Source organism: Lentibacillus sp. (assembly GCF_035301675.1).
In the GTDB taxonomy this organism is placed as follows: domain Bacteria; phylum Bacillota; class Bacilli; order Bacillales; family Amphibacillaceae; genus Lentibacillus.
The window spans coordinates 1-42,230 of sequence record NZ_DATGTT010000036.1 but is presented as its reverse complement, the minus strand read 5'-3'; the positions used below and the strand labels follow the sequence as shown (position 1 = coordinate 42,230).

The 42,230-nt window shown below is 43.6% G+C and carries 47 protein-coding genes; 13 read left to right on the top strand and 34 right to left on the bottom strand.

From position 1 onward, the window contains the following. Positions 1-89 precede the first annotated feature (89 nt). From VK097_RS05870 to VK097_RS05825, 10 genes are all read right to left on the bottom strand, one after another. The gene (locus VK097_RS05870; RefSeq protein WP_324210880.1) at positions 90-398 is read right to left on the bottom strand and encodes a DUF3784 domain-containing protein; all 309 of its coding nucleotides are present in this window, start codon (positions 396-398) and stop codon (positions 90-92) included. A 36-nt stretch (positions 399-434) separates the two neighbouring features. Then, on the bottom strand, positions 435-671 hold the full coding sequence (locus VK097_RS05865) for a hypothetical protein (RefSeq protein WP_324210879.1): 237 nt from the start codon (positions 669-671) through the stop codon (positions 435-437). A 40-nt stretch (positions 672-711) separates the two neighbouring features. Further along, positions 712-1,131, bottom strand: coding sequence for an RDD family protein (locus VK097_RS05860; RefSeq protein WP_324210878.1), 420 nt, complete (start codon positions 1,129-1,131; stop codon positions 712-714). Positions 1,132-1,181: 50 nt separating this feature from the next. Next, positions 1,182-1,421: a YczI family protein gene (locus VK097_RS05855; protein WP_324210877.1), complete on the bottom strand. Its 240-nt coding sequence runs from the start codon at positions 1,419-1,421 to the stop codon at positions 1,182-1,184. A 52-nt stretch (positions 1,422-1,473) separates the two neighbouring features. Further along, on the bottom strand, positions 1,474-1,737 hold the full coding sequence (locus tag VK097_RS05850; protein ID WP_324210876.1) for a DUF4190 domain-containing protein: 264 nt from the start codon (positions 1,735-1,737) through the stop codon (positions 1,474-1,476). A gap of 235 nt (positions 1,738-1,972) precedes the next feature. Then, on the bottom strand, positions 1,973-2,149 hold the full coding sequence (locus tag VK097_RS05845; protein WP_324210875.1) for a hypothetical protein: 177 nt from the start codon (positions 2,147-2,149) through the stop codon (positions 1,973-1,975). Between the two features lie 170 nt (positions 2,150-2,319). Then, on the bottom strand, positions 2,320-3,804 hold the full coding sequence (locus VK097_RS05840; RefSeq protein ID WP_324210874.1) for a flotillin family protein: 1,485 nt from the start codon (positions 3,802-3,804) through the stop codon (positions 2,320-2,322). Positions 3,805-4,106: 302 nt separating this feature from the next. Further along, positions 4,107-4,319: a YjzC family protein gene (locus VK097_RS05835; RefSeq protein WP_324210873.1), complete on the bottom strand. Its 213-nt coding sequence runs from the start codon at positions 4,317-4,319 to the stop codon at positions 4,107-4,109. Positions 4,320-4,440: 121 nt separating this feature from the next. Next, positions 4,441-4,827 carry a DoxX family protein gene (locus tag VK097_RS05830; protein ID WP_324210872.1) on the bottom strand — a complete coding sequence of 129 codons (387 nt, stop codon included), beginning with the start codon at positions 4,825-4,827 and terminating at the stop codon, positions 4,441-4,443. Between the two features lie 148 nt (positions 4,828-4,975). Continuing rightward, the gene (locus tag VK097_RS05825) at positions 4,976-6,481 is read right to left on the bottom strand and encodes a potassium/proton antiporter (RefSeq protein ID WP_324210871.1); all 1,506 of its coding nucleotides are present in this window, start codon (positions 6,479-6,481) and stop codon (positions 4,976-4,978) included. Between the two features lie 139 nt (positions 6,482-6,620). On the opposite strand from VK097_RS05825, the gene VK097_RS05820 reads away from it, so the two are divergent. Further along, positions 6,621-6,953, top strand: coding sequence for a S8 family serine peptidase (locus tag VK097_RS05820; RefSeq protein WP_324210870.1), 333 nt, complete (start codon positions 6,621-6,623; stop codon positions 6,951-6,953). Between the two features lie 242 nt (positions 6,954-7,195). Here VK097_RS05820 and VK097_RS05815 read toward each other — a convergent pair whose 3' ends face one another. The 6 genes from VK097_RS05815 to VK097_RS05790 form a co-directional block, all read right to left on the bottom strand. After that, the gene (locus VK097_RS05815) at positions 7,196-7,984 is read right to left on the bottom strand and encodes an HAD family hydrolase (RefSeq protein ID WP_324210869.1); all 789 of its coding nucleotides are present in this window, start codon (positions 7,982-7,984) and stop codon (positions 7,196-7,198) included. A gap of 124 nt (positions 7,985-8,108) precedes the next feature. Continuing rightward, positions 8,109-8,606, bottom strand: coding sequence for a hypothetical protein (locus VK097_RS05810; protein WP_324210868.1), 498 nt, complete (start codon positions 8,604-8,606; stop codon positions 8,109-8,111). Continuing rightward, a complete protein-coding gene (locus VK097_RS05805; protein ID WP_324210867.1) occupies positions 8,603-9,076 on the bottom strand; it encodes a hypothetical protein in 474 nt (157 codons plus the stop codon). The genes VK097_RS05810 and VK097_RS05805 overlap by 4 nt, the downstream gene beginning before the upstream one ends. A gap of 253 nt (positions 9,077-9,329) precedes the next feature. Continuing rightward, complete coding sequence (locus tag VK097_RS05800; RefSeq protein ID WP_324210866.1) at positions 9,330-9,884, bottom strand: DJ-1/PfpI family protein; 555 nt, start codon at positions 9,882-9,884, stop codon at positions 9,330-9,332. 113 nt (positions 9,885-9,997) lie between these two features. Then, complete coding sequence (locus VK097_RS05795; RefSeq protein ID WP_324210865.1) at positions 9,998-13,156, bottom strand: DEAD/DEAH box helicase; 3,159 nt, start codon at positions 13,154-13,156, stop codon at positions 9,998-10,000. Between the two features lie 47 nt (positions 13,157-13,203). After that, positions 13,204-13,608, bottom strand: a complete 405-nt coding sequence (locus VK097_RS05790) for a (deoxy)nucleoside triphosphate pyrophosphohydrolase (RefSeq protein WP_324210864.1) — start codon at positions 13,606-13,608, stop codon at positions 13,204-13,206. Between the two features lie 178 nt (positions 13,609-13,786). On the opposite strand from VK097_RS05790, the gene VK097_RS05785 reads away from it, so the two are divergent. Then, a complete protein-coding gene (locus tag VK097_RS05785) occupies positions 13,787-15,013 on the top strand; it encodes a DUF819 family protein (RefSeq protein ID WP_324210863.1) in 1,227 nt (408 codons plus the stop codon). A 311-nt stretch (positions 15,014-15,324) separates the two neighbouring features. Here the strand turns inward: VK097_RS05785 and VK097_RS05780 are convergent, their stop codons facing one another. Next, positions 15,325-16,305 carry a superoxide dismutase gene (locus VK097_RS05780; protein ID WP_324210862.1) on the bottom strand — a complete coding sequence of 327 codons (981 nt, stop codon included), beginning with the start codon at positions 16,303-16,305 and terminating at the stop codon, positions 15,325-15,327. Between the two features lie 204 nt (positions 16,306-16,509). On the opposite strand from VK097_RS05780, the gene VK097_RS05775 reads away from it, so the two are divergent. Then, positions 16,510-17,136, top strand: a complete 627-nt coding sequence (locus VK097_RS05775; RefSeq protein WP_324210861.1) for a metal-dependent hydrolase — start codon at positions 16,510-16,512, stop codon at positions 17,134-17,136. 23 nt (positions 17,137-17,159) lie between these two features. Here VK097_RS05775 and VK097_RS05770 read toward each other — a convergent pair whose 3' ends face one another. The 4 genes from VK097_RS05770 to VK097_RS05755 form a co-directional block, all read right to left on the bottom strand. Next, a complete protein-coding gene (locus VK097_RS05770) occupies positions 17,160-19,085 on the bottom strand; it encodes an FUSC family protein (RefSeq protein WP_324210860.1) in 1,926 nt (641 codons plus the stop codon). 84 nt (positions 19,086-19,169) lie between these two features. Further along, a complete protein-coding gene (locus VK097_RS05765; RefSeq protein ID WP_324210859.1) occupies positions 19,170-19,571 on the bottom strand; it encodes an RNase H family protein in 402 nt (133 codons plus the stop codon). A 47-nt stretch (positions 19,572-19,618) separates the two neighbouring features. Continuing rightward, positions 19,619-20,752 carry an MFS transporter gene (locus VK097_RS05760; protein WP_324210858.1) on the bottom strand — a complete coding sequence of 378 codons (1,134 nt, stop codon included), beginning with the start codon at positions 20,750-20,752 and terminating at the stop codon, positions 19,619-19,621. A 175-nt stretch (positions 20,753-20,927) separates the two neighbouring features. Then, positions 20,928-21,542 (bottom strand): PH domain-containing protein, encoded by a 615-nt coding sequence (locus VK097_RS05755; RefSeq protein WP_324210857.1) that lies wholly within the window; start codon positions 21,540-21,542, stop codon positions 20,928-20,930. A 420-nt stretch (positions 21,543-21,962) separates the two neighbouring features. Between VK097_RS05755 and VK097_RS05750 the strand changes: the two genes are divergently transcribed. The 8 genes from VK097_RS05750 to yidC all read left to right on the top strand — a co-directional run bounded on the left by VK097_RS05750 (position 21,963) and on the right by yidC (position 31,399). Continuing rightward, positions 21,963-23,507: a solute symporter family protein gene (locus tag VK097_RS05750; RefSeq protein WP_324210856.1), complete on the top strand. Its 1,545-nt coding sequence runs from the start codon at positions 21,963-21,965 to the stop codon at positions 23,505-23,507. Then, positions 23,504-25,252, top strand: a complete 1,749-nt coding sequence (locus VK097_RS05745; RefSeq protein WP_324210855.1) for a LytS/YhcK type 5TM receptor domain-containing protein — start codon at positions 23,504-23,506, stop codon at positions 25,250-25,252. Before VK097_RS05750 ends, VK097_RS05745 begins: the two co-directional genes overlap by 4 nt. Positions 25,253-25,269: 17 nt before the next feature. Further along, complete coding sequence (locus tag VK097_RS05740) at positions 25,270-26,028, top strand: LytR/AlgR family response regulator transcription factor (protein ID WP_324210854.1); 759 nt, start codon at positions 25,270-25,272, stop codon at positions 26,026-26,028. A gap of 185 nt (positions 26,029-26,213) precedes the next feature. Further along, on the top strand, positions 26,214-27,944 hold the full coding sequence (gene acsA, locus VK097_RS05735) for an acetate--CoA ligase (RefSeq protein WP_324210853.1): 1,731 nt from the start codon (positions 26,214-26,216) through the stop codon (positions 27,942-27,944). Between the two features lie 60 nt (positions 27,945-28,004). Continuing rightward, positions 28,005-28,367 carry a DUF485 domain-containing protein gene (locus VK097_RS05730; RefSeq protein ID WP_324210852.1) on the top strand — a complete coding sequence of 121 codons (363 nt, stop codon included), beginning with the start codon at positions 28,005-28,007 and terminating at the stop codon, positions 28,365-28,367. Next, positions 28,364-29,902, top strand: coding sequence for a solute symporter family protein (locus VK097_RS05725; protein ID WP_324210851.1), 1,539 nt, complete (start codon positions 28,364-28,366; stop codon positions 29,900-29,902). The genes VK097_RS05730 and VK097_RS05725 overlap by 4 nt, the downstream gene beginning before the upstream one ends. A gap of 367 nt (positions 29,903-30,269) precedes the next feature. Continuing rightward, entirely contained in the window at positions 30,270-30,638 is a 369-nt protein-coding gene (locus tag VK097_RS05720; protein WP_324210850.1) for a hypothetical protein, read from the top strand. Further along, on the top strand, positions 30,593-31,399 hold the full coding sequence (yidC, locus tag VK097_RS05715; protein WP_324210849.1) for a membrane protein insertase YidC: 807 nt from the start codon (positions 30,593-30,595) through the stop codon (positions 31,397-31,399). Before VK097_RS05720 ends, yidC begins: the two co-directional genes overlap by 46 nt. Positions 31,400-31,448: 49 nt before the next feature. Here the strand turns inward: yidC and VK097_RS05710 are convergent, their stop codons facing one another. The 5 genes from VK097_RS05710 to VK097_RS05690 all read right to left on the bottom strand — a co-directional run bounded on the left by VK097_RS05710 (position 31,449) and on the right by VK097_RS05690 (position 35,862). After that, positions 31,449-33,065 carry an FMN-binding glutamate synthase family protein gene (locus VK097_RS05710; protein WP_324210848.1) on the bottom strand — a complete coding sequence of 539 codons (1,617 nt, stop codon included), beginning with the start codon at positions 33,063-33,065 and terminating at the stop codon, positions 31,449-31,451. A gap of 338 nt (positions 33,066-33,403) precedes the next feature. Then, entirely contained in the window at positions 33,404-33,949 is a 546-nt protein-coding gene (locus tag VK097_RS05705) for a GNAT family N-acetyltransferase (RefSeq protein ID WP_324210847.1), read from the bottom strand. A 254-nt stretch (positions 33,950-34,203) separates the two neighbouring features. Beyond that, positions 34,204-34,614, bottom strand: a complete 411-nt coding sequence (locus tag VK097_RS05700; protein ID WP_324210846.1) for a helix-hairpin-helix domain-containing protein — start codon at positions 34,612-34,614, stop codon at positions 34,204-34,206. Positions 34,615-34,801: 187 nt separating this feature from the next. Then, positions 34,802-35,302, bottom strand: coding sequence for a GNAT family N-acetyltransferase (locus VK097_RS05695; RefSeq protein WP_324210845.1), 501 nt, complete (start codon positions 35,300-35,302; stop codon positions 34,802-34,804). Next, positions 35,299-35,862 (bottom strand): protease complex subunit PrcB family protein, encoded by a 564-nt coding sequence (locus VK097_RS05690; RefSeq protein WP_324210844.1) that lies wholly within the window; start codon positions 35,860-35,862, stop codon positions 35,299-35,301. Before VK097_RS05690 ends, VK097_RS05695 begins: the two co-directional genes overlap by 4 nt. 442 nt (positions 35,863-36,304) lie before the next feature. Between VK097_RS05690 and VK097_RS05685 the strand changes: the two genes are divergently transcribed. Beyond that, positions 36,305-37,717 (top strand): M20/M25/M40 family metallo-hydrolase, encoded by a 1,413-nt coding sequence (locus tag VK097_RS05685; protein ID WP_324210843.1) that lies wholly within the window; start codon positions 36,305-36,307, stop codon positions 37,715-37,717. A gap of 78 nt (positions 37,718-37,795) precedes the next feature. Here VK097_RS05685 and VK097_RS05680 read toward each other — a convergent pair whose 3' ends face one another. Together VK097_RS05680 and VK097_RS05675 are read right to left on the bottom strand one after the other, a co-directional pair. Further along, positions 37,796-37,963: a glycine zipper domain-containing protein gene (locus VK097_RS05680; protein WP_324210842.1), complete on the bottom strand. Its 168-nt coding sequence runs from the start codon at positions 37,961-37,963 to the stop codon at positions 37,796-37,798. Positions 37,964-38,105: 142 nt separating this feature from the next. Further along, a complete protein-coding gene (locus VK097_RS05675; RefSeq protein WP_324210841.1) occupies positions 38,106-38,534 on the bottom strand; it encodes a MarR family winged helix-turn-helix transcriptional regulator in 429 nt (142 codons plus the stop codon). Positions 38,535-38,674: 140 nt separating this feature from the next. Here VK097_RS05675 and VK097_RS05670 point away from each other — a divergent pair, with 140 nt between their 5' ends. Next, positions 38,675-39,175 (top strand): CarD family transcriptional regulator, encoded by a 501-nt coding sequence (locus VK097_RS05670; RefSeq protein WP_324210840.1) that lies wholly within the window; start codon positions 38,675-38,677, stop codon positions 39,173-39,175. A gap of 76 nt (positions 39,176-39,251) precedes the next feature. Here VK097_RS05670 and VK097_RS05665 read toward each other — a convergent pair whose 3' ends face one another. The 6 genes from VK097_RS05665 to VK097_RS05640 form a co-directional block, all read right to left on the bottom strand. Continuing rightward, positions 39,252-39,812 carry a sugar O-acetyltransferase gene (locus tag VK097_RS05665; RefSeq protein WP_324210839.1) on the bottom strand — a complete coding sequence of 187 codons (561 nt, stop codon included), beginning with the start codon at positions 39,810-39,812 and terminating at the stop codon, positions 39,252-39,254. A gap of 33 nt (positions 39,813-39,845) precedes the next feature. Then, entirely contained in the window at positions 39,846-40,070 is a 225-nt protein-coding gene (locus tag VK097_RS05660; RefSeq protein WP_324210838.1) for an ester cyclase, read from the bottom strand. A 70-nt stretch (positions 40,071-40,140) separates the two neighbouring features. Then, the gene (locus VK097_RS05655) at positions 40,141-40,491 is read right to left on the bottom strand and encodes a hypothetical protein (RefSeq protein WP_324210837.1); all 351 of its coding nucleotides are present in this window, start codon (positions 40,489-40,491) and stop codon (positions 40,141-40,143) included. 173 nt (positions 40,492-40,664) lie between these two features. After that, positions 40,665-40,811, bottom strand: coding sequence for a hypothetical protein (locus tag VK097_RS05650; RefSeq protein ID WP_324210836.1), 147 nt, complete (start codon positions 40,809-40,811; stop codon positions 40,665-40,667). A gap of 13 nt (positions 40,812-40,824) precedes the next feature. Continuing rightward, on the bottom strand, positions 40,825-41,643 hold the full coding sequence (gene coaW / locus VK097_RS05645) for a type II pantothenate kinase (protein ID WP_324210835.1): 819 nt from the start codon (positions 41,641-41,643) through the stop codon (positions 40,825-40,827). A gap of 76 nt (positions 41,644-41,719) precedes the next feature. After that, positions 41,720-42,127 carry a DUF4181 domain-containing protein gene (locus VK097_RS05640; RefSeq protein WP_324210834.1) on the bottom strand — a complete coding sequence of 136 codons (408 nt, stop codon included), beginning with the start codon at positions 42,125-42,127 and terminating at the stop codon, positions 41,720-41,722. Positions 42,128-42,230 lie beyond the last annotated feature (103 nt).

Below are 42,230 nucleotides of genomic sequence, written 5' to 3'. Positions count from 1 at the left end.
CCCAATGTTATCGAATTGATGAATAAGCCTGCATCAAGGGATGAATGTTGACTTTCACAATTCCTGCCCACTTCAACAGGTTATGCAATCTATTTTTTAAAACGATTGCCTGTGTTAACGTAAATAAGCATAGATATGATAATGGCAAAAAACAAAACAAGGCCAACGGTGAACAACCACTTAATTTCCGACATTTCACTAACCACCCAGAGAACCATACTGAATGACAAAACGAACATCACTTTTCCCATAAACTTGCATAGGGCGACCGTATCATATTTTTCCTTATCTTCCCTTGACTTTGTGTTGAACCCGGCAATCAAAAAGGAACCGTTTCCGTTTGATAAAGTAATGCCCAGCACAGCAAATAACAAAATAATCATAATAGTTCCAACCATTTTTATCCACTCCATACAGCCCTTTGATATACCAAGTTAACGTTTTTTGGGGATAAAATAAGCAATTGAGGCGGAAAGAAAGGCAATAAATAATGTGATTAAAAAGGGGCTGCGGCTGCCTTTAATAACAACTTTCTGGGGTGCATCAGCACTCATATTCCACGCCTCTTCTATATCCGGAGTATATGCAATGGTAAGAAACAGCCCGGATAAAATTTGGAACAATAAGAACAGCAGTATAAAACTGATGGCAAATATCAAATATTTTTTCAATGGCGACCCCCCTCTTTATCAATGTTCAATGAAACGCCCCCTAATTATTGTGCCTGACGTAAGTGCCGCCGATGAAATCATGAATTGATCTTTTATCACTTCTGAAAATAACCCATGGAGGGGCACTTACGACATTGGATATCCCCAATGTTAGATAAGTTAAAAGAAACTTCCCACCAACTTCTCTTAAAACCATATTTTTCAATGTTAAATCACCATTATCCATACGGTTCACATTAATTTTAAAAAGACGTTTACCTATAATATAACCTTTCCACACAAGGGGTACCAATGTTAAATACAGCGTGTAACTGACATGCCACCCCCAGCTCCTGGCAAAAGATGACGTATCATCTCCAATTATCCCGGAAAATACCAACGTTGCTGGCACAGTTAAGATCATAAAGTCAAAGAAATCTGCCAATAATCTAACACCGAAACTTGCTGGTTTTTGATTCATATGTTTATCACCCTCTCACCCGGAGTGATGCCGACTCCATAAATAATTTTTTATTGAAGCTGCCAGCTAAACAAAACATAGATACTGACAAACAGAATGAATCCACCTGTCAGGAAGACTAAAACAGCCATTGCTTTGCGGTTTTCTTTAAATTCAGCAACTCCCCAAATTATAAACATAATCCCTAAAAGTGAATGTGTATAGGGTAACACTCCATACTCGCCGGTAATGAGCATATAACCTGATAATAAAACCACGGTAACTGCTAAGATAACTCTTGCAATTTTCATCAGTAAATCTCCCTGTCATTCTTTTAATAAATCAAAGCAGGCACCCAAAATGTTAGCCGCCCTTAAACGTCACAAAAGCGAGGATACCCAACATTATTAAAAATTGCATGATCATGCCGACAATACTGCAAATTAATCCGGAGATCGCCAGCCCTTTGCCGGTTTGATCAGTGTTGTGAATTTCTTTTGTCGCTTTTCTTGAAACGACAATCCCTGCTATACCAAGAAAAAAGCCAATGAAGGGCAGGAAGATTGCAAGAATACCAAACGTAAAGGAAACGATTGCGTAACTATTTGTTTGCGTGCTTTCACTCATTTGCTTCACTCCATTTTCAGCAATAGCAAAGCGCAGAATTCGTTCTTATACTCATTTTGCCTCCCTTCTGCTAATATTCCCCTCTTCTGTTGATAATTCTGCTGTTCTGTCGATACTTTTTTTCTCCTACCGATAATTCCGCTCTTCTGCTGATTCTTTCATTTTTCTGCAGATATCCATGCTGTTCTGTCGATATCCTTGCTCTTCTGCAGATATTTTTTTTCCGATACGCCTGCTACCGCTGCTGTTTCAGCAAATTGGAGGCACCAATTAAAAACAGCCCCACAATGATAAAAAAGTACGCCATAAACTCATTGCCGACGACATGATTAAACTTAAATAAATCCACCAGGAAAAGATGACCCATCATAAATACGAATAGACCCGCCCAAAACAATACTTTTCGAGACACAGCACTCATTCCTTATGAATTAGTTAGTCCTTATTTCTCATATTCCACTTTCGACAATAAACATGCCAATTCCTTTTAAAAAAGAAATTTTATAAAAAACGGCGGCTTTCACCCTTCTTCAAGTGAAAGCCCCAGTTTTTCTATATGGTCAGCAATTCCATGATGGGACCTTACTGCTCATTATGGTCGCTGTCTTCCGAATCATTATCATCTTCATCTGAACCTTTTGCTGCCGATGCTTCCTGGTAATATTTTTGCTTCTGTGCGCCGAAGTGATTAGCATTGCCGCGGGATACATAGCTCTCAAGCATCGCCTTCAGATCCATACCAGTCGTTTCCTTCAGGGATTCCTGAATGCCGAGCATGGTTGAAGTCACATTATTGGCGACTTTTGATGAACCGCCCTGTGAATCGCTTCCGCCCATATCAATCACTTTCATATCCTGAATCTGAGAAATCGGTGCGGACACTTTTTCAGCGTACTCAGGCAGGACATTGATAAGCATTTCCATAATCGCTGCTTCCCCGTATTGCTCCATCGCCTGGGCCATACGTTCTTTGGACTCTGCTTCGGCAATACCGCGCTGACGGATAACCTCTGCCTCGGATTCACCTTTAATGCGCTCTTTTTCCGCGTCTGCCTCAGCAGCCTTCGTCGTTTTATAGGCTTCCGCGTCGGCGATTGAGCGGCGGCGTTTATTTTCTTCTTCTTCCAGTTCAACGGCACGCTGTTTCTCGATATATTCAACTTTCAATTCTTCGTCCTTCACCTGCTGGGCAAGGCGCTGTTTCTCCAGTTCTCCAGCCTGTTCGGCGTTTGCCCTGGCGCGGTTCGTTTCTTTTTCAAATTCAGCTTCTTTAATGTCTTTTTCATTTTTGGATTGGGCAATGGCTGTTAAGCGGCGGTTCTCTTCATCCTGTGCTTCCTGGTCGTTCTGTGCCTGATATATGCGGGTTTCTTTCTCCGCATCAGACTCGGCCTGGTTTGCCACCTTCTGAACTTCAGCAATATGTGGACGCCCCAGAGCATCGATATAGCCGTTCTCGACGTCAACATCCTCCACATCATTCAAAGCAAACGATGTGATTTCAAAACCCATGCCCTTTAGATCCGATTCAGCAATCTTTTTTACCTGTGTATTGACTTCTTTAAAATCGTTATAGATCTTTTCGATGGAAAGCGATGCAATAATCGCACGCAGATGACCGTTTAAGACATCCCTTAATTCCGCTTCCCGATCGTCCTGTTCTTTACCCAGAAATTTTTCAGCAAAATTAGCCATAATCGCCAGTTCACTTCCGATACTGATGACAGCCGTACTGACAACGCGTACTGGAATGCCTTCCTTGGTATACGCCTTTTCAGAGTCGACCTGCAGCTGAAAGGACGTCAGATCAATTGGTGTAGCTGTCTGGAACATGCGGAGACGGTAACCGCCGCCGCGGATAATTTTAACTGAACGGCCATTCTCATCCTGGAAAACGTTCCGCTCTTTTTCCGGATCACCAAGCTTCGGTCCGGTTACGATCAGCGCTTCATTCGAGCTCGCTGTTTTGTAGCGAAGCCTGAAGATAATAAACGCGATCGCTCCCCCAACAATCGCCACAATTCCAATAATGGCGAGAATCATTAAAATTAATGCATCTTGAAACAAAAAAATCCGCTCCCTTGTAAATAATGAATCCGATCCAACAATCTATGTATATGGATCTATATTACAATACGTTTACAAACTGAGTAAAGTTTCAACATTCATATAATTCTTTTTTAAAAAGCCGATAGCTCCCATTCTTAACTTATTCCGAAATAGCGTAATATAGAATTGGAAAACAACATTCTTCCCTTTCTGACAAACTTCGCTGATAATTATTTCACTAATGAAACCTCATGTAAAAAAGCTGCCGGCTCAAAACCAGCAGCTCCTGTTAAGTATTATGACGTTGCACTCATTCGCCATCAGTCATTGGCTCTTCCCTGAACCCCCGGTCTGGACAAATCGTTTTTATTAACCCACACGCGTTCCGGATTGTGGTTTTCAGGGAATTTGTCACCTGCTTTCATTTCAATCTGTCTCGGCTCTTCCACATTGCTTCCTGTTTCGCCTTTCTCAATGTACACGCCATTATTTGGTGCTTTTTGGCCTCCACGGAAGCGGGACTGTTCACCCATGTTCATCACTCCTTCTGCTTATTACCCTTATTTTGGCTGATATTCCATACTTTATAAGCGAAAAGAGTGCGTGGAATATTAAAAGACGCAACCCCACATAGGAATTGCGTCTTTTCATATATTATCCGATAGCATAAACCCCGGGACCGATTAGGGCGATACCAACGACAATCGCAATAATGACAAACGGGTATTCGATGCCGCCTTTATCGGCGAAGTAGCCATTTGGCAAATGGACTTTAAAAATACCGCCGATCATGACAATCACAATAAGAGCTGCTGCAAGCCATGTCAGAAGCCCTGCTGCCAATAGCAGTCCGCCGGCAAATTCAAATAAGCCAACCAGAAAGGCCATTGGCACACCCGGCTTGATGCCAATCGATTCAAAAAATCCGCCTGTTCCTTTTACTCCGTTGCCGCCAAACCAGCCAAACAGCTTCTGAGCGCCATGTCCGGCAAGGCTGATTCCAAGAACCAACCGTATAATCAATAATCCGATATGAATCATAATATATAAATCCTCCCACATTTTAATACTAACTTACTTTTTGTAAGTACGGAAACTAATATATTACGAATTCAGGATATTGTCAAGGCTGAAAAACAGCTCGCACTATTTATGAAAAACAGTGACAGGAGAGGACAGCAGTATCGGATCAGTCATTTTTTCCTCCGAATATTTTCCACCATTTTTTCTTCTTAGGCATTTCTTTTTTCTCTTTTTTGCCCAAAAAAACTTCCCTGACCTGAGGACGTTGTTCCTTTTCACTGAGGACAAACAGCGTATCTCCGGCTTCAATTGATGTTGCTCCACTCGGTGTTATTAATTCCTCTTCCCGTACAATTCCCACAACCAACGTATCACTTGGCAGCGTAATATCGATTAATGTTGAGTGAACAACCGGTGCCATCTTGCCAATCGGCAGTTTAATGATCTCGGAATTCGTATTGCCCAATGGAATCATTTCAAAGCTACTCGGGTCAAAATCGTTTCCTTCTTCTGTTAATCCCAATTTCGATGCCAAAGCGGATAATGTACTTCCCTGTACAAGAGCCGAAATGAGGACAACGAAAAAGACGGCATTAAAGATCACATAAGCATTTTCGACATCCGCTATAATCGGATAAGTAGCCAGAACAATTGGTACAGCACCTTTCAACCCTGTCCAGGACAGAAATATCTGTTCTTTTGCATTGTGTTTGAAGAATACCATACATATAACGGTTGCGATTGGTCTTGCAACAAACATGAGGATGATGGATAATAGAATCCCCTGCCAGCCAACTTTTATCAAATCACTTGGGAAGACGAGCATACCAAGGAAAATAAACATGATGATCTGCATCATCCACGCAAACCCTTCATTAAACCGGACGATTGAGAATTTATGCATCAAATCACTATTGCCAACCAGGACACCCATCACGTATACAGCTAAAAATCCGCTCCCGCCTAAATAATCGGTCACGCCAAATGTTAAAACAGCACTTCCCAATGCCAAAAGCGGATACATACCGGATACGTCCAACGCTATCTTATTAATCAGCAGTACACTTAACCGGCCAAGCAAAAGTCCAAGGATCAAACCGAATCCCATTTGGACAAAAAAACTGCCGACAGCTGACCAAATCGTACTGTCCGGGACCTGAATCATTTCAATAAAAACAACTGTCAAAAAGACTGCCATCGGATCATTCGACCCGGATTCAGCTTCCAAAGTAGCCGTCAATCGCTTATTAATATTTTTACTCCCCATCACAGCGAAGACTGCCGCAGCGTCCGTCGATCCAACAATTGCCCCAAACAGCATCCCTTCCAGCATGGTCAAATCAAGGATGTAATAAGCTGCATATCCGGTAATGACCGAGGTGATTAAAACCCCGGCAGTCGCCAGCACACCCGCCGGAGCAAGGACCGGTCGCATGTTGTTCCATTTGGTCTGGGAGCCACCCTCAAACAAGATAATAATTAGCGCCATGACACCGATCAACTGGGTTAGCTTTACATTTTCAAAATAAATGAATTCGTTGAGAATCATACCGACAAACAGGAAAAGCACAAGTGACGGCAATCCCAGGCGAGCCGAAAATTTTGTTGTAAAAACACCTACAATGAGCATGAGTGCAAACAGTAGTACAAATGATGTTACAGAAGTATCCATGCAGTAATTCCTTTCAACTTTGTTCTGTTTCTATTTTACCGATTTTTTCCGTTTTAAACAAAGAATACAGCACAAGAATCATAATTAGATAACCGTTATCTATAACTCTGCTGTCAATAACATCCTGGCTGTACGTGTCTTGGATGCACAAGGCAGCGGGTCATTGGCGAACATCGCAGACGGCATTCGTTATGCAGCAGGAAATGATGGGGTGTCTACCCAATTTGAACCAGCGTCTTATGACAATGTCATTGCCGTTGCTGCTGTTGACAGCCAAAATAACCTCGCTGGCTTCTCCAATTATGGCAGCTGGGTTGACGTAGCCGCTCCCGGCGTTGACATCGCCTCAACTGTACAACGCAATGGCTATGCATACATGTCCGGCACTTCAACGGCATCACCGCACGTTGCAGGGTTGGCAGGGCGTTTAGCCGGACAGGGCGGAGAACGCCGAAATCCGTTCAGCCATTGAAAATACGGCTAATCAGATCAGCGGCACCGGCTATTATTTCAAACATGGCTTGATAGATTCAGAGTAAGCTGTAAATTACTAGTCTTATAGAAAAAAAGCTCCCCTTGAATTCGCAGGTGGTCTTTTTAATTGGGAGGTTATAACAACAGAGGAGCCTGAAATATCCGGGGATTAAAAAGGAGGCACATGGCCAAAATTAAGCAAGTTAGCTGGCATTCATGCATTTTCTTGCAGTCAAAGCCTCAAATAGCATAAGACCGAACAAGGAAGCCTTCAATAAATTCAGCCAAGCCATCCTGTTCGTGATGACCTGTGACATGATCAGCTGCTGCTTTTACTTCCGGAGATGCGTTGGCCATAGCGGCACTGATTCCGGCATTTCTTAGCATTTGAATATCGTTTGGACCGTCACCGATTGCCGCTGTTTCTTCAGGATTAATGCCAAAAGCCTTGATCAATGATTGAATGGCAGCCCATTTGGAAACACCTGGAGCAACGATTTCAAAGCCATCTTTCCAGTCAATAACATCCAATTCATCACTGAACAAATGTGACATATGCGATCCATGATGGCCGGTTTTGACGCTGTATTTCAGCACATTCTGATAATCCGCACCCCGCAAATCACCGATATACTTTGGGGGGATACGACTTTCTTTTGTCCATATATCCACTTCCTTGCACATCCTATTGCAATAGAGACCATCCACAGTATGCACAAGCACATTGCACGAATTTTCATTCGTGACACGATGAAAATGTGCCTCATCCAGCTTGACCGGGTTCATCTGAGCCACTCTTCCTGTGAATCCTTCATGGATTGAGGCACCGTTCAGACAAATCATCGGTGTCTTCAACCCAAGCAGTCTGTGGTAAGGAGACGTAATCTCGTATTGCCGTCCTGTCGCCAGAAATACTTTGACACCCTGATTAATCAGCCTGTTTATCGCCTCCACGTTGTGCCGGGAAATCTCATTTGATGCCGTCAGCAATGTTCCGTCCATATCAATGAACATGGCACGTATACGCATATTTTTTCCTCCTTCCTTTTTATATATCAACCATACCACCTGAATGTAAAGTGTATGTTAATATGGTGTAAAGATTTAGTGAACATTTGAAGAAAGGGGGAGTTTTGTCCTGACGCAATAAATGCTACCCCCTATTCTTGTTCTGCTGTCTGACTATCCATTCATAATAAAGTGCCGTCATCGTTTGAACCACAAGAAACACTGCAACAGAATATTTCATACTGTAACCATTCTCATAGTGTATCACTTCCATAAACCGCGATACCCGTTCCATCAACAGTCCAAATAATGTCCATCCTAATATATAAAAGATAACTTTCTTTTGATTAATCTTAAAGCAGTGATAGAAGTAAACAAAAAAATAACCGAATGGTGCAAATAAAAAATAGGTAAGAAGATCAATCAATTCATATTTATCAGAGTCGTTAACTTTGTAGAAGTCCATTAACCCTCCACCAATGGTAAAGTCAAAGAATGTGGCGATTGCAAATCCCCACACTAAAAACAGTAGGGCGATTTGCCGGGGGATTCTTTTCGGAAAAATAAAAAAAGCAGCATAGACGATAATCAGCATCACCAAAACATATATCTCATTTTTATCAAATGATTCCCATAACATCATGTATGATTCACCACTTTCTCAGATGCTCTTTCGATGATGCTGTAAGCAAGAAGTGCAACGAGATTGAGAAGAAAGAAGTATATCGCATCAAAACCAAGGTTCCAGTTGGTATAGGCCGCTATATTCAAAGCAGTCATAAGGTAGTTTGCTACAGTCAATAACAGGACAGCAGACAGGATAATAATCGCTTTCCAACCAAATGAGTCACGTGCCACTGAAATATTCAGCTGTATTAAAAGAAGAACAGGAATAATGATGCTGCGATGCAACAAATATGCAGTATACGGCAGCTTTTCCTTAGTAATTGTAATCAATTTCAATTCATCCGAAATAATCCATGAAAAGTTTATACTTACAATAAATATGATAAGAAATACAAATGTGTTTTCCACCAAGGATAGTCTTTTCCGCATAACAGCGAATATTGAAATGATAAGCCATGTCAGAAAGAAAAATATAGAAAAAGCCAAAAAATAACCCCCAAACCAGAAAGTTTACAACTGTAGTATGGGTTAGGTTTGAATTATCTATTCAATAACAGTGCCGCAAGCAATGAGAATTTAGAGGATATTGAAGTGGAACTGGAGAATTTTTCTCTCTGTAATGAAGATAAAACGTCTGTGCTGATGCAACCTGAGTTATATAATATAAGCGAAACCAGAACACGATAAAAAACCACCAGTGCTGGTACACTGGCGGTAAAATAGCCCGATCCCTGCCGTATTATGATGCATTCACCTGCTTGATAAATTCCCTCATCAATCCCGGCATGTCAGGCCAGGCATGCCCAGACACCAAATTGCCATCAGTATGATTCGACTCTTCAATATAAGTTGAGCCCGCCGCTTCCACTTCCGGTTTGCAGGCAATATACGCCGTCATCTCCCTGCCCTTAAGATGCTCTTTTACCGTGGTGAGAACCTGAGCTGCATGACAGACCGCCGCAACAGGTTTGTTCGTCTCAAAGAAATGACTGACAATACCCGGTACATGTTTATTCAGGCGAATATGTTCAGGCGCTCGTCCGCCCGGGATCATAAGTGCGTCATAGTCAGCAGGATTCACCTCGCCAAAGCTCGCCGTGGCTTCAATCTGATAGCCTTCTTTTTCGGTATACGTTTCCCAGCCCACGAAATCATGAACAACCGTGTGCAGCTTTTTAGGTGAAGCAGCCGCAATCGTCGTCTCGTAACCTTCCTCCAAACAGCGGAAATACGGATAATAGATCTCCAAAGATTCTACAGCATCACCGGCTAAAATCAACACTTTTTTAGACATGAATGAATCTCCTCCTTTTGGAATTCTATCTTGATTATAGCATAGGATTCATGGAAGATTTGTTAACTTTCGAAAAATATAATTTAAATTCCGGTTGGCTTTTTACCTTCAAACTACAACACATTTTTATTCGCTTTCGATACGAACATCGGGGGCATTTCACATCTTAAGCGCCAAAGAAAATTCATTGGTTTACTTCCCGAATGCTGCACATAATCAGCAGTCCCAAGAAAAATATAAGGTGCGGTATAACCATTTTCTTTCTTATATTCACGAATAAACAACATAATATGATGGTTATTTGCTTTATGATTAATATAACGTTTAGCTGTGTTACTCGTTGGTGTCACGGTACTCTGGGTTTGCCAATGAAATAATTGCTCATTCATCGCATAATCTTCATATAGCGTCGACGGTGAAAAGTCGTTTTCCGATTTATTTAACGTTATGAAAAACGCATCCGTATTTTTTTCCTTGAAATGTTTAACGCCCTCACGAAAAGCCGGTGCTTTTTCTGCATTATAGTGTCCCATTGCTGCCATAATTTGATTAATATTATAATTCGCATGAACTCGCAAAGGCGATTGATATTCCAAATCATGCATGTACTCCAACTTTGTTAAATGCTGGCGATTATACTCCAAAATTTGTTGAATCTCCGCTTTTATTTCAGAAACACTTACAATATATTTGATTCCTGCTTCAATGGAGTCAAAACCGTCTTTATTTGGCGCATTCTGATAGAACGAATAATAAAACATATTAGCCATTAGGTGTTCCTCTTCATCACGAATCATAAAATCATTCAAATAACGCAAATAAAAATCAAGGAGCCGTTTTGAATCTAAATGGAAGAGGTTCGGAAGCCGTTTTGTAAGCATTTTTTCGTCACGAAAATGAAAATCATTATTAATCCCAGCTTCCACTAGCATTCGACTAAATGAACGATCACCATTTCTGCCATAAAAGTCATAGATAGATAATTGATAATACGTTAAGAAGTTGTTCAGGGTTAATGGCTGATCTGAATTAAAATGAAAATCCTTTAACTTTTGAATCATATATCTACGGCGATTGCTCAATTGTGTAACATTCCGCAAAACATAGTCCTTCGCTTGTTTTTCCATCACAATAAATGAACCGCGAGGCAATGAACTGAAGCCATTCTCAACATAATGCCTGATCGAATGCTTTGTTTTGCCAACAAGGGCGCGGAATTTACCCTCAAAATTATAGTTTTTATGCGCCTGTCCGATAAAGTCCAGTACGGTTAAGCATTCTTTTCCTTCATGCAACCGTAATCCACGTCCAAGTTGTTGTAAAAATACCGTCAAGCTCTCAGTCGGACGCAAGAACAACGTCGTATTGACAGCAGGTATATCGACACCTTCATTATATAAATCAACGACAAAAATAAATTTGATAGCGCCTGATTCTAATTCCTTTTTGGCGGTATCCCTTGTTTCCTTATCCGAACCACCGTGCAAGGCAATTGATGAGACACCTCGTTGATTAAAAAACTCAGCCATAAACTGGGCATGTTTCACACCGGCACAAAAGCCTAAACCCTTTACGTCATCTAAATCAGTGACGTATGCTTTAACACTTTTTAAAATTTGCTGTGCACGCATCGTATCACTTGTATATAAATTTTCTAACTCCCGTACATCGTATCCATGATTCCGCCAAGTGACTTGCGATAAATCAACACTATCCGTTATACAAAAATATTGAAACGGGCTTAATAACTTCTGGTCGACTGCTTCTGTTAGTCGCATTTCAGCAGCAATTCGGTCTTCAAAATACGGTAGAACGCTTTTTCCGTCCATGCGTTCTGGTGTTGCTGTTAATCCAAGTAACACTTTAGGTTGATAGTATTGAAGCAACTTTTGATATGAGTCTGCCGCAGCATGATGAAATTCATCAACAATAATAAAGTCATAGTAATCAGGCGATGTATATTCATGTAAATTGCGGCTATTTAAGCTTTGAATACTAATAAACAGATGTTCAATGTTTTCTGGCTCATTCGAACCAACTAATAAATCACCAAAATTTAAATCCTGCATAATCGCTCGAAATGTATCAAGGCTCTGCTTTAGAATTTCCTCCCGGTGGGCAACAAACAACAGCCGTTGAGGAGACCCATTTTCTTGCACGAAACGCTTATAATCAAATGCTGATATAACCGTTTTTCCAACACCAGTAGCAGCAACCAGCAAGTTATTAAACTTACTGTGGACTTTCCGTTCGACATCAAGGTTTTCAAGAATCTCTTTTTGAAAATAGTATGGCTTTATCTCAAATGAAAAATGAATCGGCTGCTCGTCTTGTTCTTTTTTATTTAAACTGTTTTTTAAATGCTCGTGGTCGTCTGCTTTGTTATAATGAAAAGGTTCAAATTCATCGTTATGCCAATACGTTTCAAAGGTGTGATCAACTTTTCGCATTACATCAAATGAATCTTTTTCCGTAATCTTTATATTCCATTCCAGACCAGATGTCAATGCTGGATTGGATAAATTTGATGATCCTATGTAGGCTGTACTAAAATTTGTGTCTCGTTTAAACATATAGGCCTTCGCATGAAGTCGTGTTCGATCCACGTCATACGAGATTTTAATCTCCGTGTTCGGAAGTTGACTCAATTCTTTTATCGCTTTGTAGTCAGTCGCTTGCATGTAGGACGTCGTAATGACGCGAAGTTTACCATCTTTTTTCTCTGTAAACTCTCGTAATTCCGGGATGATACCACGGATGCCGCTCCATTTAATAAATGACACGAGCATATCAATTTGATCAGAGGATAAAATCTCATTTCTAAGCTCGTTCATCATATTGGGTTCAGCCTTTGAACCAGTAAACAGTGAACTTTCGGAAATAGGTGTTACTGGGCGTACAGGGTTTTCATCTTTAACACTGCGAACATTGTTTAGTTTGGAATAGATAGATGTTAGGATTTCGCCTTCTTGATCCAACTCCAACCGTTTGAAATCCTCTTCAGGCAGCAATTCACTAAGTTTATTAATCAATTCATTGCTAGCCTGAATCTGCTTTAACAAGGCCCCTTGATCGTCTTTTTTATCATGTTTATCCCGTATGTAATATAAAGCTTTTCTAGTAATTTCTGAGATATAAGCTGCTAACTTTTTCTGTGCCTCTTCAACATCAAGCGATTCTCTTCCAACCTCATAGTCTTGTTCCTCAAGCTTTTCTAGAGCCTCCTTCATCTCTTTTGTGATGACTTCTTCATATATACCTTCGTATAACAAATAATCACCTCAATATGGTCATATTACTTAGGGTGGGAGAACAAATTTCAGTTATTTATCCAATCTAGCGATACTAGTTTCTCAATCGCTGGAATATCAGCAGGTGCCCAATCTAATTGTTTCAACTCATTTTGAGAAACCCATTCCAATGTGTGGTGCTCTGTTTTCACGGGAGATTCTTCAATTAGCTTACAAAAAAAGGTTGTTAGATGGACCACGCCAAAATCGTATTCATAAACGGTATGTTCAATTTGATCATCGACCTCAATTTGACAGTGCAGCTCTTCGGCTATTTCACGTTTCAGGGCGTTTTCAGGTATCTCATCTTGCTCAATCTTTCCACCGGGAAATTCCCATTTATACGGTAACGTTTTGGATGGACCTCTCTGTGCACATAAAATTTGATTGTTCGATAAAATAACTGCACCGACAACGTGTATGTCTTTTTTCATATTATCCCCTCATATAATAAGTCATTTAGATTCTTCATTTTCCCAATTACTTCTATCCTACCACAATTACTGTACACAATTATGTATAACTATCACGACACTCTCTTTTTCAAGTCTTGTTAGTTTTGGTAAAGTAAGGTTATGTATTTATATTAATACAAATTTGAGGTGAACCCAATTGGAAACATCACTCATTTCTCCGGATAATACGTGGGCGCTTTGGGCGTTTTTGACCGGCTGGGCGTCGGTCAGTATTTATCTCGAGCAAAAATATGCATGGGCTTCCAAAATGTCGGGGGCGATCATTGCCCTGGTTGGTGCCATGCTGCTGGCAAACTTCAACGTGATTCCGCTTGAATCGGGTGTCTATGATGCGGTCTGGAATTATGTGGTACCGCTCGCGATTCCGCTTCTCTTGTTTCAGGCCAACATTAAAAAGATCTGGCAGGAAAGCGGTCGGATGCTGGCGATCTTTCTGTTAAGTGCAATCGGTACAGTGACAGGAACCATTGTGTCATTTCTCGTGCTTAAGGATGTTATTCCGCACTTGGATAAGCTGGGGGCAATGATGGCCGGATCCTATACAGGGGGGAGCGTGAACCTTGCAGCTATGGCTTCGAAATTCGAAGCACCGGGCGAGCTCGTTTCAGCGCTCGTTGTGGCTGATAATGCGATGATGGCACTATTCTTTTTCGTCCTGATGGCGATTCCGGCTGTAGCGTTTTTCCGAAAAAGGTATCAGACACCGCACGTAGAAGAGGTTGAAGCAAAAACAGCTGACGATGAATCAGAAACCCAGGCAGCGTCTTTTTGGCAGCGCAAGGAGATATCTTTAAAGGACATCGCCACAAGCGTTGCCACAGCATTCGTTCTCGTTTCTATATCATTCCACCTGGCCGATTTTTTTGCCGGTGTTATTCCGGATGGCGCAGATAGCAATATTTTCTTTCAAGTGTTGAGCGGGATTATTGGTGACCGGTATCTGGTGTTAACGACAATGACCGTTCTAATCGTCGTTGCCTTCCCGAATTATTTTGATAATATCAGGGGAACTCAGGAGATCGGAACGTTTTTGATTTATTTATTCTTTGTTGTAATCGGTGTTCCGGCGTCCCTCGCATTGGTCGTGACAACCGCTCCGCTTCTGCTTGTGTTTACTCTGATTATCGTTATATTCAACCTGCTTTTTTCACTTGTTCTTGGGAAATTGTTTAAATTCAACCTGGAAGAAGTTGTGCTCGCAAGCAACGCCAACCTTGGAGGACCGACAACAGCTGCAGCCATGGCCATCGCCAAAGGTTGGAATAAACTGATTGTGCCGATTCTGCTTGTGGGAACGCTTGGTTACATTATCGGCAATTACATAGGAACTGGTCTGGGTATGTGGTTCCAGACGTTAATCTGAATTTTGAAGAGATGTGACACTCTGTTCAATACTCTCATATTATTGAAGCTCCCGGCATGACGCCGGGAGCTTTCATTTTAATGATTGGAATGCAGTTGATTTTCGGTCTCGACCGAAAATCGTCATTATAAAGTTTGATGCTCGCACGAGTTGATGCTGGTCCTGCATAAGTTTGGGGAAATCTCGCACGAGTTTACGTCGATGCTACACAAGTTGGGATATTTCTCGCACAAGTTGACACCATCCCTGCACAAGTTAGAGCCGCCACGAGTTTACGCCACTTTTGAACGAGTTACTTACCTTAAACATCATCAATACGGCTCCCACTTGACCTTTCTTGCTTCGGCAAACCGTCTGTTCACACTACTCCAGCAGACAACATTCCACCACGCATCGATGTAGTCTTTGCGATTGTTGTGATACTGCAAATAATACGCGTGCTCCCAGACGTCAAGGACGAGCAGCGGGATCACATCCTGCTGGGTGAGGTTCTGGTGTTTTTCCGCCTGCAGGATTTCGGTCCGGTGTGAACGCGGTGACCAGACAAGCAGCGCCCAGCCGACAGACTGCACGTTTTCAGCCGCTTTGGAAAAATGTTCTTTAAATTTATTAAAATTGCCGAATGTCCGCTTGATTTCTTTTGCAGCCTCGCCGTCTGGTTTTCCGCCGCCATTCGGACTCATGTTCTCCCAGAAAATCGTGTGCAAATAGTGCCCGGCGCCGTTAAATGCCGCTTCGTCTTCCCAATGCCGGATCAGCGAAAAATCGCTGTTTTTCCGTGCTTTCTCCATTTCTTTTTCAGCCTTGTTCAAGCCGTCCACATAGCCTTGGTGATGCTTGTCATGATGCAGCCGCATAATCTCCTCGCTGATATGCGGCTCCAGCGCATTGTAGTCATACGGCAGTGGCGGCAGGGTATGTTTGCCGATTGGAACAGCTGTTGTTGATTTTCGGTCCTCATCATCTTCTTGTTCGCCGCCCCTTGATAGTTCCTCGTAACTGGTTTCCTCCATCAAATGGATAAATTCACTTTTGAGCTGGTGCGCTTGTGTGTTCAATGATTCAATATCATCCGCAGCATCAGCCGTTTCCTCATCCTGCAGCAATTGCTCACGGCAGGCGTTTGCCTTTTCACCCAGTTCCCGAAAACGGCCCTGCCACTCACCAGGATTTATATTCGCATCAGGAAATTCTTCTGTTCGCATCTCTAAAGAGCCAACAAGCCGCTCGCACTCCGACGTCCATTCCACTAAGCGCTCCAGCCAGTCGGCTTCTATTGATTGAATCGTCATAACAGCAATATCCTCCTCTTTACAGGTAAAATACTTCCAATCCCAGCCTATGCTGGATAGCCCATTTTGGTAACACACGCTTATATGGGTGGATTTAGTCAAACGCTGATAAAATATGTCGTTATCAAAGCGCTCCAACCACTGCACAAGCAGACCTGCATCCTGTATAATGTCTCTGTCATCACGAATTAAAGGGGACTAACAATGGATGGAAAAACACATGCAATCATCGGAGCAGGAACAGGGTTAGCTGTTGCCCAGTCAACCGGTCAGGATGCTGTAAACACAGCTGTCATGGTGGGCGCAGGTATGGTTGCCGCGCTGGCACCGGATTTGGATACGGGTGGAAAACTCGCGAATAAAATTTCATTGTCACATAAAATGATTCAGAACCTGGTGCGGTTAATCGGGATTTTAGCCGGTATTTATGCCTGGTTAAGCTTAACGGGGACAGAAAAGTATATCGGGCTGGCGCTCGGGGCTTTTCTATTATTCATAGCACCGGTATTTTCACAAAAACTGATGCTGTTCATCAGTGGTGCCACTATTATTGCGGGAGGCATTTTCATATCGGAAATGTGGATTTGGCTTGCGGGTGTTTATGTTGCAGCGGCTGCGCTGGTGCCGCACAGGAGTTATACACATTCACTCATCGGATGGCTGTTTTTTGGTGTGATTGCCTATTACATCAGTCAGAACTTTGCTATTCAGGGATTATTTTGGACGCTTGTTCTAGCCTACGGGAGTCATTTAGTGGCAGATATGCGAATCTTGCCAGGGAATAAGCGGGGCATCAAATTATTCTTGCCATTCAGCCAAAAAGAGATTTGAGAGAAGGGAACAGGATCCGGCTGCTATTCCCTGTCTGCCGGATTTGCCGGCTGATTTAAACTAAGTATTAATGTTTCCTGCAATGTATTAATTTCCTGATGAATCTGCACGTGTTGCGGTATGTCAGGAATGTCAAGCGTCTCGATTAGTTGCTGCCACTCGATGGACTGTGCCATTGTCTCGAAAAAATAAACAAATTGGGCCATTTCATCTTTGGATAATGCTGTTCGTTCAGTGCTCTTTGCAGCAGTGTCAAGGAAGTAGCCAAGCTGTTCCATCGAGAAAAGAGCCGGCGATAAATGACTTAGGTAGTCAAAGTTATTCGGAATTTCACCTAACGACGTGTTGTAAACGGTACGTAAATTATTTAAATTCGTCCGCATTTTATTTTGCGTACGACTGTAATCCGCAGCAACAGACACACTTTTATCCGAGAAAATTTTGAAAAACAATTGCGCTTGACTCCGAATGGTTTTGGACATTAAATGCGGCAAACGGCTTGAAGCGGAGTGCCGGCCAACCAGCAGTACGCCTAAAATCCCAATGATACAGCCAATGACGACATCAGTTATCCGTGCACTGGCAAAGTAGGATAAGTTCTGAATCTGGGTTGTGCTTTCAGCTATTAAAATTGCATTCGGCGTAATGAACATAACGGCAAATGCATAGTTGCGCACCATAAACGTCTCTGTGAGAAAATGAAACATCGCAATTAACAGTGCCACAACAATCGGTGCAGGGCTAATGGACAGAATCACCACAGCAACAAGGATTCCGAACAGGGTACCAAGCGAACGCTGAATGGACCGGTGGAACGTGCTGATGATGGTCGAACCGAGCATGACCGCACCACACGAAACGGGAATCCAGTATGACCTGTCAAAATCAAACGAAAAAGCAACCAGTGCTGCAAGCCCCAGCACAATTGCATATCGGAACGATGTTAAGAATACAACGGCGTTTTTATCAAACGCATCCGCAAACTTTTTCATGATTGGTTGTTTCCGCAAATGAACTTCCTGATCCAAATTGGGAAAGGTCTCATGGGTAACAGCATTTGCCTCGACCAGTTTGGCCAGCAAACGCTCCTCCAGGATATTTGACTGTTTCATATCAGGAGCAGTGATGCCTGTGCTCATACCCCTTTTATGAAGAGCTTCTGTAATCTGAGTTAAAAAAGCGGCCATTTCCGGAGAAACGTCTTTTTTTCCTTCAGCCTCCAGCTCCAGAATATCCATCCAGATACCATGTGCCAATTCTTTTAATACATATAAACGCTTAAACGTATCTGTGCTGCGCCATGAAATATAGCCGGATGCCAGTGTCCTTTCAGCGTCCTGTAATGAAAATAACGTTTTTTCCTTCAACTCATTGAACTTCGCCGTTCCAATCGAATCAAATAAAGTGGTTAGTGCAGCATAGAGGTGATAAACTGACTTCTTTTCCGGATGGTAGGGATCAGAAAACCACCCGGCCATTGCGATCACCCAGGATACGGCACCACCCATGGCAACCAATCCAGCCCTCAGCAGTGCATCATCCGGATTAATCTCCATTGCTGATGTCATGGCAAATATGATGACAAAGAAGATTGCTGCCGGGCCTTGGATTTTCAAAGCTCCAAAGATAAAAGTTCCGACCCCGCCAATTAACCCTAATATAACAGCAAATAAAACCGGTGATACGGCAGTCAATGTTCCAAGTCCTATAGCTGCAGCTAAACCCAGTATTACGAAAAACACTTTTTTGGCCCGGTGTTTATACGGCTCATTAAACACATATAACGATGAAAATCCCCCGATTCCAGCGATCAAGCCATATTGGAATTTTCCGAGAAATATACCAATCATAACAGGAGTGGATGCGCTTAATGCTGCTCCGACTGCCCTTCGCCACGGAAAAGGGGTTCTTTTTACTTTAAAAGCATCTTTAATGATGGATGTTGCCACTTAAAAATTCCTTCTTTCTCTCCAACAGACTAATGTAAATTCCCATGATATCACATTTTAGAGAATTAATATGATATACGAATTTTACTCCTCCATTCTCGCCTGCAAAATCGCTTGTCTGGCAAGTCTGTCGGCATGGAGATTCTGCTTTTCCGGGATCCATTTAATAAAGAAATAGGGGAATTTGCTTGTCTTTTCATGGATGGCGGCAAGCAATGGCTTATAGGCCAAATTTTTGATAAAATCTTCCTCCACCGCATCAACCACCAGCCTGGAATCTGAACGGAACGATAGAATCTCCCCGGGAAAATACGCCGCGCACATATCCAGTGCTTTCAAGACAGCATGAAATTCAGCCTCATGGTTGGACATGTTGCCGAGCGGAAAAGTAAACTCATGTTTATCCCCATGAGCTTTGATATAGACGCCCGCCCCGCTGGCACCCGGATTGCCGCTTGAGGCGCCGTCTGTGTAAACTTCGATCAATGCATGAACTCCTTTCTGATGAAATCGGCTTTACTGACAGTTTTCCATTACTCCTCGTCTTTTTCGCCATAATAGTCCATTTCGTCATAGCGCTGCTGCTGCCGGTAACCGTACATGATGTTCCGGACTGTTGTTTCCCGTTCCAGACTCGAACCAATCGCACCAGCTACCGTTGCAATCGAGGTGACAAGCCAGCCCAGACGGATAAAATGCATAAAACTTGCCTCTTTCTCCTCCAAGCCGACAACCTCACTGAATAATTCCGGTGGTACAATAAAGGCAACAGCTGTCAGAAACAACAGGAGCAGCATAACATAATAGACACTGACGGCAACTGTAATGGTCAGGAGTGTCGCTGCATTATACAGCATTCTCAATCTCCGGCGGCTTTTCGCACTTGGTCTTTCCCAAAGGTTATGGGCAAAAATTATCCAAGTAATCATGCCGATAAGCGCCGATAGCGTCAATATCCAAAAACGATTCATATCATATGCCGCACTAAGCCGCCAAAATGTAGGGAATATTAACCCGTACGCACCGGTGGCAAAAGCGACTGCCATCACACGTTTAAATGATGGGATGATTGACCAAGGTCTGTTCGCATGGGTCATGCCAAGCAATAACTTAAGCCTTCCGTATAGCTTCGGTTTCAGGATAAAGCGAACATCCGATTTTTCAATTCCATCAGGGGGTGTCATTTTGCGGATCGGGGAAAGAAAAAATCGTCGCTCCAGCAAACCGTTACGGCTAGTGACACCACTACTCTTAGGGGGCTTCCCATTCACCCTGAAATATAATTCACCGACCACCTGGATAATGGCTTCTTTCACTCGTTTTATTATAGGGGGCAACCCGAATGCCGGGACAGATATTTGCGCAACACCTGCTTTGTCATTCACATCTCCTAGAACAACACCCCTTTTGGAGAAAATTGGCAAATCTGTCAGGCAAACGGTATAATCCCATTGGTTAGCTTCTTTAATAGCACCAGCCCGTTTAATCAGCTTGTCCACGTTTTCGGCAGCACCTGTCAACGGATCACGGACAACACTGATCTCCCACGAAATATCACCGTCAATATATTCATTGAAAGCGCCAGATAAGCTGTCGACTAGTTGCCAGGCAATCGTTTCCGGCAGCTCAGGAGCCGGAATTAGCCCCACAGTTATTGTTTTCGCCAAAACGAGTGCCCCCTTACAGTTGGTTTCTCCAGTAGTTTTCCTTTAATCATCTTTGCAATTCCCGATTTTAAAGAGCCGAAAACTAAGAGCAAACATATCGCTGACCCTGGCGTTTTTTACATTTCAATCTTAAAAAGAGCTGCACGATGCCCCAGCACGTCCAGCTCTTTTTCTATTAGTTATTAATATACTTTTCAAAAATAGCACCGAAGTCTTTCGCGTGGTATTCTTCCCGTACAGATTTGAGCCAGGAAAAGCCATACTCTGTCAATTCTTTATACTGATTCGCCAAATCCGTTTCCGCTGCTCTTGAATGCTGCAGTACATTTACCGCTTTATCCAGACTCTGATTGCCCATTTCCAGGATAATTTGGTTTTCATGCATGGTTTCTGCAATATGCAACAGTGCTTTGTACAAATCCTTCAATTTTTCAATCTCATCCTTATGGACATCAATGCTGAAAACCTGATTACCGAGCGTGAATTTAATTTCAATATCCATATCGATTTTACCAGCAGTCTCGAGAAACACATTTGAAATTGTATGCTGTGCATATGGATAACGGTTCAGTGTCCGCTTGGAAGAGGCTGCATTATCCCCGTCGACATGAATCAAGGCTGTGTTGGTAAAGCAATATTCATCCGCTTTTGTCTTGATCAGAAAATAAATCTTTTCATCATCTTCGTGCCGGACATAATCATCGGCATCCGTTTTGTCATAATCAGACGGGTCGATGATTTTACCGATGTCCGATAACCCCAGTGCATCTGATGCAATTTTTTTAAACATATTCAGGACTCCTTTTGATTTCAAATGATGGCTGGAACAAAATTATTTTATTAAAGAAAAAGGTCCCCGTGTATTTCTTCCGCTTAAGGAGTGTAATGTTCATTTTGAGAAATGATCTCTTAATTCTGTCCCAACCTCTATAACAGTATAACTTACATTTTAGCATGGATTAATTGCCGGCAATACCCTGCTAAATAAAGTTTTACATAAAAAGCCCGTATGATTTTGCCACAAAACCAATCAGGTGTGCAATCAAAGCTGCAATTTCAAAAGTCTTTACGAATAAACTGGATTCGTTTACTATTCATAATAAGAGTATTTGTTAAATTTATAATTTATTGAATAATGTTGTCGCTGTCATCATGCGAGTTATATAAAAGTAGCTGAACAGGCCGAATCACTGCAGAAGAAGGTGAGACCATGAACCTTACTTATTTCCTGTTTTTCCTGTGTATTATTGTGTGTACGTTAATTATTACATATTGGGCAGCAAAACAGAGTAAAACGACGAATCAATTTTATGTGGCAGCAGGCAGTTTAACGGGGATACAAAATGGCATGGCGATTGCCGGTGATTACATCAGTGCAGCATCGTTCCTTGGGATTATCGGTACCATTGCCATCAGTGGTTATGACGGCTTTTTATATGCAATCGGCTTTTTGGTTTCTTATTTAATTGTGTTGTTTTTTATAGCTGAGCCAGTCCATCGTTTAGGAAAATATTCACTTGGTGATGTCGTCTGTTCGCGTTTCCCGGGAAACCGGATGCGCTGGATGATGGCGATTGGTGCGCTGATCATTTCCATCCTTTACATGATTCCACAGCTGGTGGCTGCCGGACTGCTGCTGCGGCTGCTTTTAAATATTGATTATTCAACGTCTGTTTTGATCATCGGCAGTTTAATGACCATCTACGTTGTGTTTGGCGGTATGTTTGCCACGTCATGGGTGCAAATCGTAAAAACGGTCGTACTTATGTCTGGTACCTTTCTTCTGGCGCTGATTGTGTTCTCACGGTTTGACTGGAGTGCTGCAGACTTGATTGCCCAGGTAAAAACAGGCACACCGCTTGGTGAGCAATTTTTCCTGCCCGGCAACCTGTACGATGATCCATTGGAAAGCATTTCGCTGCATCTTGCGTTAATCCTTGGGACAGCGGGATTACCGCACATCCTGATCCGCTTTTTTACAGTACGCAACACGAAGGAGGTGCGCAAATCGCTCCTCACCGCCAGCTGGATTATCGGTGCTTTTTACATCATCGCCCTTGTTCTGGGACTGGGAACGGTTGCTTTGATTGGCTACCAGCATTTAATCGGGCTTGATCCGACGGGCAATCTCGCAGCACCGCTTTTGGCCGAAAAATTAGGCGGCGACTTCCTGATGGCTTTTATTGCGGCCATTGCGTTTACAACAATTATTGCAGTAGTTTCCGGTTTGGTGATTTCAGCAACAACAGCTTTTTCACATGATGTCTATTTCCACATTATTAAAAAAGGTAAGACAACTGAAAAAACACAGCTGCGAACGGCTCAGTGGACAGCCTTTGTCGTTGGACTCGTCTCAACATTGTTTGCACTCGGATTGGAAAATATCAATGTCACATTCCTTGTTTCACTGACTTTTATTGTGGCGGCATCAAGCAATTTGCCAGTGCTTTTGTTCACGATTTACTGGAAGCGTTTCAATGAAAAAGGAGCTATTACGGGGATGGTGAGCGGTCTGATTGCTTCTCTGACGCTGCTGCTGCTCGGTCCGCACATCATGAATCCCGATAGCGGCTGGATTCCCTACGATCCGCTTCTGCCGTTGTCCAACCCAGGCATTATCGCCATTCCGATTGGGTTTTTGGGTGCATATCTCGGCTCGCTGCTGACACAGCCATCAGCGCAGAGTACCGCGGAATTCCGGCGGTTTTTCATCAAGTCCCAGACGGGGATTGATACGAGGGGCAATAGTTCATGAAATATTTGACGCTTATTTTATTCGAACGTCTCGGACTGTTGCTCGTTATCGCCTTTGTCCTGACACGCACTCGCGGATTCAGATCACTCCTTGACCGTGAATTCAGCAAAAAAATGCTGATTGTCCATGCTTGTGTGTTTGGCCTGTTCGGCATTGCCGGCACGATAACAGGAATTGCGATTGAGGGGGACACGGTTGCAATCCGCGATTTCGTGCTGACGCCTGTCGAGGATGATCAGATGGTCACCGGGTCAAGCCTTGTTGCGATTGTCATTGCCGGATTACTGGGCGGACCTGTTGTCGGGCTTGGCGCTGGTTTGATTGCCGGAGCACATCTTTTTTATCTGGGAGGCATAGGATTTGTAGCGAACAGCCTGGTCAACCCGATCACCGGACTGCTGGCGGGGTGGACGGCCCGTTTTTTTTCCAATGAGCGAGTCATCTCACCAATGAAGGCGTTGTTCATCGGTGTTTTCCCGCCGGTTTTACAGATGCATATGCTCTTGATCGCTGAGCCGAATTCGGAGGAAATGATCACAATTGTCAATACAATCGGACTGCCGCTGGTCTTATCAAACAGCATCTCCATCGCAATTTTCACCGCGATGATCGGCATTGTCCTCCAAGAGCAGGAAAATGAGGCTGCACAGGCAACCAAACAGTCCCTGACCATTGCTGAAGAGGCTCTCCCCTTTTTAAGGAAACACCATTCACCACGGGAAATGGCTGCAGGGATTGCTGATTTGCTATATGACCGTCTGGAACTGGCCGCTGTTGCCGTCACCAATGAACGCGAAGTTCTGGCACACAGAGGGATGGGTGGTGACCATCATCAGGAAGGTGATCAGATTATGACGTCCCTATCCCGACAGGCGCTTGAATCCCAGCAGATGCACGTCGCCTATTCACGCTCGGAAATCCAGTGCCGTCACGAGAATTGTCCGTTTGAAGCAGCAATTTTCATCCCGATTGTCGATGCCCGTGAATCGACGGGACTGATTAAATTCTATTTCGAAAAGGCACAGCACATCCGGCCGGTGGAGCTTGTCCTGGCCAAGGGACTCAGTCAATTAATCACCAATCAGCTGGATACCATTGCCACAGAAGAATTGAAAAAACATATACGAGATGCGGAACTGCGAAACCTGCAGGCTCAGATTAACCCGCACTTTCTGTTTAATACACTGCACATGATTGCCGCCCTTTTTCGGAAAGATCCGGAAAAGGCGCGGCAGATCACGGTCAACCTGGCAAACTATATGCGCTTTAATATCGGGCTTGTGTCAGCATCACTTGTCCGGCTGGAAAAGGAATACCAGCACGTCAAATCATACGTCGATATCATTCAGACACGCTTTTCCAGCCAATTAACCATTCACTTATCCGAACCTGAAGAGATGACGCAGGTGGACATACCGCCGTCAACGATTCAACCGCTTGTTGAAAACAGCATCAAGCATGGTTTGAAGAATGTAACCAGCGGCGGTGAAGTGAACGTTACCATGGAAAAGAACGCTGACAGCATTCAAATCGCCGTCAGCGATAATGGAGTCGGGTTCCCCCACGAAATGTTAGAGGAAACCGAAGTGACCTTATTGTCAGGCAACCAAAGCGGGGGTGCCGGATTGTATAACGTGAACCAGCGCCTGATCAGCCTGATCGGCGAATCGGCACGCCTCCATATACGTAATTTGCCCGAGCGCGGTAGTGAAGTTTATTTTACGATTCCATACAAGCATTATTAAAGAAAGAAGGTATGATGATGAGATCAATTCACGCCATGATTGCTGAAGATGAACAGCTGGCGCGGGAGGACATGATTTATTTATTGGAAAAGGAACCGGATGTCATCATTTGTCCCAGTGCTGAAACGGGCAATCAGCTGGTTGACCTGTATGTTGAACATGAACCTGACGTTGTTTTTCTGGATGTGGAAATGCCCGGGATGACCGGAGTGGACGCCGTAAAGCAGATAGTCGAACTGGCTTATCTTCAACCGCCGCTGTTCATTTTCACGACAGCCTATGATGAATACGCAATGGATGCGTTTGAAATTGAGGCCGTCGATTATTTATTGAAACCTTATGATGATGTCCGGTTTCAAAGGGCAATGCGGCGAGTCCGCAAACAAATGGCGCAAACCGACATAAAACGAGACATCTATACTGAAACACAAACCGATCCGACTGCCGAAAAACTGCTCATTGATGATGGTGAGCGCATGGTGGTGCTGTCACCGGATTCGATTTATTATGCCGTCCCATCCAATCGCATGCTGGAAATCCATACACACGATGAAGTGATTGAAAGCCGGATGACATTGCAGGAACTGGAAGAAAAATTGCTGGGGCTCTCCTTTTTCCGGACCCACCGAAGCTATCTGGTCAATCTCAATTATGTCCGGGATATCACCCCATGGTTCAATGGAGCGTACAATCTTACGCTGAAGGATGGATACCATACGACACTCCCAGTCAGCCGGTCTGCACGGAAAATACTGCTGGAAAAGTTTAAAAAGTAACAATTCAACATTATATTTTGACTCTTCGGACACTGCGAACAACATTTGATACAAAAATGCCCTCCGATTGACCGGAAATAATTTATACTATATCGTAAGCGCTTACAAAATGTGGAGGTGGTTTCATTCTGCTAATTTAATCCAGCAGGCTGTCCGAATGACCATGATTAATAATATAAGGGGGAATGAAAATGGCTGATACAATCGCGCCCAAAAAAGGTCAGGCAAACATGTCTGATTACGATATAGCACGAGCCGATTTTTCATGGAAGGATGTTGAAAAGGCATTTTCCTGGCATAAAACAGGAAAGGTGAATATGGCACATGAGGCCATCGACAGACATGTTGAAACATGGCGCAGGAACAAAGTGGCACTCTATTACAGTGATGATGAACGAGATGAAAAATATACGTTTCAGGATTTGAAATTCCTGTCAAACCAGTTCGGGAATGTGCTGCGCAGTATAGGAACCGAAAAAGGCGACCGTGTCTTTTTATTTCTTCCGCGTTCACCCGAGCTGTATGTCAGCCTGATAGGCACACTGAAAATCGGCGCTATTACCGGACCGTTGTTTGAAGCATTTATGGAACAGGCAGTCCGTGACCGGCTCGAAAACAGTGAAGCAAGGGTGCTGATTACATCACCTTCACTGGTTGACCGTGTTCCGTACAATGAACTGCCGCATCTGGAAACGATTATTCTAGTCGGTGACGGGGATGCTCCCAAAGATGACGGAGATGTGAAATTTTACAGATATGAGCAGGAAATGGCGAAGGCCTCGCGGGACTTGAACATCGAATGGGTTGACCGTGAAGATGGCATGATTCTGCATTATACATCCGGATCCACCGGCAAGCCAAAAGGTGTGCTGCACGTCCATAATGCGATGATTCAGCAGTATCAGACAGCAAAATGGATCATGGATCTTAAGGAAGATGATATTTACTGGTGCACAGCCGATCCGGGATGGGTGACCGGTACGTCGTATGGCATATTCGGACCATGGCTGAACGGTGTCTCCAACCTGGTCCGCGGCGGGCGTTTCAGTCCTGAAGACTGGTATGGCACTATCGAAAAATATCAGGTGTCCGTCTGGCTGAGTGCACCAACCGCATTCAGAAAACTGATGGGCGCCGGTGATGACGCTGTTAAAAAGTTTGACTTAAGTTCACTGAGACATGTACTCAGTGTCGGGGAACCATTAAATGCCGAGGTAATCCATTGGGGCATGGACGTTTATAACCGGCGGATCCATGATCATTGGTGGATGACCGAAACAGGCGGTGTGATTATCGCGAACTACCCGGCCATGACAATGAAACCCGGCTCAATGGGGAAACCATTCCCAGGTGTTGAGGCAGCCATTCTCGACGAAGAAGGCAATGAGCTTCCGCCGGGACAAATGGGCAAATTATGCATTAAATCCGGCTGGCCTTCCATGCTGCGGACCGTCTGGAATAATGAAGAACGGTTTAAGAAGTATTTTCCATTTGAAGGCTGGTTTGATTCGGGCGACCTGGCTACAAGGGACGAAGACGGCTATTTCTGGTTCGAAGGCCGGGACGATGACGTCATCACCACTTCCGGTGAACGGGTCGGTCCATTCGAAGTGGAAAGCAAATTGGTCGAACACCCTTCTGTTGCTGAAGCGGCCGTTATCGGTAAGCCTGATCCCGTCCGCGGCCATATCATCAAAGCATTTGTCGCGCTCAAGGATGGCTATTCGAAAGGCGATGAACTGGAGAAAGAGCTCAGCACATTCGTCAAAAAAGGACTTGCCGCACATGCCGCACCGAAGGAAATTGAGATCCGCGACTTTCTGCCGAAGACCCGCAGCGGCAAAATCATGCGCCGTGTCCTAAAGGCCTGGGAGCTTGATGAACCGGCAGGGGATCTGTCAACAATGGAAAAATAACTATCAGTTTGGGGGGCGCTCAAGACCGACTGCCCCTTGACCTAACATGGGGAGGTTTATATGAGTACTGTTAACGAATTGAATACAGACAATCAAGCCAATGAAACGATAGATTTTGAAAAAGTGGAACAAAGCGATCAGTTTAAAAGTTTTATGCAAAAGAAGAAAAGATTCATTATACCTTACACGATATTTTTTCTGATATTTTATTTTCTGCTGCCAGTATTGACATCGTATACAACATTTTTGAACACACCAGTCATTGGTGATATTTCCTGGGTATGGATTTTCGCTTTTGCACAGTTTGTGATGACGTGGGTTCTTTGTACGATTTACGTGAAAAAAGCCGCAGCTTTTGATGAAGAGACTGATCAGATCATTGAAGATCAGATTCATAATGGGGATGGAGGTAAAGCCTCATGAGTCCTACAGTTATTGTACTATTTTTGATTATCGTTGCCCTGACACTTGCCATTACGTTCTGGGCTTCCAGGCAGACCCAGACAACCGGGGATTTTTATACAGCAAGCGGAGGCCTGACCGGTTTTCAAAATGGTCTTGCCATTTCGGGCGACTATTTATCGGCAGCATCTTTTCTTGGAATCGCCGGTTCGATTGCTCTTTTCGGTTTTGACGGTTTCTTTTACAGTATCGGCTTCCTGATTGCATATCTTGTTGTTCTGTTTCTAGTGGCGGAACCGCTCAGGAACCTTGGTAAATATACCCTTGCCGACATGATCAATGCCCGGTTCAATGCCAAAAAAGTCAGAGGTGCCGCAGCCCTGAGCACCATCACGATCTCTATATTTTATATGCTTGCGCAGCTTGTTGGGGCAGGAGCACTTATCCAGTTACTGTTTGACATCCCTTATACAGTAGCTGTCCTGATTGTCGGTGTGATGATGACGATTTATGTCCTATTTGGCGGTATGATTGCCACCAGCTGGGTACAAATCGTTAAAGCGGTTCTTTTGATGGCCGGAATGCTCATTCTTTCGTTTCTTGTCTTGATGCATTTTAACTTTAACATTGGTGCAATGTTCGAAGAGGCTAAAAGCGCTACATCTCACGGTGCCGATTACTTAAGCCCGGGACTGAAGTTTACGGCGCCGCTGGATACGATTTCGCTGATGCTGGCACTGGTTCTTGGTACAGCCGGACTGCCGCATATTCTCATGCGTTTCTTCACGGTTAAAGATGCCAAAACCGCCCGGAAATCGGTGGTTACCGCTACATGGATTATTGGTGCTTTCTATGTCCTGACATTGTTCCTCGGATTTGGCGCAGCGATTTTCGTAGGTGAGGGAACGATCACAGAAGCGAACCCCGGGGGAAACATGGCTGCACCACTGCTGGCCAAAGCAATTGGCGGTGAATTCCTGTTTGCGTTCATATCCGCTGTGGCATTCGCCACCATTCTGGCTGTTGTTGCCGGCCTTGTTCTATCCGGTGCGTCAGCTTTTGCCCATGATCTATACGGACAGATCATTAAAAAAGGCAAAGCATCCGATCAGCAGCAAATGCTGGCTGCTCGCTATGCCGCTTTGGCTGTGTCGGTGCTATCGATTATCCTGTCGCTGTTCGCCCAGTATTTGAACGTGGCATTTCTTGTTTCGCTCGCATTCTGTATCGGTGCAAGTGCCAATTTGCCGGTCATACTGTATACAGTATACTGGAAACGCTTCAATACTACAGGTGCTGTTTCAGCCCTCTTATCCGGTCTGATTGCCGCATTGGTTCTTGTTTCAATTAGCCCGAGTGTTTTCTCGCCGACAGAAGGCGCAGCATTGTTTGTCGGGGACCCGATCTTCCCGCTCAGTAACCCGGCGCTTGTTTCCGTGCCGATTGGCTTCCTCGGTGGTTATCTGGGTACGATATTCTCCAGCAAATCCGATGCGAAGCGGTATGCTGAAGTCAAAGTAAAAGCACATACAGGCTACCGGAAGACCGGAAGCTAAAAGTTGTTTAAAGCGGCTGCTGCCATGGCAGTCGCTTTTTTGATGCTTAGGGGGGACTGTGTGATTTGGGGTGGAGTCGCGCAAATTTCCCCTGATCACGCGCGACTTAACCATTTGTCGCGCGAAATGAAATTATCCGATCATGACACACAGGGTAATCCTGTGAGCTCAAATCAGCCCCGTCGATTAGTATTCTACTTTCATAGTATCATCAAACGGGGGCTTTCATACGACATATGCTTCATATGGAATAGGGGGACCCTATGTCGCATTTTATGGGTTTTATTCATACTTACTATTTTCAGCAATTTGTAGTATCATTTATGTAAGGAACTTTATACGAACATAGCAAAGGAGGTGAATACAGATGGTCATCGAACTATTATACGAGCTGCTTGCCGATACATCGCCTTTTTACTTCTATTTTAGTATCTTCCTGGCTGTCATAGGCACCATTAAAATCACACAATTCGGTTTGCACAAATTCGTCGGGCATGCACATGTGCACACGAAAAAATCGCATTCAATCCAAATACAGGCAGCCCCAATCCAGGAATCAATCGGTGAAGCGACAGACATCATGGACTGGATCGTTCAAATAGCCAAACGAATAGATGCACCAGACGATGATAATGACGATTATGTCTTCTCTTTTTTCAGCACAATGATGAAAAAACGAGGAGGCATTAGATGGAACGAACATCTGTATTCACATTTGCAAGAAAATATAGCCTGATCGGGCTGATTCTGGTCATTTTTCTGGCGGGGTGCGGATCGGCAAATGAGCCGATAAGCGCTGACACAGAAGGATTTTTCAATCACTATTTTGTTTACAATTTTTCTTTATTAATCAAAGGCCTGGCATCCTTTTTCAACGGAAGCTACGGGCTGTCGATTGTTGTGATTACGCTCGTGATCCGGCTTATCGTCATGCCATTTATGCTGAAGCAGACGAAAAGCAGCCTGGAGATGCAGGATAAAATGAAAGAGCTTAAACCGGAAATGGATGAGATTCAAAAAAAATACAAGGATAATAAAGACCGGGAATCGCAAATGAGCATGCAGCAGGAAATGATGCAGCTGTATCAAAAACACAATTTCAATCCACTCGCTTCATTCGCCGGATGCTTGCCAATGCTGATCCAGATGCCGATTTTGATTGCCTTTTACTGGGCGATCCGTGGCACACAAGAAATAACAGCACATCAGTTTTTATGGTTTGACCTTGGAAAAACCGACATTCTGCTGACTATTCTGGCGGTTATCATCTACTTTGTTCAGTTCAAAGTTACGCAAATCGGCCTTGAACCGCAACAGAAAAAACAAATGGCCATCATTGGTCTTGTCTCACCGGTTATGATCGGTATTATCTCCCTGAACGCACCGGCAGCATTGCCACTATATTGGGCTGTCGGCGGGCTATTCATCATCGGACAGACACTGATTTCGAAAAAAATTTATTTGGCGCATAAAAAAAGGGCGGCCGAAATGTCCTAGGATTTCAGGAGATTGCTAACGGGGCAATCTCCTTCTTTATGGATTATATTCACGCATTCATCGAACCTTCTCCGCCCGGCTGAATCATCGACTGGTAAATTTCATCAAGGGACCATGTTTTGCCTTTCTCATCCTTATAAATCACATGCTCGCGTTTAAAATGCAGAGGCGATTCCAGACCGGCCGCCGCTGCAACACGATATAGTCCTTTACGCATAGAAATCAGATAGTTAGCGGTCCGGTGTTTCTTTTCATCGACGACAAGTGCCCTCTGCAAATCCGGATCGGTTGTGGCGACCCCAACCGGGCATACATTGGAGTGGCACTTCAGCGTCTGGATGCAGCCGACTGTAATCATGAATGCCCGGGCGATGTTGACGAGATCGGCACCCATTGCCAGGGCAATCGCCACCCGATCAGGCGAAAACAGTTTCCCGGAAGCTATGATTTTCACCCTGTCACGGACACCGTATTTTTTCAAAGCATTGTCCACCAATGGCAAAGCAGATCTGATCGGCAGTCCGACACTGTCCGTCAATTCCTGATACGAGGCGCCAGTGCCGCCTTCACTGCCATCGATTGTGATAAAATCAGGACCTTTTCCAGTATCACGTATCCCTTTTGCCAAATCTTCGGCTTCAAAATGGCTTCCAACCACAATCTTCATACCGACCGGTTTGCCGGAATGTTCCCTTACACGCTCAATAAAGTCAAACAGCGAAGGCAAATCATTAAATTCAGGAAAACGGTTCGGGCTGTCGATGGACGTGAACGGCTCAACCATGCGGATGCGGGCAATCTCCTCATTAACCTTTTCAGCATCGACATGCCCACCGCGCGTTTTCGCACCCTGGGCCAATTTTACCTCAAATGCCTTCAACTGCGGAATCTGGCTTTTTTCCTTCAGTTCATCCCAGTTGAAATTGCCTTCCTTATCCCTGAGACCGAACATGCCGGGACCGATCTGCATGATAATGTCGCCCCCGCCTTTTAGATGATAATCTGAGAGACCGCCTTCTCCTGTATTCATCCAAGTGCCCTTCGCAATCCCGAGACCTTCCGATAAAGCTGAAATCGCACGTTCCCCAAGTGATCCGTAGCTCATCGCCGACATACCAATCTGTCCGCGGAGTTTAAACGGCTCCCGGGAGGTATTCTCGCCAATAACGATGGCATCCTTCTCATCAAGCAAATAAACTGGCGAATTCTCTTCTTCTAAATGCTCTTCCCGTTGTGTGAACAGCGGATCCTTGATTAGCAAATAACGATCAGTCGTTACTTTTGCTTCCCTGTCCATTTTCAACTCCTCAGTCAATTTTGGAAACATGCTATTTCGAATATAATAGCCTGCCTTTTCAAAATCACGCTGTGAGCCGAAGCCTTCAACATCACGCTTATATTTCGCTTTCTTCACGATATGTCCGTACTCTTCCCTTGAAATTGGCTTGCTTTCCCGGTCATTATTAAAGAAATACTGCCGCAGCTCCGGACCGATTTTTTCAAAAAAATAGCGAGCGCGCCCAACAATCGGATAATTACGAAGCACCGGATGCTGGCGCTGAGTACGGTCAATGAAAAATATGTAAATTCCAGTAATCAGGAGAATAAGCACAACAATTGAGACAACAATAAACCCAATCACTATCATAATATCTGCTGCGTTCATTTTTCTGGTCCCCACCTTTTTATTGAATCCTTTATAAAATAGGGTGTACAACTCAGCGAAAAATATCCAAAAGGCGGGACCCAGTATTATGGCGATCAATTGTTTGATTAACATATCAAACGTGTCAGCAAATATTACATGAGTACCTCAGGTCTGGGATTCCCGTCAAATCCATAAATAATATGACTTAATAGCTAAAATAATGATGTGCTAACTCAAAATCCTTAAGCTCGGCTATTTAAAACTTCCCTTCCTTAGGGTCCCCGCTGATAAACTTTCTGAAGCCTGCTGAAAACGTAAAAGGTTCAGCCAACGATTGACTGAACCTTACAGATAGCTTATGAAACACTTGAGCGCAGCAAGCCCATCATGATGGTGTCATAATACGCTCCATCGATATATTCATTTTCCCTTAGACGTCCTTCAATTTCGAACCCGCATTTTTCATAGGCTTTGATTGCCCGTTTGTTGCCGCTCCACGTATCTAGTTGTATCCGTCTTAAATTCAAGCTGTTAAACAAGTGACGAACCAGCGTATGGATGATATCCGAACCATATCCTTCATTCCAATAATCACGCTCACCAATTGACAAACCGATTGTCGCCGTCCTGGTGACAAGATTCACGTCCCGGTAATCACATTTTCCGATATGTTTGCCGTCCGTCAATGTATAAACTGAAAATACACAGCCTTGCTGCACATCAACTGTCGTCAGGTTCTTTTCATAAAAGGCCTCCATCGTTTCAAGCGGTGTGTTGTTATACTGAAACGCGTCTGAGCCCGCTGCAAGATTCGCAAATGCCTCATCATTCCGCCATTTGTACTGATCTTTCAAGTCTTCCTTTGTTACCGCTCTTAGTTCCACTTTTTCGCCTTTTAACAATGTGATGCCCGCCTTTCATTAAATTTGCCGAAATTCCATTAATTGTACGACGACCCTCTTGAAAATTTATTGTAAACATAAGCATCACACCTTTCTTTGTTGGTATAAGAAAGCATAAATTTTTTGCTCTACGAATGCTTTATCAAAAATAGCCACGTCCGGCTCCAGCGCCTTTGTTCTTGGTAAGATTATTATAGCATAGTTATCGTTTATGGAAGGAATGATTCTTCTACGGATGATTAAAATGCCAGACTCTATCCATTCCAAGCCTCTGTCGGTCTTGATAACGGATAACCGTACACTTCACGATACTTCTTCCGCTCTTCCGTAAAATCAAACCACTGTTTTGTAGAGGGGGTATTGCTCGCATGATGTATAACACACCTGAGTTGGTCCTCGACGCATGGGTCAACCCAGTATCCCAGATCACGTTCCAGTTTATCCAATAATACAGCGCCGTCTTTATCCTTTAAGTCACTAAGCCTATAAAAACCAAGGTTGTTTACGAGTGTATCAGCAAATTTATGTCCGATTGACGGGATATGCTGAAATGCTGCTAAAGCCTTGATGTAATTCACACGCTCTTTTGACGCGTTCATACTGTGGGCTAGATCGTCCGTTTCCAGCAAATAGACGTCGCTCAATTTGACTTTAGACTTTCGCAATTTCGATTTCTCTTCCAGTGTTAGGGGTAGCTTCGGACTGTTATATGACATTGAGTTCACCTATTTTCTCATTTTTTAGTGATTAATCCAACGCTACTCTGCAGCGATTTTCCATTAATCTATAGCGCAAAAAAGGAAAACGTCCATATTAGTCTAGGCTTTTCGCCATTGTCCGTCATATCAGCACCTACACCAGCCTGTACATATAATACTCATTCGCGGGCTGTCCATCAATCATCAATGAATGGACCTTCTCGCCTTCAATCTGGAACCCCATTTTCTGATAGAGCTTGATGGCTTTTACATTATCTTTAATGACGGTAAGCTCCAGCCTTGATATGCCATTGGCTTCTGCCCAATCAAACACTCTCATGATCAGCCTTGTTGCGAGGCCCTGTCCGTAGAATGCATCATGAATGCCCATGGCAAGATACGCTGAGTGCTTGTTCCGCTTCACTTTGCCTCCAAATACGGCGATGAAACCGGCGAGGCCGCGATCAGATTCAGCTACAAAAAAAGTTGAACGCTCCGTAGATTCGATTCTTTCGATGACTTCTTTTTGCTGCTCGACAGTTCTTTTCCGTTCGCCGGGCTCATGCAGCATGAAGCCTGACTCATCAATACGTCTGTTTAGTTCCAATAGCTCTTCTGCATCCCCTATTTCGATCGGTCTGATGACCATCGTCATTCCTCTCCATCCTCATTCATGAGTTTCTCAGGCTGGACAGGTTCCGACGGCTCCGCACCGTCGTTACCTCCGTTCAGCTTATTCTTCTTGCCTTTTTCTGAAAACTGATAGTCATAATCACGTGTTCCTTCCAATTCGGCTATCGCCATCGGATAGGTGAGTGCCTGTATGTTAATGCTGCCTTCTTCCGGTTCAATGGTATGGTATTTGACATGAACCGTTCCATTGCCTGCCTTGGATTCCGGCGAAACAATCTTCTCAAGCTGAATCTCATCAATTTTCACTGCATAGCCGCCGGTCGATTTCTGCCCAAGCATGATGATCACATATGTTTTTCCATTAGCATGAAAAACTTTTTTCGCCTTCTCTTTCCTGTTTTTCTCAACCCATTCTTGCACGCTGTCCGGTGCTTCACCGGCATCAATCGTCTTAAATGAAAGCTTTGACTTTTCCTTACTGATTGGTCCTTCTTCACTCATCGAGTCGTCCTCCGTTGTTCCTGACCCGCAGCCAGTTAATAATAGGGCAGATAAAATGATTAGCAAAACATTCCGCTCCATAATCGGCTAACCCCTTTCAGCTATATTACTTATCCAAGCTGAATCCTGTGAATCCTTTTCGTTGATTCTTCCTGCTCTTAAACATAATTTGAGTCCATGTAAAATTCCCCTTCCCGTATTAATCCTAAGAATAATATCCACTCCCTTATTTTAATGGTTTCCACATACCATTTTACCTTATCCCCCTTTATAAAAGTTTTATCAACTTGTCAAAAGTCTTAGTCCTTCAGTTATATATAGTTATCACTGTTTGCCCTGTAACCGTCCTGATGGCCTATTGTCTCTATTTGGCTTCCTAGTAAAATAAATAGTAACACCAAATGAAACCGCATACAATCTATTAATCTATTAGGAGTGATCATTTATGTAGACCTTTCCTGATGGAATTTCTTCAAATACTTTTATCCGCCAATCCAAATTTGAACCAAAGGAGAGATTGATATTGAAGAAAATTATTTCACGGATTGCCGTCCTTGCACTGTTCGCTTCCATTTTGCAGCCGGGAATTGCTTTTGCGCTCCCAAATAAAGCAGGAAACGGCTCAGCATTTGATAAGAAAATTACCGAACGATTTGATTCTGACCGGGCCATGGAACATATCTCCCATCTTAGTGAAAACATTGGCCCGCGGGTTGCTGGAACTGAACAAGAATTGGAAGCAGCCGAATATATACAGGAAGAATTGCAGAATTATGGCTATGAAACAAAAACTGAGGAATTTGGCATCGCTGACCGCCTCGAGGGCGAGCTAACCACTTCTCTTAATAATGAAGAGCTCGCCATACGTGTGGCAACAGGATCGGCAAGTACAAAGGGAGAAGATTTCACAGGAAAAATTGTTAACTCTGGTATCGGTTTGCCCGGTGACTTTTCAAAGGACGTTGAAGGTAATATAGCTCTGATTGAACGCGGTGAAATGTCTTTCTGGGAAAAAACTGAAAATGCTATGAATGCCGGTGCTGCAGGTGTGATCATTTATGATAATACGGAAGATCTGGTGCCTGTTACACCAAGTCTGGGAGACAATGAAGCTTCCATTCCGGTAGTAGCCATCACCATGGAAGACGGACAAAAGCTTAAGGAAGAAATGGCAAATGAAGAAGTCAACGCAACTCTCAATATCGCTGAAATTAGTGACCAGCAATCTCAAAATGTCATTGCTGTCAAAGAGCCTAAAGGGAAACCAACGAATGATGATGATATTGTCTATGTCACCGCACATTATGACAGTGTTCCATATTCTCCCGGGGCAAGCGACAATGCATCAGGGACAAGTGTCGCCCTTGAACTGGCGAGAATTTTACAGCCTTTCCCGACAGATAAAGAGGTTCGCTTCGTCTTCTTTGGTGCAGAAGAAATTGGCCTCGTTGGATCTCAGCAATATGTCAGCGGGCTTTCCGCACAGGATGTGGAAAACAGTCTCGCAGCTTTCAATATGGATATGGTCGGAACCGGCTGGGACCAGGCTACAGCGTTATACGTGAATGTGATGGACGGCTCGCCAAACACAGTATGGCAGGCAGCTGAAGCCGCTGGTGAACGTCTTGGAAACGATAGTCTCAAGCTTTATGAAAGAGGGGCATCGGATCATGTATCTTTTTATGAAGCTGGAATCGATGCCGCCAATTTCATCCTGAGAGATCCGGAGACCGCCTCACTGGAGCCATGGTATCATACGCCGCTCGATACGATAGATAAAATCAGCCAGGAGCGGATTCAGACAAACGGTGAGCTGATTGGCGCTGCGGTTTATGATACAGTAAGGCAGGACGTTCCACGGGGCAAACCGAAGAATACACCGAATTCTAACACCGACGATTATCTACTGAATGAAGACCCTGCACCAGTGCAATAGAAAATTGAAAACAGATTTTATGGATGGGCTGTCAGGCGGATCCTGGCAGCCATCTTTAAATCCCTTATATTTCAATATTTACTCCCCGTTAGCCTTCCAGGAAGAGCCAATCCCGGCACCTATTGCAACACCAAGTGCAATGCCTACTGCAAGGTTGTCGAATGCCAGGCCAAATACAACGCCCAGCGAAATTCCGATTGCAATCCCTGTTCCCATTGGATTGTCAGGTTTATTTTCATCACTCATGAAGACGTTCCTCCAATAGCTGTTTCTCTGTTATAATTATAACATGATTATTTTTAGATGATTATTACAATTAAACCCCACACTGAATTCCAATGTTCTCATATGGTATAAAGTGATTACTTGTATATTACTGCATACAATTTTATAAGCCCCAATCTGCTTGCAAAATATCTTTAAGAAACCGCAATTGCTCATAACCGATTTTATCAGCGACTTTTCTCTCCTGTTCTGCCTTCAATGCTTCATTTTTTTCATAACATTCTTCGCCTAATTTGGTTAACCGAATATGTTTGTTTTTTTTATTGTCTTTCAAGCTGCTGATTTCAACTAGTCCCTTTGATTCAAGTTGCTTTATTAATTTATGAGTGGCTTGCCTGGAGATATCTACATTCTTTGTAACATAAGCGATAGCAGGATGCTTTTTGTATACTCTTGCCATAATGAACCATTCAGAGTTAGACAATTTAATATCACTGCTATCATTCCATAATTGTTCGGTTATTTTTCGAAGCTGATGATGACGCTCGCTCAGCACATCAATTAAATCCAGGTATTTAAATTCTTGATTCAACCCGATCGCTCCTATCGATTTTTTCGCCTCTTACTATACAAAACCCGAACCAAGTTGTCAACTTAATTGACAACTTCATAAAATAAGTGTATACTGTAATTGTAAACTAAGTTGACTATTTAATATTTGGGGGATACTGAATGTTTAATATTGGTGATACAATTATCTATTCCACACATGGATTATGCGAGATTGATGATATATGTGAAAAAAATTACAGCAATATGAAGAGAACTTATTATGTAATGCACCCGATTGAATCTCCTGAATTAACGATAAACTTGCCAGTCGACAATGGCCAGTCAATAATGCAGGCCATTGTGGGAAAAGACGAAGCGGAAAGGATATTATACTCGTTCGAAGATCAGGGTATTCAATGGATCGATGATGCAAGACAGCGAAATAAACACTATAGCAGTCTTGTCAACACCGGTGACCGCTCGGACATTTCCAAAGTGGCCATTACCTTATTGCGGAAAGAAATAGAGACACAAAGAGAGCAAATCAAAATGCCGGATCAGGACCGGAAACTATTAGAACATATTAAAAGTATTATGTTTAAAGAATTAGCTATATCACTTGATACATCTTATGAGAAAATAGCGAAACAGATTAACAGCCAAATCAAACAAACAGCCTAATCCCAGTTGCTCGAATCATCTTAAAAAAGCCATCAATTAATATTCGATTGCAGATATTTTTTCATGGCATTTTATATCACTCAGCAATCTGCTTTATAACCTTCGCAGGGTTCCCGCCCACAATTACATTAGCGGGCACATCCTTTGTCACAACCGCACCAGAAGTAATCACGACGTTATGTCCAATTGTAACGCCCGGATTAATGACAGCCCTGCCGCCAATCCATACATTACGGCCTATTGTTACCGGTTTTCCAAACTCTTCCCCGGAATGCCGTGCAGCGAGATCTACCGGATGTGTTGCCGTATAAATATGTACGCCCGGACCGAGCAGGCAATTATCACCTAACCTGACATGACAAACATCCAATACAACACAGTCAAAATTAGCATAGAAATTCTCGCCAGCATGTATGTTATAGCCATAATCGCAGCGGAAGGAAGGTTCTATATCAATATTCTCCCCTGTTGAACCAAAGAGCTGCTTCAGCAGTTCAACACGTTTCAAACCGTCTGTTTCCAGTGTCTGATTGAATAATCTGGTTAGCATGCGCGCCTGTTCACGATCTGCCGTCAACTCAGGGTCAGCTGCATTGTACAGTTCGCCGTTCAGCATTTTTTCTTTTTCTGACTTCATTTGAATTTTCTCCTTCGTTGATTTACTTTGTTGTTAGCCGAACATTCCCAACTGTTCCATAAGGTCCGTCCCATCTGAACCTACCCAATAATCCTGGATTTTCCTATTTTCTACCAGAAATATATCCATGCCATGAAAGAACATCTTCTTTCCAGATTCCGCCCGGTTGCCCGGAATCTCTCCATTGTAGACGCCCGTGAGTCTCCAGCGGGCGGATACGTAAGTGCCGTCTGAAATCGGACCGACTTCTACGGTCATTTCCACATCATGAACAAAGGCGCAGGCGCAGTCCGTACGTCGCTAAACGGGCGCCCTGAGCCTTTGTTCTTTATTCCCGTTCCGCCACGCTGCCGTATTGTTCGCGGTATGCCTCCATAAACTTATCCCGACGGAGAAATAATGTTATAATCAGTGCCGTTTCGCTAATAACAAACAAGCCAGCCCCGAGCACCAATCCGCCGAAGAACAACCCTTCGTCAATCCCTATGGTATAGAGTAACCACCCCAATATCGCGGATGCCCACAGGAATAGATTAATAATACTCGCGATAAATGTCTGTGAGCCAACCAAACCTGTCTTTTCGATCATTTTCCAGCCGTACAGATAACTGACAGCCAATGCTATGATAATAAATAGAATAAAAAAGATAATTGCCGGACTACTGCCTTCTAACGTCATCCTTTGGTACACCTGCCATTTGGTTTTCTAGATTTTGAATACAGAAGCTTTCAAATCTCTTCCTGTTATTTTATAAAATAATTATACCAGATTTGAAGCAACAATAAGGCAGATCGAACAGCAATTTCAACCTATTTACAAAACTCTTAATCCAGATAGGCCTCTCACTGTAATCAAAACCATATAGCTTTATTGGCAAAATAAACTAACAGCACCAGCCCCGTATAAACAACGAGATATCTGATCGGTTTAGGAACTGACAACCATTTCGCCGTCATGCCGCGCCCAAATTTCTCGTACTTTTTTTGTTTATGGTTCATGCTGTCTCTCCCTTCAATCAATCGCCAGAAGCGCTCCAACAGCTCCACTATATTCACCCTGCTCCAAAAATACCGGTGTTTTTTCGATCATCCCTGCATACATTTCAATAATTTCCTGCAAAAGCGGATTGGACCGAAATGATGATCCCACATAAACGATAGCTTCAGCATCATACTGTCCTGCCATTTGACTGCTGATAGTCACAATCACCTCACCGACGAAACCGATAATGGCTGCTAAAATATCCGGATTGGAAGGAGGCCGCTGCATCATTGCTTCTGTCTTCCCAAAATTGCTTGCAGTCAGGTCGCCGGAAATCGGCGGCACATCCCCTTCAAAGATGTCTTTTACTTTCAGATCCACGTTTCCGCGGTCACCGTCACGAGCGCCCAGGACAATTTGTTCATAATCCTGCATGCCCGTGGTTAAATAAGCTAAACCGAGCAGCGTCCCACCACCGATACCGGATCCGCCAACCCGCTCCTGACTGCTATCCTGGACATAGTGCATGGAGGTCCCGGTACCGACATTGACAAATAGAAAATTGTTCCCAATAGGCTGTTCCTGCTGATATGCCAAATATGTAATCCCCTGGGTGGTGGCATCAAATTCGATAACTTTTTTAGCCGGCATATTCAATTTTTCTGCCAGCACCTGGCTCTTCCCACCGGTTACACATATGGCGGGATTTTTAAAGTGTTCATTAATCCACTTCACGACATCATCCATCGCCTGCGACCGGAAAGACCGGTAATGAATTGTTTCATTTTCAACATATACTGCTTTTATAAGTGTCCCACCGGCATCAATGCCTATTTTGGTTGATTTCATGTTATAACTCCTTAAAACTGAAAAGTTGTACTTATTTTGTTAGTGAACCTCTGTCACGACCTTTTTAAATCCCTAACTACGCGAGTCCCAAAGAATCTAGTACAACATAGGCAACTGTCAGTACAAATATCATCTGCAAGATCGTGTACAGATAATCATATGTTTCCTTCTTATATTTCCACTCTATAATTGCGCGAAAGACCTCGCCAAGAGCTGTAATGCCAATAGGTACCCACAACAGCACCATAGTAGATTGCGGTATTAATATAACAATTGGAATAATGACAATCACCGAAATCACCCTGATAAACACATCACCTTTTTTATGCAGATCATTCACATAATCATTGGAAAAGGCCTTTCTCCGCTTAACGTTCAACACCTTTCGCAGGATTACATTAAAGCCGGAGATCAACAGGAACATCAAAGCTATAAGAGCTGATAATTCCATCCAAAAACTCGGTCCCAGCCCCACATGATCCACAAAACATCACCCCTGCTGATAAGCTTATGTAATAACGGGACCCCACTTATACTATTTCGACAAAATTATTTGTAAATCCTTTATTTCATGCGGATGAAAATGT

What these genes read in the sequence shown, in the direction of transcription:
- VK097_RS05870 (WP_324210880.1), bottom strand. Translation starts at nt 398, where the DNA reads ATGGTTGGAACTATTATGATTATTTTGTTATTTGCTGTGCTGGGCATT.
- VK097_RS05860 (WP_324210878.1), bottom strand. Translation starts at nt 1,131, where the DNA reads ATGAATCAAAAACCAGCAAGTTTCGGTGTTAGATTATTGGCAGATTTC.
- VK097_RS05855 (WP_324210877.1), bottom strand. Translation starts at nt 1,421, where the DNA reads ATGAAAATTGCAAGAGTTATCTTAGCAGTTACCGTGGTTTTATTATCA.
- VK097_RS05850 (WP_324210876.1), bottom strand. Translation starts at nt 1,737, where the DNA reads ATGAGTGAAAGCACGCAAACAAATAGTTACGCAATCGTTTCCTTTACG.
- VK097_RS05835 (WP_324210873.1), bottom strand. Translation starts at nt 4,319, where the DNA reads ATGGGTGAACAGTCCCGCTTCCGTGGAGGCCAAAAAGCACCAAATAAT.
- VK097_RS05830 (WP_324210872.1), bottom strand. Translation starts at nt 4,827, where the DNA reads ATGATTCATATCGGATTATTGATTATACGGTTGGTTCTTGGAATCAGC.
- VK097_RS05825 (WP_324210871.1), bottom strand. Translation starts at nt 6,481, where the DNA reads ATGGATACTTCTGTAACATCATTTGTACTACTGTTTGCACTCATGCTC.
- VK097_RS05815 (WP_324210869.1), bottom strand. Translation starts at nt 7,984, where the DNA reads ATGCGTATACGTGCCATGTTCATTGATATGGACGGAACATTGCTGACG.
- VK097_RS05810 (WP_324210868.1), bottom strand. Translation starts at nt 8,606, where the DNA reads ATGATGTTATGGGAATCATTTGATAAAAATGAGATATATGTTTTGGTG.
- VK097_RS05800 (WP_324210866.1), bottom strand. Translation starts at nt 9,884, where the DNA reads ATGTCTAAAAAAGTGTTGATTTTAGCCGGTGATGCTGTAGAATCTTTG.
- VK097_RS05790 (WP_324210864.1), bottom strand. Translation starts at nt 13,608, where the DNA reads ATGAAAAAAGACATACACGTTGTCGGTGCAGTTATTTTATCGAACAAT.
- VK097_RS05780 (WP_324210862.1), bottom strand. Translation starts at nt 16,305, where the DNA reads ATGACGATTCAATCAATAGAAGCCGACTGGCTGGAGCGCTTAGTGGAA.
- VK097_RS05775 (WP_324210861.1), top strand. Translation starts at nt 16,510, where the DNA reads ATGGATGGAAAAACACATGCAATCATCGGAGCAGGAACAGGGTTAGCT.
- VK097_RS05755 (WP_324210857.1), bottom strand. Translation starts at nt 21,542, where the DNA reads ATGTTTAAAAAAATTGCATCAGATGCACTGGGGTTATCGGACATCGGT.
- VK097_RS05750 (WP_324210856.1), top strand. Translation starts at nt 21,963, where the DNA reads ATGAACCTTACTTATTTCCTGTTTTTCCTGTGTATTATTGTGTGTACG.
- VK097_RS05745 (WP_324210855.1), top strand. Translation starts at nt 23,504, where the DNA reads ATGAAATATTTGACGCTTATTTTATTCGAACGTCTCGGACTGTTGCTC.
- VK097_RS05740 (WP_324210854.1), top strand. Translation starts at nt 25,270, where the DNA reads ATGAGATCAATTCACGCCATGATTGCTGAAGATGAACAGCTGGCGCGG.
- acsA (WP_324210853.1), top strand. Translation starts at nt 26,214, where the DNA reads ATGAAAATGGCTGATACAATCGCGCCCAAAAAAGGTCAGGCAAACATG.
- VK097_RS05730 (WP_324210852.1), top strand. Translation starts at nt 28,005, where the DNA reads ATGAGTACTGTTAACGAATTGAATACAGACAATCAAGCCAATGAAACG.
- VK097_RS05725 (WP_324210851.1), top strand. Translation starts at nt 28,364, where the DNA reads ATGAGTCCTACAGTTATTGTACTATTTTTGATTATCGTTGCCCTGACA.
- VK097_RS05720 (WP_324210850.1), top strand. Translation starts at nt 30,270, where the DNA reads ATGGTCATCGAACTATTATACGAGCTGCTTGCCGATACATCGCCTTTT.
- yidC (WP_324210849.1), top strand. Translation starts at nt 30,593, where the DNA reads ATGGAACGAACATCTGTATTCACATTTGCAAGAAAATATAGCCTGATC.
- VK097_RS05710 (WP_324210848.1), bottom strand. Translation starts at nt 33,065, where the DNA reads ATGAACGCAGCAGATATTATGATAGTGATTGGGTTTATTGTTGTCTCA.
- VK097_RS05695 (WP_324210845.1), bottom strand. Translation starts at nt 35,302, where the DNA reads ATGACGATGGTCATCAGACCGATCGAAATAGGGGATGCAGAAGAGCTA.
- VK097_RS05690 (WP_324210844.1), bottom strand. Translation starts at nt 35,862, where the DNA reads ATGGAGCGGAATGTTTTGCTAATCATTTTATCTGCCCTATTATTAACT.
- VK097_RS05680 (WP_324210842.1), bottom strand. Translation starts at nt 37,963, where the DNA reads ATGAGTGATGAAAATAAACCTGACAATCCAATGGGAACAGGGATTGCA.
- VK097_RS05670 (WP_324210840.1), top strand. Translation starts at nt 38,675, where the DNA reads ATGTTTAATATTGGTGATACAATTATCTATTCCACACATGGATTATGC.
- VK097_RS05665 (WP_324210839.1), bottom strand. Translation starts at nt 39,812, where the DNA reads ATGAAGTCAGAAAAAGAAAAAATGCTGAACGGCGAACTGTACAATGCA.
- VK097_RS05660 (WP_324210838.1), bottom strand. Translation starts at nt 40,070, where the DNA reads ATGACCGTAGAAGTCGGTCCGATTTCAGACGGCACTTACGTATCCGCC.
- VK097_RS05655 (WP_324210837.1), bottom strand. Translation starts at nt 40,491, where the DNA reads ATGACGTTAGAAGGCAGTAGTCCGGCAATTATCTTTTTTATTCTATTT.
- VK097_RS05650 (WP_324210836.1), bottom strand. Translation starts at nt 40,811, where the DNA reads ATGAACCATAAACAAAAAAAGTACGAGAAATTTGGGCGCGGCATGACG.
- coaW (WP_324210835.1), bottom strand. Translation starts at nt 41,643, where the DNA reads ATGAAATCAACCAAAATAGGCATTGATGCCGGTGGGACACTTATAAAA.